At 71.5% G+C, this 57329-nt stretch carries 47 protein-coding genes and 1 pseudogene (1 of these 48 running past the window's edge); 22 read left to right on the top strand and 26 right to left on the bottom strand.

Annotation, left to right across the window (positions count from 1 at the left end):
* From uraH to OTB20_RS21600, 4 genes are all read right to left on the bottom strand, one after another.
* Nucleotides 1-108, bottom strand: the beginning of a protein-coding gene (gene uraH, locus OTB20_RS21615; RefSeq protein WP_267819807.1) for a hydroxyisourate hydrolase. It extends 297 nt beyond the left edge of the window; 108 of the gene's 405 nt are visible here — the first part of the coding sequence; the start codon lies at nucleotides 106-108; its stop codon lies off the left edge, out of view.
* 8 nt (nucleotides 109-116) lie between these two features.
* The gene (gene uraD / locus OTB20_RS21610; RefSeq protein WP_267819806.1) at nucleotides 117-632 is read right to left on the bottom strand and encodes a 2-oxo-4-hydroxy-4-carboxy-5-ureidoimidazoline decarboxylase; all 516 of its coding nucleotides are present in this window, start codon (nucleotides 630-632) and stop codon (nucleotides 117-119) included.
* Between the two features lie 154 nt (nucleotides 633-786).
* Nucleotides 787-1185, bottom strand: coding sequence for a helix-turn-helix domain-containing protein (locus OTB20_RS21605; RefSeq protein ID WP_267819805.1), 399 nt, complete (start codon nucleotides 1183-1185; stop codon nucleotides 787-789).
* Nucleotides 1182-1433, bottom strand: a complete 252-nt coding sequence (locus OTB20_RS21600) for a thiamine-binding protein (protein WP_267759606.1) — start codon at nucleotides 1431-1433, stop codon at nucleotides 1182-1184. The genes OTB20_RS21605 and OTB20_RS21600 overlap by 4 nt, the downstream gene beginning before the upstream one ends.
* A gap of 180 nt (nucleotides 1434-1613) precedes the next feature.
* Here OTB20_RS21600 and OTB20_RS21595 point away from each other — a divergent pair, with 180 nt between their 5' ends.
* From OTB20_RS21595 to OTB20_RS21585, 3 genes are all read left to right on the top strand, one after another.
* Nucleotides 1614-2447 (top strand): TIM barrel protein, encoded by an 834-nt coding sequence (locus tag OTB20_RS21595; RefSeq protein WP_267819804.1) that lies wholly within the window; start codon nucleotides 1614-1616, stop codon nucleotides 2445-2447.
* 74 nt (nucleotides 2448-2521) lie between these two features.
* Nucleotides 2522-3412 (top strand): 2-hydroxy-3-oxopropionate reductase, encoded by an 891-nt coding sequence (locus tag OTB20_RS21590; RefSeq protein WP_267819803.1) that lies wholly within the window; start codon nucleotides 2522-2524, stop codon nucleotides 3410-3412.
* A gap of 243 nt (nucleotides 3413-3655) precedes the next feature.
* A complete protein-coding gene (locus OTB20_RS21585) occupies nucleotides 3656-5113 on the top strand; it encodes a catalase (RefSeq protein WP_267819891.1) in 1458 nt (485 codons plus the stop codon).
* A 931-nt stretch (nucleotides 5114-6044) separates the two neighbouring features.
* Here the strand turns inward: OTB20_RS21585 and gcl are convergent.
* The gene (gcl, locus tag OTB20_RS21580; protein ID WP_267759612.1) at nucleotides 6045-7835 is read right to left on the bottom strand and encodes a glyoxylate carboligase; all 1791 of its coding nucleotides are present in this window, start codon (nucleotides 7833-7835) and stop codon (nucleotides 6045-6047) included.
* A 257-nt stretch (nucleotides 7836-8092) separates the two neighbouring features.
* Between gcl and OTB20_RS21575 the strand changes: the two genes are divergently transcribed.
* Nucleotides 8093-8911, top strand: coding sequence for a hypothetical protein (locus OTB20_RS21575; protein ID WP_267819802.1), 819 nt, complete (start codon nucleotides 8093-8095; stop codon nucleotides 8909-8911).
* Nucleotides 8912-8950: 39 nt separating this feature from the next.
* Nucleotides 8951-9439 carry a glutathione peroxidase gene (locus tag OTB20_RS21570; protein ID WP_267819801.1) on the top strand — a complete coding sequence of 163 codons (489 nt, stop codon included), beginning with the start codon at nucleotides 8951-8953 and terminating at the stop codon, nucleotides 9437-9439.
* A gap of 109 nt (nucleotides 9440-9548) precedes the next feature.
* On the opposite strand, the gene OTB20_RS21565 is transcribed toward OTB20_RS21570, so the two are convergent.
* Both OTB20_RS21565 and OTB20_RS21560 read right to left on the bottom strand, forming a co-directional pair.
* Nucleotides 9549-11090 carry an AMP-binding protein gene (locus tag OTB20_RS21565; RefSeq protein WP_267819800.1) on the bottom strand — a complete coding sequence of 514 codons (1542 nt, stop codon included), beginning with the start codon at nucleotides 11088-11090 and terminating at the stop codon, nucleotides 9549-9551.
* Between the two features lie 217 nt (nucleotides 11091-11307).
* Entirely contained in the window at nucleotides 11308-12474 is a 1167-nt protein-coding gene (locus tag OTB20_RS21560) for a winged helix DNA-binding domain-containing protein (protein WP_267819799.1), read from the bottom strand.
* A gap of 201 nt (nucleotides 12475-12675) precedes the next feature.
* Between OTB20_RS21560 and OTB20_RS21555 the strand changes: the two genes are divergently transcribed.
* Nucleotides 12676-13860, top strand: a complete 1185-nt coding sequence (locus tag OTB20_RS21555; RefSeq protein ID WP_267819798.1) for a magnesium and cobalt transport protein CorA — start codon at nucleotides 12676-12678, stop codon at nucleotides 13858-13860.
* A 40-nt stretch (nucleotides 13861-13900) separates the two neighbouring features.
* Here the strand turns inward: OTB20_RS21555 and OTB20_RS21550 are convergent, their stop codons facing one another.
* The 3 genes and pseudogenes from OTB20_RS21550 to OTB20_RS42475 all read right to left on the bottom strand — a co-directional run.
* Nucleotides 13901-14662, bottom strand: coding sequence for a hypothetical protein (locus OTB20_RS21550; RefSeq protein ID WP_267819797.1), 762 nt, complete (start codon nucleotides 14660-14662; stop codon nucleotides 13901-13903).
* A 7-nt stretch (nucleotides 14663-14669) separates the two neighbouring features.
* Nucleotides 14670-18275: a DUF6531 domain-containing protein gene (locus OTB20_RS21545; RefSeq protein ID WP_267819796.1), complete on the bottom strand. Its 3606-nt coding sequence runs from the start codon at nucleotides 18273-18275 to the stop codon at nucleotides 14670-14672.
* 22 nt (nucleotides 18276-18297) lie between these two features.
* Nucleotides 18298-18561: pseudogene (locus OTB20_RS42475) on the bottom strand (putative T7SS-secreted protein); the annotation flags it as partial.
* 132 nt (nucleotides 18562-18693) lie between these two features.
* Between OTB20_RS42475 and alc the strand changes: the two are divergent.
* Together alc and OTB20_RS21535 are read left to right on the top strand one after the other, a co-directional pair.
* Entirely contained in the window at nucleotides 18694-19833 is a 1140-nt protein-coding gene (alc, locus tag OTB20_RS21540) for an allantoicase (protein WP_267819795.1), read from the top strand.
* Nucleotides 19834-20126: 293 nt separating this feature from the next.
* Entirely contained in the window at nucleotides 20127-20867 is a 741-nt protein-coding gene (locus OTB20_RS21535) for a hypothetical protein (RefSeq protein WP_267819794.1), read from the top strand.
* A gap of 390 nt (nucleotides 20868-21257) precedes the next feature.
* Here the strand turns inward: OTB20_RS21535 and OTB20_RS21530 are convergent, their stop codons facing one another.
* Both OTB20_RS21530 and OTB20_RS21525 read right to left on the bottom strand, forming a co-directional pair.
* Nucleotides 21258-22016, bottom strand: coding sequence for a hypothetical protein (locus OTB20_RS21530; protein ID WP_267819793.1), 759 nt, complete (start codon nucleotides 22014-22016; stop codon nucleotides 21258-21260).
* 50 nt (nucleotides 22017-22066) lie between these two features.
* The gene (locus OTB20_RS21525) at nucleotides 22067-22492 is read right to left on the bottom strand and encodes a hypothetical protein (RefSeq protein WP_267819792.1); all 426 of its coding nucleotides are present in this window, start codon (nucleotides 22490-22492) and stop codon (nucleotides 22067-22069) included.
* A 385-nt stretch (nucleotides 22493-22877) separates the two neighbouring features.
* Between OTB20_RS21525 and OTB20_RS21520 the strand changes: the two genes are divergently transcribed.
* The 7 genes from OTB20_RS21520 (at nucleotide 22878) to OTB20_RS21490 (ending at nucleotide 29395) form a co-directional block, all read left to right on the top strand.
* The gene (locus OTB20_RS21520; RefSeq protein ID WP_267819889.1) at nucleotides 22878-24065 is read left to right on the top strand and encodes an ATP-binding protein; all 1188 of its coding nucleotides are present in this window, start codon (nucleotides 22878-22880) and stop codon (nucleotides 24063-24065) included.
* Complete coding sequence (locus OTB20_RS21515) at nucleotides 24062-24904, top strand: roadblock/LC7 domain-containing protein (RefSeq protein ID WP_267819791.1); 843 nt, start codon at nucleotides 24062-24064, stop codon at nucleotides 24902-24904. Before OTB20_RS21520 ends, OTB20_RS21515 begins: the two co-directional genes overlap by 4 nt.
* A complete protein-coding gene (locus tag OTB20_RS21510) occupies nucleotides 24897-25292 on the top strand; it encodes a DUF742 domain-containing protein (protein ID WP_267819790.1) in 396 nt (131 codons plus the stop codon). Before OTB20_RS21515 ends, OTB20_RS21510 begins: the two co-directional genes overlap by 8 nt.
* 3 nt (nucleotides 25293-25295) lie before the next feature.
* A complete protein-coding gene (locus tag OTB20_RS21505; RefSeq protein WP_267759850.1) occupies nucleotides 25296-25856 on the top strand; it encodes a GTP-binding protein in 561 nt (186 codons plus the stop codon).
* 10 nt (nucleotides 25857-25866) lie between these two features.
* The gene (locus OTB20_RS21500; RefSeq protein ID WP_267819789.1) at nucleotides 25867-27246 is read left to right on the top strand and encodes a cytochrome P450; all 1380 of its coding nucleotides are present in this window, start codon (nucleotides 25867-25869) and stop codon (nucleotides 27244-27246) included.
* A 113-nt stretch (nucleotides 27247-27359) separates the two neighbouring features.
* Nucleotides 27360-28607, top strand: coding sequence for a cytochrome P450 (locus tag OTB20_RS21495; protein ID WP_267819788.1), 1248 nt, complete (start codon nucleotides 27360-27362; stop codon nucleotides 28605-28607).
* Entirely contained in the window at nucleotides 28604-29395 is a 792-nt protein-coding gene (locus tag OTB20_RS21490) for an enoyl-CoA hydratase/isomerase family protein (RefSeq protein WP_267819787.1), read from the top strand. The genes OTB20_RS21495 and OTB20_RS21490 overlap by 4 nt, the downstream gene beginning before the upstream one ends.
* Before the next feature lie 100 nt (nucleotides 29396-29495).
* Here the strand turns inward: OTB20_RS21490 and OTB20_RS21485 are convergent, their stop codons facing one another.
* A complete protein-coding gene (locus OTB20_RS21485; protein ID WP_267819786.1) occupies nucleotides 29496-29897 on the bottom strand; it encodes an Imm50 family immunity protein in 402 nt (133 codons plus the stop codon).
* Between the two features lie 9 nt (nucleotides 29898-29906).
* Nucleotides 29907-30401, bottom strand: a complete 495-nt coding sequence (locus OTB20_RS21480; RefSeq protein ID WP_267819784.1) for an Imm50 family immunity protein — start codon at nucleotides 30399-30401, stop codon at nucleotides 29907-29909.
* A 215-nt stretch (nucleotides 30402-30616) separates the two neighbouring features.
* Between OTB20_RS21480 and OTB20_RS21475 the strand changes: the two genes are divergently transcribed.
* The 3 genes from OTB20_RS21475 (at nucleotide 30617) to OTB20_RS21465 (ending at nucleotide 35262) form a co-directional block, all read left to right on the top strand.
* A complete protein-coding gene (locus tag OTB20_RS21475; protein ID WP_267819781.1) occupies nucleotides 30617-33079 on the top strand; it encodes a protein kinase domain-containing protein in 2463 nt (820 codons plus the stop codon).
* A 105-nt stretch (nucleotides 33080-33184) separates the two neighbouring features.
* Nucleotides 33185-34447: a VWA domain-containing protein gene (locus tag OTB20_RS21470; RefSeq protein ID WP_267819779.1), complete on the top strand. Its 1263-nt coding sequence runs from the start codon at nucleotides 33185-33187 to the stop codon at nucleotides 34445-34447.
* On the top strand, nucleotides 34447-35262 hold the full coding sequence (locus tag OTB20_RS21465) for a hypothetical protein (protein WP_267819777.1): 816 nt from the start codon (nucleotides 34447-34449) through the stop codon (nucleotides 35260-35262). The genes OTB20_RS21470 and OTB20_RS21465 overlap by 1 nt, the downstream gene beginning before the upstream one ends.
* Before the next feature lie 107 nt (nucleotides 35263-35369).
* On the opposite strand, the gene OTB20_RS21460 is transcribed toward OTB20_RS21465, so the two are convergent.
* From OTB20_RS21460 to OTB20_RS21420, 9 genes are all read right to left on the bottom strand, one after another.
* Entirely contained in the window at nucleotides 35370-39176 is a 3807-nt protein-coding gene (locus tag OTB20_RS21460) for a pentapeptide repeat-containing protein (RefSeq protein WP_267819774.1), read from the bottom strand.
* Nucleotides 39173-40249, bottom strand: coding sequence for an AAA family ATPase (locus OTB20_RS21455; RefSeq protein ID WP_267819772.1), 1077 nt, complete (start codon nucleotides 40247-40249; stop codon nucleotides 39173-39175). Before OTB20_RS21455 ends, OTB20_RS21460 begins: the two co-directional genes overlap by 4 nt.
* A gap of 128 nt (nucleotides 40250-40377) precedes the next feature.
* Complete coding sequence (locus tag OTB20_RS21450; protein ID WP_267819770.1) at nucleotides 40378-42528, bottom strand: caspase family protein; 2151 nt, start codon at nucleotides 42526-42528, stop codon at nucleotides 40378-40380.
* Entirely contained in the window at nucleotides 42525-43775 is a 1251-nt protein-coding gene (locus OTB20_RS21445) for an alpha/beta fold hydrolase (protein WP_267819768.1), read from the bottom strand. Before OTB20_RS21445 ends, OTB20_RS21450 begins: the two co-directional genes overlap by 4 nt.
* Before the next feature lie 220 nt (nucleotides 43776-43995).
* Nucleotides 43996-45051, bottom strand: coding sequence for a tRNA (adenosine(37)-N6)-threonylcarbamoyltransferase complex transferase subunit TsaD (gene tsaD, locus OTB20_RS21440; RefSeq protein ID WP_267819888.1), 1056 nt, complete (start codon nucleotides 45049-45051; stop codon nucleotides 43996-43998).
* Between the two features lie 93 nt (nucleotides 45052-45144).
* Nucleotides 45145-45522 carry a VOC family protein gene (locus OTB20_RS21435; protein WP_267819766.1) on the bottom strand — a complete coding sequence of 126 codons (378 nt, stop codon included), beginning with the start codon at nucleotides 45520-45522 and terminating at the stop codon, nucleotides 45145-45147.
* Nucleotides 45523-45629: 107 nt separating this feature from the next.
* Entirely contained in the window at nucleotides 45630-47147 is a 1518-nt protein-coding gene (locus OTB20_RS21430) for an NAD(P)/FAD-dependent oxidoreductase (RefSeq protein ID WP_267819763.1), read from the bottom strand.
* Nucleotides 47148-47265: 118 nt separating this feature from the next.
* Nucleotides 47266-48873 (bottom strand): esterase/lipase family protein, encoded by a 1608-nt coding sequence (locus OTB20_RS21425; RefSeq protein ID WP_267819760.1) that lies wholly within the window; start codon nucleotides 48871-48873, stop codon nucleotides 47266-47268.
* A 69-nt stretch (nucleotides 48874-48942) separates the two neighbouring features.
* A complete protein-coding gene (locus tag OTB20_RS21420) occupies nucleotides 48943-49899 on the bottom strand; it encodes an oxidoreductase (RefSeq protein ID WP_267819758.1) in 957 nt (318 codons plus the stop codon).
* Nucleotides 49900-50154: 255 nt separating this feature from the next.
* On the opposite strand from OTB20_RS21420, the gene cbiE reads away from it, so the two are divergent.
* Genes cbiE through OTB20_RS21400 form a run of 4 tightly spaced genes read left to right on the top strand, consistent with a single transcriptional unit; the run spans nucleotide 50155 to nucleotide 53651 of the window.
* Nucleotides 50155-51450, top strand: coding sequence for a precorrin-6y C5,15-methyltransferase (decarboxylating) subunit CbiE (cbiE, locus tag OTB20_RS21415; protein WP_267819756.1), 1296 nt, complete (start codon nucleotides 50155-50157; stop codon nucleotides 51448-51450).
* Nucleotides 51447-52196: a precorrin-4 C(11)-methyltransferase gene (gene cobM, locus OTB20_RS21410; RefSeq protein ID WP_267761879.1), complete on the top strand. Its 750-nt coding sequence runs from the start codon at nucleotides 51447-51449 to the stop codon at nucleotides 52194-52196. Before cbiE ends, cobM begins: the two co-directional genes overlap by 4 nt.
* Complete coding sequence (locus OTB20_RS21405; protein WP_267819754.1) at nucleotides 52186-52962, top strand: cobalt-precorrin-6A reductase; 777 nt, start codon at nucleotides 52186-52188, stop codon at nucleotides 52960-52962. Before cobM ends, OTB20_RS21405 begins: the two co-directional genes overlap by 11 nt.
* Nucleotides 52963-53006: 44 nt before the next feature.
* Nucleotides 53007-53651, top strand: a complete 645-nt coding sequence (locus OTB20_RS21400) for a hypothetical protein (protein ID WP_267819752.1) — start codon at nucleotides 53007-53009, stop codon at nucleotides 53649-53651.
* A gap of 52 nt (nucleotides 53652-53703) precedes the next feature.
* Here OTB20_RS21400 and OTB20_RS21395 read toward each other — a convergent pair whose 3' ends face one another.
* The 3 genes from OTB20_RS21395 to OTB20_RS21385 are packed head-to-tail and all read right to left on the bottom strand — an operon-like array spanning nucleotide 53704 to nucleotide 57187.
* Nucleotides 53704-55215 carry a precorrin-2 C(20)-methyltransferase gene (locus OTB20_RS21395; RefSeq protein WP_267819750.1) on the bottom strand — a complete coding sequence of 504 codons (1512 nt, stop codon included), beginning with the start codon at nucleotides 55213-55215 and terminating at the stop codon, nucleotides 53704-53706.
* Nucleotides 55212-55859, bottom strand: coding sequence for a precorrin-8X methylmutase (locus OTB20_RS21390; RefSeq protein ID WP_267761887.1), 648 nt, complete (start codon nucleotides 55857-55859; stop codon nucleotides 55212-55214). Before OTB20_RS21390 ends, OTB20_RS21395 begins: the two co-directional genes overlap by 4 nt.
* Nucleotides 55856-57187: a cobalamin biosynthesis protein CobG gene (locus OTB20_RS21385; RefSeq protein WP_267819748.1), complete on the bottom strand. Its 1332-nt coding sequence runs from the start codon at nucleotides 57185-57187 to the stop codon at nucleotides 55856-55858. Before OTB20_RS21385 ends, OTB20_RS21390 begins: the two co-directional genes overlap by 4 nt.
* Nucleotides 57188-57329: the final 142 nt, after the last annotated feature.

Raw genomic sequence — 57329 nt, 5'->3', positions numbered from 1 at the left:
GCCCGGACCCTTACGGGCCGACAGGGAGATCGCGACGCCTTCGGCGGGCTTTCCGATGCTGGTGTCCAGAATGTGCGTGGACACCGACGCGGTGGTCTCAGTGCTCATGCTCGGTCCTACTCTCCTTCTACGGATTCCACGAGACGGGTCAGGCGAATCCGGTTGATCTTGACGAGCTCGCCACGAGCGGTTTCCCGCTCCTGTTCCGGCGAGTTCTCGATCCGGACCTTGACCGCGTCCCGCATGAACGCACCGGTCGCACCGGTGGCGCAGATGAGGAAGACGTGGCCGAACTTCTCCTGGTACGCCAGGTTCAGTTCGAGGAGCTCGGTCTTGAGCTCCTCCGAGGCACCGGCCATGCCACGCTGCTCGCGGGCGGAGGTCGGGTCTCCCGGCTTCGGCCGGCCGATCGGCGCATGGCCTCCCATCGCCTCGCCCAGGTCCTCCGCGGTGAGCTCGGCCATGGCGGCCTCGTTCGCGGAGAACAGGGATTCGGTGCTGGTGAAGGGGCGCTGGGCCAGCAGTTTGCTGCCCCATGCCGAGCTGGCGCACACCTCGTGCAGCTCGGCCGTGGCCTCGCTGTCGTCCAAGGCGTTGAACCGGGTGAGACCCGGGGTCGGACTCGAAGTCACGGTAGGCCTCCGTGGCCTGTTGTTGCTTTGACGGGCTGCGCATAGCTAACGCCCTCGACAACACCGCGTCAACACTTTGTTGAAACTTCCCGTACACAAAAGCCGCCGCCCGGGTGAATTGGGCGGCGGCTCGTCACTGTGGGTCAGGTTCGATTCACTCTTGGTTGGCTCCGCTGGATCCCTTGGGAGTGTTCGCGTCCCTGTTCAAGTAGTTGTAGACCGTGAAGCGGCTTACACCCAGCGCTCCCGCGACCGTTTCCACACCGTGCCGGACCGAGAAGGCGCCTCGCGCCTCCAGTATCCGCACCACGTCCTGCTTGGACTTCCGGTCGAGCCCGGACAACGGTACGCCGTGCCGGCGCTCCAGCGCCGCCAGGATGTGGTCCAGCGAGTCCGAGAGCTGCGGGAGCCTTACGGCCAGGAGGTCCTCACCCTCCCACGAGAGCACGACATCGTCGGGCTGAGCCAGGGAGGGATCCATCAGCTCGCCACCCATCGCGTCCACCAGCGGCTTGACCGCGGTGACGAAGGGATGGTCCCGGGGCTCGGTCATGGCGTGTCCTCCCCGATCACGTTGACCTGGAGCGAGACGCGCGTGGCTCCGGCCCCCAGGGCGTCTCGCAGCAGCACGGTGACCGCCGCCAGCACCTCTTCGGACTCCCCCTCGGCCGTATTGCCGAACGGGCCGACATCCACCGCGTCCAGCTGGGCCTTCTGGATGACCTCCCGAGCGGCTACGGCATGGGCAGGGGCCTCTTCGAGATCGAAGGGCTCGGTCGTGAACTCCACTCTCAATCGCACGTGGTCAAGCTACCCGGGCCAGATGGAGCGGCGCGATAGCGCCCCCTTGAGGGGTGGCGGTCGGGCGACGGGCGGGCCGGACTTTTCGGGAGGCGGCACTTGACAATCGTGCCGCCCTGCTTGCAGTCTTCCATCAGGCAGAAACTAACTTCCGCAATACGGAAGGAGCGCACACCCCTCATGGGATACACGGACCAGCGCTTCGATGTAAATCTTTCGATCCTCTTCACGGAACTCCCGCTCCTGGAGCGTCCCGCGGCAGCCGCCGCAGCGGGCTTCACGGCGGTCGAGCTGTGGTGGCCCTGGATCGAGACCCCCACCCCCGCTCAAGCGGAGCTCGACGCCCTCAAGAAGGCTCTTGAGGACGCCGGCACCCAGCTGGTGGGCCTTAACTTCTACGCCGGCCAGCTGCCGGGCCCGGACCGCGGTGCGGTTTCGGTTCCCGGTGAGGAGTCGGAGCGCTTCAACGCCAACATCAACGTGGCTGCGGACTTCGCCGCCTCGGTTGGCTGCAAGGCGCTGAACGCCCTCTACGGCAACCGCGTCGAAGGCGTGGACCCGGCCGTTCAGGACGAGCTCGCGCTGAAGAACCTGGTCGTGGCGGCTCAGGCCGCGGACCGCGTCGGCGCGATCCTCCTGATCGAGACGCTGAACAAGCCCGAGTCGCCGCTCTACCCCCTGGTGAGCGCCCCGGCCGGCATCGAGGTAGTGGACAAGGTGAACGAGGCCACCGGCCTCGGGAACGCCAAGTTCCTGCTCGACCTGTACCACCTGGCGATGAACGATGAGGACCTCTCCGAGGTCATCGAAAAGTACGCCGCCAAGACCGGGCACGTCCAGATTGCGGACAAGCCGGGACGAGGTGCCCCCGGCACCGGTGAGCTGCCCCTCGAAGAGCTGCTCGACCAGCTCCAGAAGGCCGGCTACCAGGGCTTTGTCGGTCTCGAGTACAAGGCCGCCGACGCCGCCGCCTCCTTCGCGTGGCTGCCTTCCGAGGCCCGCGCCGCGAAGTAGGCGGAAAAGTCCGGGCGAACAGCCAGGCACCTGACGAACTTTTCGTACGAAGCATTAAGAGAAGGACCCTCATCATGAGCAACCTCCCGAAGATCGCCTGGATCGGTCTCGGCATCATGGGCTCCCCCATGGCCGAGAACCTCCTGAAGGCCGGCTACTCGGTCACCGGCTTCACGCTGGAGCAGGACAAGCTGGACCGCCTGGCCGCGGCCGGTGGCGCCACCGCCGGTTCGATCGCCGAGGCCGTGGCCGACGCGGACGTCATCGTCACGATGGTGCCCGCCTCCCCGCAGGTCGAGGCCATCTCCTACGGCGAGAACGGCATCCTTGAGAACGCCAAGTCCGGCGCGCTGATCGTCGACATGTCGTCGATCACCCCGCAGACCTCGATCGACCTGGCGAAGAACGCCGCCGCCAAGGGCATCCGCGTCCTCGACGCCCCGGTCTCCGGCGGCGAGGCCGGTGCCATCGAGGCCGTCCTGTCGATCATGGTGGGTGGCGAGCAGGCCGACTTCGACGAGGCCCTGCCGGTCCTCGAGGCCCTCGGCAAGACCATCGTCCTGTGTGGCCCGCACGGCTCCGGCCAGACGGTGAAGGCTGCCAACCAGCTCATCGTCGCGGTGAACATCCAGGCGTGCGCCGAGGCCGTCGTCTTCCTCGAGAAGTCGGGCGTGAACCTCGAAGCCGCTCTGGACGTGCTCAACGGCGGTCTGGCCGGCTCCACGGTCCTGACCCGCAAGAAGGCCAACTTCCTGAACCGCGACTTCAAGCCCGGTTTCCGGATCGACCTGCACCACAAGGACATGGGCATCGTCACCGACGCCGCCCGCAACGTCGGTGCCGCCCTCCCGGTCGGCGCGGTCGTCGCCCAGCTGGTCGCCTCGCTGCGCGCCCAGGGTGACGGTGGCCTGGACCACTCCGCGCTGCTCCGCGCGGTCGAGCGCCTCTCCGGCGCCCAGATCTGAGCTCCGCTCCGATAGGCGGCCCGCTCGCCGGGCCGCCACCCACCCCGCTCGCGGGGCCCTGAGTTTCCGGATGGTGCCGGTGCTGACACCTGTCCTGTCGCGCCCAAGTGCCGGCACCGTCCGGATTACCTCCCCTCCCTCTTTTTTTCAACAAACTGTTGACGTCGAGTTCATGCCGAAATTAGGCTGTTCCGCATGACGGAAGACGAATTCCGTCAGCAGTTCCCCGTATGGAAGGTCACCATGTCGAAGCGCACGCTGACGACCGAGTCTGGCGCCCCGGTCGCCGACAACCAGAACTCCGCTACCGCCGGCGTCGGTGGCCCCATCCTGGTCCAGGACCAGCAGCTCCTGGAGAAGCTCGCCCGCTTCAACCGTGAGCGCATCCCGGAGCGTGTCGTGCACGCCCGCGGCTCCGCCGCGTACGGTCACTTCGAGGTGACCGACGACGTCACCGCGTACACCAGCGCCGCGTTCCTGAACACGGTCGGCAAGAAGACCGAGACCTTCCTGCGGTTCTCCACCGTGGCCGACTCGCTGGGTGGCGCGGACGCCGTCCGCGACCCGCGCGGCTTCGCGCTGAAGTTCTACACCGAAGAGGGCAACTACGACCTCGTCGGCAACAACACCCCGGTGTTCTTCATCAAGGACCCGATCAAGTTCCCCGACTTCATCCACTCCCAGAAGCGCGACCCCTTCACGGGCAAGCAGGAAGCGGACAACGTCTGGGACTTCTGGGCGCACGCCCCCGAGGCGACGCACCAGATCACCTGGCTGATGGGTGACCGCGGTATCCCGGCGTCGTACCGTCACATGAACGGCTACGGCTCCCACACGTACCAGTGGACCAACGCCCAGGGCGAGGCCTTCTTCGTCAAGTACCACTTCAAGACGAATCAGGGCATCCGCTGCCTGTCCGCCGAGCAGGGTGCCGAGACCGCCGGCAAGGACGGCAACTCGCACCAGACCGACCTGCTGCAGGCGATCGAGCGCGGTGTGAACCCGAGCTGGACCCTCTACGTCCAGATCATGCCGGCCTCCGAGGCCGAGGACTACCGCTTCAACCCGTTCGACGTCACCAAGGTGTGGCCGCACAGCGATTACCCGCTGCAGCGCGTCGGCCGCCTGGTCCTGGACCGGAACCCCGACAACGTCTTCGCCGAGGTCGAGCAGTCCGCGTTCTCCCCGAACAACTTCGTCCCGGGCATCACCGCCTCGCCGGACAAGATGCTCCAGGGCCGTCTGTTCGCGTACGCCGACGCCCAGCGCTACCGCCTCGGTGTGAACCACACCCTGCTGCCGGTCAACGCCCCGAAGGCGACCAAGGCCGACAACTACGGCCGCGACGGCGTCATGGCGCTGCGCAACGGCTCGCGCCACGACAAGAACTACGAGCCCAACTCGTACCAGGGTCCGGCCGAGACCGGTCTGGCGCTGGGCGCCCCGAAGGCCGTCGCCGGCTACACGGGCACCCACGAGGCCCCGGCCCACACCAAGGACGACCACTTCTTCCAGGCCGGTGAGCTCTACCGCCTGATGTCGGAGGCCGAGAAGCAGCGTCTGGTGGCGAACATCGCCGGCGGCCTGTCCCAGGTCACCATCGAGGACGTCGTCGAGAAGAACCTGGCTCACTTCCACGCTGCTGACGCCGACTACGGCAAGCGCGTCGAGACGGCCGTTCGCGCCCTGCGCGACGCCTGAGCCGTAAAGCTTCACCGGGATTCTGACGGGAGGTCAGGATCCGGGTGTTGAGCCCACACCGCGAACCCGGATGAGGGGTGGTACGCGGTGAGGGCAGGACGAGGACCGTGGCGAGCGTGCGAGCCAGTGCGGTGGTAATGGGTTCCGAGGCCCGTCTCTTGACCTGAGGGAGACGAAGCCGGAGTTCTCGTCGCCGTTCGCCACGGTCCCAGCCAACTACTCCTTATATATAGGGGCCACGCACAGCGCCCCCTGTACGCGAGGAACCACCTCCCCCACCCTCTCCGCCCGGCGGTGCGAACGTCCTGTCGCGCCAGCCTCGTTCCGTCGGGCGGTAACAACCCAGAGAGCCGAGTCACGGACGGTCCCGTGACTCGGCTCTTTGTCATGTCCGGATGGGTGGCACCCGGCTTCGGTGGGGGCCCATCGGCGGGTGAAGGACGTGGCCGTCGCCGTCGACACCACCCGGGCCCGTGCAGGCTCCGCGGACGACGGGCAGCCGGTGAGCGGCAACAGGGGGCACGGGTTCTCGTGGCCCAGCTCGCAGCCCAGCTCGCGACCCAGGGTGCCGGCAACGGCACGAGGCCCTTCCAGTACACCCGCTCCGGCCTCGCCGACCGGGCGTGACAGCCGGCTACGGCTCAAGGAATCCGGGCGCTCTGCGCCCTGAAGGAACACCGGGGCCGCGTCCCGGCCGAGAGGCCGGCCGCGGCCCCCTTTCCGTGCCCTGGAGGCGGCCGAGTACGGGTGCCCGTGCCGGGCCCGGCACAGTACAGCCCGCCTACCGGCCCGGGCGCGGCGCGTACGCCCCGCATGGCGCCCGGCGGGACGGCCGCGGGACCAAGGGCCCGTACCCGCACGCGGAACGGCCCCCGTTCCTCCTGGTGGAGGGACGGGGGCCGTTGCGTGGTGCTAGACCAGCCTTGCGGAACTAGGCGGACAGGGTGTTGCGGATCGCGGTCGGGGCGTGGCCCAGCTCGGTCGCGACCTCTTCGAACTCGGTGACATCGCTCATGTCGACCGTCTTGCTCATCGAGATGTTGGTGATGCGCTCCAGGATGGCCTCGACGACGACCGGAACCTGGTACTCCGCAGCCCACTTCTTGGCCTGCTCGAAGGCCTCGCCCAGCTTGTCCGGGTCGGTGACCCGGATCGCCTTGACGCCCAGGCCCTCGGCGACCTTGACGTGGTCGACACCGTAGACACCCAGCTCGGGGGCGTTGATGTTCTCGAATTCGAGGTTGACCTCGAAGTTGATGCCCAGACCGCCCTGCGCCTGACGGATCAGACCCAGGTAGGCGTTGTTCACGAGGACGTGAACGTAGGGGACCTTGTGCTGGGCGGCGACCGCCAGCTCCTCGATCATGAACTGGAAGTCGTAGTCGCCGGACAGGGCGACGATCGGCGTCTCCGGGTCCGCGGTGGCGGCACCGATCGCGGCCGGGATGGTCCAGCCGAGCGGGCCGGCCTGACCACAGTTGATCCAGTTGCGCGGCTTGTAGACGTGCAGCATCTGCGCACCGGCGATCTGGGACAGACCGATGGTGGTGACGTAGCGGGTCTCCGGGCCGAAGGCCTTGTTCATCTCCTCGTAGACGCGCTGCGGCTTCATGGGGATGTTGTCGAAGTGCGTGCGACGCAGCAGCGTGGCCTTGCGCTCCTGGGCGGAGGCGGCCCAGGCGCTGAAGTCGGGCAGCTTGCCCTCGGCCTTGAGCTCCTTCGCGATCTCGACGAAGAGCTCCAGGGCCGCCTTGGCGTCCGAGGCGATACCGAAGTCCGGGGCGAAGATCTTGCCGATCTGGGTCGGCTCGATGTCGACGTGGACGAACTTGCGGCCCTTGGTGTAGGCGTCCAGGTTGTAGCCGGTGTGACGGTTGGCCCAGCGGTTGCCGATGCCGAACACGAAGTCCGACTCGAGGAACGTCGCGTTGCCGTAGCGGTGCGCGGTCTGGACACCGACCATGCCGGCGGCCAGCTCGTGGTCGTCCGGGATGACGCCCCAGCCCATGAGGGTGGAGATGACGGGGACGTTCGTCAGCTCGGCGAACTCGACCAGCAGGTCGGAGGCGTCGGCGTTGAAGATGCCGCCACCGGCGACGATCAGCGGGCGCTCGGACTCCAGCAGGAACTGCAGGGCCTTGCGGGCCTGGGCGCGGGTGGCGGCCGGCTTGTAGACCGGCAGCGGCGCGTAGGTCTCGGGGTCGAACTCGATCTCGGTCAGCTGGACGTCGATCGGGAGGTCGATGAGGACCGGGCCCGGACGGCCGGAGCGCATCAGGTGGAAGGCCTCCTGGAACACGCCCGGAACCTGGGCGGCCTCCAGAACGGTCGTCGCCTTCTTGGTGACCGGCTTGGCGATCGAGGCGATGTCGACGGCCTGGAAGTCTTCCTTGTGGAGCTTCGCGACCGGGGCCTGACCGGTGATGCACAGGATCGGGATCGAGTCCGCGATCGCCGAGTACAGGCCGGTGATCATGTCGGTGCCGGCCGGGCCCGAGGTGCCGATGCAGACGCCGATGTTGCCGGCCTTGGCGCGGGTGTAGCCCTCCGCCATGTGCGAGGCACCTTCGACGTGGCGGGCCAGCGTGTGTGCGATACCGCCCACGTTCTTGAGCTCGCGGTAGAACGGGTTGATCGCAGCACCGGGAACGCCGAACGCTTGTTCGACACCCTCAAGCTTGAGGATCTCCACTGCAGCGGCGGCGGCTGTCATACGAGGCATCGAGTTCTCCTGCGGGTCTGGCGGTCAGGCTTTTCCGTAATCCGGAAGTTTTGTTCTGCTATACGGAACAAGCTAAGCGGCGACTCCCCGCAACGTCAAGGCGGTGCGGCACCCCGGAACCCACCAAAAGCCGCGTCTTGGGCAGTGACTTGTACGAAAAACCAGGGCTCGACTGAAAATCGGGGGTCTGCCCACCCCTCCGGTGGCAGGTGGTGGACCATGGGCCTACGCACAGCGACGAAGGGGGTCCAGGTCTCATGGCGGATGCCGTACCGGTGCGCTGCCCGGGGTGCCAACGCGAGAACGGGTACGCCGCCCCGGCTTTCCCCTGCGCCTGCGGGAACCCGGTCGCCCCTCCCCTGGACCTGGCGTCACCACCCCGGGAGCTGACCCATCGCAACTGGTCGGAATGCTGGGTCGCGGTGCGCTGCGAGGCCTGCGGCCGGGAGAGCCAGTGGCCGCATCCGGAGGTGGGGTGCCCCTCCTGCGGGACGGTGGTGCTGATTCCGGTGCATCCGCTGGAGCCGGCGGGCGGGGTTGCGGGGCCGCCCGCGGGCGGGGCTACGGGCAGGGGCCCGGCCCGGGATGTACGTACTCCCCCTCGCGCGGCGGAAACGCCCGGCCGGCCGTCGGTGGCCCCGGTATCGTCGGCGGCCCCGGCCGACCCGCCCCCGCCCCCTCAGGTGGCCCGGCCCGCTTTCCGGCCCGTCACCATCCGTACCGCCCGGGACGCGGTGGTCTCGGCCGCGCTGTACCTGCGCTGGCTCGGCTTCCAGGACGTGCGCCAGCCCGACGGACGGCCGATCCCGTCCGCGGCGGTGGACCTGCGGGCCCCCGGCCTCGTGGCCCAGGTGGACCCGAGCACGGCCCCGGCGGGACTGCGGGCGGTGGAATGCGTCTGGCTCAACGGGCTCACGGCCTGCGCGACCAGCGTCTACTTCTCACTCGCCGGCTACACCGCCGACGCACGCGCCCGCGCGGACGATCTCGGGATACCCCTCTTCGTCATGGACCTCACGGGCATGCCCCAGCCGGTCAACGACCCGGCGGAGCACCTCCTCGGCACGGGGGCCTAGGCTCGGGGGCATTACGTGTTTTCTGCCGAGGAGAGCTTGATGAGCCTGTACGACATCCCGCTGACCACGCTGTCCGACGAGCCCACCAGCCTCGCCGCGTACAAGGGCAAGGCGGTCCTGCTCGTGAACACCGCCTCGCAGTGCGGTCTCACCCCGCAGTACTCGGGTCTGGCCCGGCTGCAGTTCAAGTACGAGGAGAAGGGCTTCACCGTCATCGGTGTGCCCTGCAACCAGTTCGGCGGGCAGGAGCCGGGCAACGCCGACGACATCCAGACGTTCTGTGCGGCCGGCTTCGGCGTCACCTTCCCGATGCTGGAGAAGTCCGAGGTCAACGGCGAGAACCGGCACCCGCTCTACCAGGAGCTGGTGAAGGTTGCGGACGCCGAGGGCGAGGCCGGTGACATCACCTGGAACTTCGAGAAGTTCCTGATCTCCCCCGCCGGCGAGGTCGTGGGCCGCTTCCGCCCGCGCACCGAGCCCGAGGCCGCCGAGGTCATCGCGGCGATCGAGGCGCAGCTCCCGGCCTAGTGCCGTGACCGGCCCCGGCCGACGGCGCCGTCGGCCGGGGCCGCACCGTCGTCCGGGGCCGGTACGGGGCTGCGCGCGGCCCCGTACCGGACCTCCGGGTTTCCGGAGGTCAGTTCACCTGTCGATCCTGGCCCGACCAGTACGGTTCGCGGAGCTTGAACTTCTGGATCTTGCCCGTGGCCGTACGCGGGATGGTGGCGCGGAACTCGACCGTCGTGGGTGCCTTGTACCCGGCCAGCCGCTCCTTGCAGTGGGCGATGATCTCCGCCTCCTGGACGGCCGCTCCCTCCACGAGGACCACCAGGGCCTTGATCGTCTCGCCCCACTTCTCGTGCGGAACGCCGATGACAGCGACCTCGGCGACCGCCGGATGGCTGAAGATCGCGTCCTCCACCTCGATCGAGGACACGTTCTCACCACCGGTGATGATCACGTCCTTCTTCCGGTCGGAGATCGTCAGATGGCCGTCGGCCTCGTCGACCGTGCCGCCGTCACCCGTGCGGAACCAGCCATCCTCCAGTGCGGCCGCGGTCTCCTCCGGCTTGTCCCAGTACCCCTCCAGCACCACGTTCGACCTGGCCAGGACCTCGCCGGAGTCGGAAACCCGCAGCTTGACCCCCAGCGCCGGCAGCCCCGCGCGCGACAGCCTGCGCGCCCGTTCCCCGGCCGGCAGCCCGGCGTCGGCGGGCCGGGTCCGGTTGAAGGTGAGCAGCGGTGACGTCTCGGTCAGGCCGTAGATCTGCGTGAACTCCCAGCCGAGCTCCTCACCGATGCGCTGGATCGTCCGGCTCGGGGGCGGAGCGCCCGCGCAGACGACGCGCACCCGGTCGCGGCCCGGGATCTCGCCCTCCCAGCTCGCCGCCGCATCCAGGACCGTGTTCCACACGGCGGGCGCGCCGCACATCAGCGTGACCCCGTGCTCCTCGACCCGTCGCAGGATCTCGGCGCCGTCGACCTTGCGCAGCACGACCTGCTTGACGCCGAGCCCGGCCATCACGAAGGGCATGCCCCAGCCGTTGCAGTGGAACATCGGCAGGGTGTGCATGTAGACGTCGCGCTCCCAGACGCGCGTGTGCAGGCCGAAGGTGAGTCCGTTCACCCAGATGTTGCGGTGCGTCAACTGCACCCCCTTGGGGCGCGCCGTGGTGCCCGAGGTGTAGTTGATCGTCGCCGTCGCGTCCTCGTCCGGGTGCGACCAGGGGCGGGGCTCCACGCCGAAGCGCATCAGTTCTGCGTCCGTCTGCGGCCCGAGGACGAAGCGGTGGCGCGCCTTGACGCCGGACAGCGCCTCGTCCAGCTCCGGGTCGACGAGCAGGACCGAGGCCCCGCTCTGCCGGACCACGTACTCGACCTCCTCCGGCTTCAGCCGGAAGTTGACCGGTACGCAGACGCGCCCGCTCATCGGCACCGCGAACAGCAGCTCCAGGAGCCGGGCGGAGTTGTGGCTGACGACCGCCACGCGCTCGCCCTCGCCGACCCCCAGCGCGTCGAATCCCGCCTGCCAGGCCCGTACGCGCTCGCCGAGACGCCCGTACGTCGAATCGGGGACCGGTGGACCGGGCTGATCCGGCTCGTCCACCACGCCCGGACTGGAGGAGAAGCCCAGCTCCGCCCGGTCGAGGAAGTCCGTGACGGTCATGGGAATCCGCATTGCTCTCTCCTAGGGTCCCGAACAGCTGCCTGGATGAGGGGGCGCGGTCCGCCGGTGGTCGAGCGGCCCGCCACGAACGAGAACGAGTGGGGATGATCTCGGTCGTGCCAGGCATCGTGCCGTGTCGGACGTACGGGCCACCAGAGCGCGGCGGCGCGGAGGCCGACCGGCCCGGCCCTCACGCACCCTTCGCCCCCCCTCAAGCCTCTCGTCTTCCTCAGCCGTCGATGGACCCGAAGCGGACGGACCCGCCCGGACGGTCCTCGCACATGGCGGCGAGCAGGGCCTCCCCCTCGGCCACGATCTCCGCCCGGACGGCTTTGGAGACGGCGGAGAACAGCTCGACGGTGAGCATCGCGTCTCCGTCCAGCTTCCAGAGCCCCGCGAGGAAGCCGTCGAGGAGCAGCGTGCAATGGGCCTGGTTGCCGGACCAGGACCGCCCCTTCAGCTCGGGTGCGATCACCCGGGAGCGGTCGGCATGGGAGAGGAGCAGGTTGTCGAACTCGGGAAGGAAACGCGGCGGTGCGGGCTGCTCGGCATCGGGGCGGGGCCCGTCGGGCAGGTCGAAGAGCTCGACGCCGTTCTCGTCCTGGAAGACCTCCAGGACGGGCCTGAGCCGTTCGAAGACCTCACGCAGCCGGGTGAGCCCGGCCCACGTCTGCATGTCCTTGACGGAGGCGGGCCCGAAGGCCCCGAGATACCGCAGAACAGCCGTATCAATCCCTCCTACTTCCCCCGCCTCCCCTACGTCCCCTGCTTCCCCTGCTTCCCCTGCCGCTCCTTCCCCTCCCGCTGTCTCCTTCTCTCCGACCCACTGGTGCAGGGTGGTGAGCCGCACCTGCCCGCTCTTCCCCCACACCCCGCGCGGGGTGACCTGGACGAGCGGCAGCCGGCAGCGCGCGGCGACGGACAGCGACTGCGGGTCGGCTCCGGGCCACTCCTCGAGCAGCTCCTCCCGTATCTCCGCCATGGTGCGCGGCTCGGCCTCCACGAACACCCGCGCGCGCTCGGCCAGCCTGCCCAGGTCCACTCCGACCAGACCCTTGCGGAAGTAGTTGATCTCCCGGTCGCGGGCGGGCTGGACGAGCGGGCGCAGCGTGAGCGCGTCGTCGACCGTATGCGTGTGGATGGTCGACCTCATGGTGACCATCCGGACCACCTGCCGGGACTCCATCAGCCCGGCGAGCTCGGCCGGCCCGAATCCGGCGAGGCGGGCGTGGAGCTGGAAGTAGGGCGGCTTCACGTTCTGGGCCTGCAGCCCCAGCAGGTGGCGCGTGGCGTCCTGCGCGGACATCTCAGCGCGGCTCAGGAGCAGCTGACGGGCGAGCGTGGCACGGTTCAGCGCACGGGTGTCGAGTACGGGACGCATCGTCTTGGAGGCCATGGCAGCAACGTATCGGCCCATGCGGACAAGCACTGTCCGCAACTCCGAACCGGCCACACCCCCCATTCACACCCGTACTCACACCCGCACTCCACCCGTACTCACACCCCCACCGGCGGACCCGCATGGACCCGGGGTCCATTCACCCGGATATCCTGCCCCTTGCCCGTAAACATCCGTTCGACCGGGAGCTGACCTGCGATGTCGGAGCGACCAGACCGCCGCCCCTCGCCTCCGTCCGCGCCCACGCCCGCACCCGCGAAACGTGCGGGCTGGCGCCGCCCGGCCGCCCCTGCCTCCACTCCCCCGGCCACACCCCCACGGGCCCCGAAACCGGCCCCGCCGGCCCCCACCCCCGCGGACCACCGCAGCGTGATCGACTCCGCGGTCTACCGCGACGGCGTCCGGGTCGCCTCCCCCACCACCCTCGCCGACACCTTCCGCCGACTGCGCGAACAGCCCGACGGCATGGCCTGGATCGGTCTGCACCGCCCCACGGAACCCGAACTCCACTCCCTGGCCGATGAGTTCAACCTCCACCCGCTCTCCATCGAAGACGCCCTGGAAGCCCACCAGCGCCCCAAACTGGAACGCTACGGAGACACCCTCTTCGTCGTCCTGCGGGCCGCCCGCTACCTGGACGCACTGGAGGAGGTCGACTTCGGCGAGCTCCACATCTTCGTCGGGCCCGACTTCCTGATCACGGTCCGCCACGGCGCGGCCCCGGACCTGTCAGCGGTCCGCCGCCGCATGGAGGAGTCCCCCGGACTCCTCTCCCTCGGCCCGGAAGCCGCCCTGTACGCCATCCTCGACGCGGTGGTCGACGGCTACGCCCCGGTCGTCGAGGGAGTCCAGATCGACATGGACGAAATCGAGACCGAGGTCTTCAGCGGCGACCCGGAGGTATCCCGCCGCATCTACGAACTCTCCCGCGAAATGGTCGAGTTCCAACGCGCCACCCGCCCCCTGGTCGGCATGCTCCACAGCCTGATGGCCGGCTTCGCGAAGTACGGCACGGACGAGGAACTCCAGCGCTACCTCCGCGACGTGGCCGACCACGTCACCCACACCAGCGAACGCGTAGACGGCTTCCGCCAGGCCCTGACCGAAATCCTGACGGTCAACGCCACCTTGGTCTCCCAACAACAGAACGCCGAAATGCGCGCCTTGGCCGAAGCCGGCTTCGAACAGAACGAGGAAATCAAGAAGATCTCCTCATGGGCTGCCATTTTGTTTGCCCCCACACTCGTGGGAACCATCTACGGCATGAACTTCGAGGACATGCCGGAACTGAAGTGGGCAGGCGGCTACCCCTTCGCGATCCTCCTGATGGCGGTCGTCTGCGTGAGCCTGTACGTCATCTTCAAGAAGCGCGACTGGCTCTGAACCCCCCGCATCCCATCAGTTCCCCCGGGCCTGTGGGCGTTCATCCCGCGATCGCGTACCAATCCTCCCGAACCTGCAGCATCCATGTACGCATCGCCTCATGGCGCGGGTCGGGCGGCAGAGCCGAGACGCGAGCGAGCAGGGCTTCGAGCCGTATGAGGAGCGCGGGATCCTCGTCCTGCATCATGTCGATCCTCGGCTCGACGAACAGATCGAGGAACTCGGCAAGCGCCTCCCTGAAGGCCGCCAGCGCAGGGCCGGGCGTGGGGGCCTCGAAGGCATCCACCACACAGTCCGCAGGACTTTCCAGAATCCAGCCGGCGTACGTCCCGTCGGCGGCGGCCACGAGGTCGAAGCCCGGCGCCACCCGCAGGCGACGCAGCCCCGAGGGATCGGAGAGGAAAGCGGAATACGCGCAGACGACGGCCTTCGCACCAGGCGCAACCCACCGCACATCCACCGGCCGGGCCGAGAAGTCCTCCACCGTCGCCGCCCTCGCACCAGCGGTCTCCTGCGGAAGCCGCAGCCACGCGCTCCCGTCCCAGGCCGGGTCCTCCTCCTCGGGAAGCGCGACCATGACGCCCGACAGATTCCGGGTCTCCTTGTCGAAACGGATCTCGTCATCGCCTTCCCACAGCCAGTCCATGCTGCCGAAGGTCGCCCCGATGAACTTCTCCCGGCCCCACCGGTCCTCGTACGGCGAGAGGACCACGAACCGCCCGCCGAGCGAGAACCGCGGCACGGACTTCATCTGCCCCGGAACCGATCCGGCGACGACACCGCCCTCGAACTTGATGTCCATCCCTGTCCTACCTCAGTTGCTCCGCGGGCGGGAGGAAGCCATCGCCCTTCGACTTGGGAATGCGCCCCTCGACGATCATGTCTCGCGTCACCGGCGGACCGGGATCGTCCGGAGAGCCTCCCCAGGCTGCGGCACCGCTGTCGTTCTTGGGACCGGACGGACCGTAGCTCGTGACGACGTTACCGGCACCGCCCTTCTTGCTCTCCATGATCATGATGTCCTCGCCCTGGTGGAAGATGAGTCGCTCCTGACCACCCTTGGATATGTAGATGCCGTCCGGATTGGAGATGATCTCCAGCTCTCGTTCCGGCGTCAGGTGTCCGTGGTACCCGGTTGCCGTGCGCCGCTTGCCGTCCACAGCCCTTTCCAGGGCCTGGTCGATGACCTTGTTCACCTTCGCGCAGTCGTACAGGCCCAGCGGGTCGAACCAGGTGTGCGGATTGGCGACATAGGTCGACGGGTTGGGTGCCGGGGCCAGGCCCAGGGGGTCCTGTGTGACGTAGCGGGCCGTCTCCGGGTCGTAGTACCGGAAGTAGTTGTAGTGCAGTCCCGTTTCAGGGTCGAAGTACTGTCCCGGAAAGCGCAGGGGCGTGTACGCGGAAGCGTCGCGGTTCCAGCTCGTGGTCCCCCACAGGGTGGAGCTGGTGCGCCAGGCGATCTCACCCTGCTCGTCGATCAGCTCGGTCGGCGTGCCGATCAGGTCCGTGACGATGGCGAAGAACCGTTCGTTCACGTCCTCCTGCGCGGCGTTGCGTATGCGCTCCAGCTGGCTCAGGGGGTGGAGTCCCTCGTGTTCCCACGTGAGGATCACGCTGTCGGAGCCCGCACTTCGCGTGGACTGTTCGCACAGCACGCTGCCGTCCCACGTGAAGAGAGCCTCCTCGCCAAGAGCGGTTCCTTCGGACGAAAAGCTTCGCTTGGAGGTGCGTCGACCCAGCGGGTCGTAGGTGTACCGCCACAGCACACCGTCGGGGGTGGTCACTGCCGTGAGGCGGTCCTCGGCATCCCACGTATAGCGCCACGTGTCGGGCTTGCGGGAGAGCCGGGGCTTCTGCCGGAGGGTAACGCGGCCCAGCGCGTCGTACTCGTAGCGGACCCTTCCCGCGCGGACGAGCCGGGTGCCTTCGTAGCAGCGGGCGCCGGTGGCCTCCTCACCTCCTGGGTGAGAGGGCGGCCACGAGGCCGAAACCTGGTTACCCGCGGCGTCATAGGCATACTCCTCGGTCCACGCGTCGGCATGGACGGCGGTCACCCGGCCGACCGGGTCGAGGTCGAACCGCCGTGCGCCCGCAAGGTGATCCTCCACGCCGATGAGATGGCCGTCCGACCGGTACGCGTAGCTGCGCCGCTGGACCAACCGCCCGTCGCCGCCAGTCACCGTTCGGGCGGTAACCCTACCGAGCTCGTCCCATTGGCTACTGAGGGTGACCGCGCCTCCTATGAGGCGTTCGAGTTCTCGGCCGGCCTCGTCGTAGCGAAATCCGACGTTTCGGCCCGCGACGCTGACGCCAGTGCGCCGACCTGCGGCGTCATGGCTCCAGCTGCTCTGCGAGCCGGTCGGAGTCGTCCGTGCCACACGCCGCCCCACCTTGTCGTAGGCGTAGGCGATTTCTCGTCCGTCGACGTTCTCGGACCGGACTCGGCCCGCCTTGTCACGCAACCGGGTCAGGGTTCCATCGGGTCCGATCGCGTGCGCGAGTCGGCCGAAGATGTCGTACTCGAAGGTCGTGACCGCACCGGCCGCATCCTTGCGGACGATGCGGCCCAGCTCGTCCCGCTCGTACGCGATCCGCTGCCCCAAGGCGTTGGTCCGGGTGACGAGCCGGCCCGCCGGGTCATACGAGTAGAGGAGGCCACGGCCGTCGAAGTCGGTCTCCTCGACCAGCCGGCCCGCCGGATCGTATGCGTAGGACCAGGTCAGCCCATGGGGGCCGGTGACCTGCGTCAGGCGCAACTCGTGATCATGCGTGAAGTCATGGCGGGCACCGTCCGCACCCGTACGGGCCATCAGCAGGTCGAAGGCGCCGTACTCGTAGCTCTCGACGGCCCCTGTCGCGCCCACGTGGCGTATGCAGTTGCCCTCACCGTCATAGGCCCATGACTGCTCGGTGCCGTCCGGCTCCCGCTGGTACAGAAGGCGGCCCTCCACGCTCCAGGTGAAGCGTGTGGTGTTACCCAGGGGATCGACGACCGTCGCCGGACGGCCGAAAGCATCACGCGTGTAACGGGTGGTGGCCCCCAGAGGGTCGGTGATCTCGGCCGGGAGACCCGCCACATCACACCGCACGGCAGTCGTGTGGCCGAAGGGGTCGGTGACCGAGGCGAGGTGACCCAGCGCGTCATAGGTGAAATGGGTCGTCGCCCCCGATGAATCGGTCAGCGACGTCCGGTTGCCGCATGCGTCGTAGGTCTGGCGGATGACCGTGGAATCGGGCTGGGATACGCGCACCAGCCGCCCGCGGCCGTCGTACTCCGCGGTCGCCTCGCGGCCGTCGGGACGGATGAGTGAGACCAGCCGTCCGTCCTCGTCGTACGTGGACCGGGTCTGGTGGCCCAACGGATCGGTATGGGACAGCAGTCGGTTGAAGCGGTCGAACTCGTACCGGGTGACCGCGCCCATCGCGTCCGTCTCCGCGATGACCTGGGACCGGTTGTTGACCAGGTAGGTGTGGGAGTGTCCCGCGGAATCGGTAACCGTGGTCGTCGCCTGCTCCGTCCGAGGATCGCGACCGTAGGTGAACCGGGAACCGAGGTGACCGTGAGCGCCGGACTGGGCGACGCACCGGTCTCGGTCGTCGTAGGCGTAGTCGAAATGACTGCCGTTGCTGTCGGTCCAGGACACGATGCGGCCGTGCTCGTCGTACGCGAGGCGAAAGGGCATGCCGGAGGAGTTAGTGCTCTCGGTGAGGTGCCCGTCGGTGTACCCGAACCGCATGACCTCGTTACCGTCCGTCAGACGAAGCGCCGTGACCCGCCCGTCGGCCGTGGTCAGCAGGAGCTGATGACCGCTGCTGTGGCTTACACCGAGCGGGGTGCCCTGGTCGTCGTACCGGAACGTGAGGAACCGCCCGTTGCGGTCGTCGATCTGGTCCAGAAGAGCCGGGCCTTCCTCGCGAACACCGAAGTGACGGACGTGGCCGCTCTCCGGATCGGAGACGGTGTATCCGCAGCCATCGGGGTCCCGGCTCAGAGGCCACCGCTGTCCGTGCGTCGGCAGGACCGGGACTCCGGGAGCGGGGTGCGGGTAGAGCAGCACACTGGAGTCGTCTCGGATGAAGACGACGCCCTCGGCGTCGATCTCCAGGCGCTGGTCGATCGTGGACGCCCATGCGGGGCCGAACCAGCGGCCGGCACGGTACGAGGACTCGAAGGTGCGCTCGAAGACCAGCGAAAGGGACCCGGGGAGTACGAGGTCGACCTGCGGCATGATCATGCGCCCGGTGGCGACGTCCACCGGGTCTTTGGCGCAGATCTTGTTTTCCGTGCAACGGGCCGGCCCTTCCGGCCCGTCCTTGTCCGTGTGACGGCGGCCGGGGCCCTTGAGGTCGTCGAGGTGCGAGGCGGCCGATCCGACCTTCGGCGAACGGGTCCGGCTTGGGCAGCGGCTTGTCACTGGTGCGCGCCTCGTTGTAGGCGTCGACCTTCTGGTTGTACGCGTCGATCGCGGTCTTGGAGGCCTCCTGTCCCTTCTTGTAGAGGGCGACGGCCTCCTGTGCCTTGCCCTGTGCCCACGTCACCGTCGTGGCGTACGTCTCCAGGGCCTTGGCCGCGTCCTCGAAGGCGTCCGCCGCGTGCAGCCAGTCCGTGGGGAGCGTCTGGAACTTCTCCCGGAACGCGTTGGCCGCCGCACCCTTCCACTGACTGGGGTCGAGGCCCCCTCCCGGGCACGTATGTGCCACGCGGGGCGGACCGTTCAGATCTACTGAAATGAAAGATCGAAAACAGTCGATGGACGTAAGTGATCGTGGGCTGTGAGGGTTGTCCGTGTCACCCCAACTCCCTTGCAGGCAGCACAGAGAGGCCCCTCACTCATGAGTCCTTCCCCCGCCGGACACTCCGTTCCCGCCGAGTCCGCATTCGCCGCTCCGTACGTCTCCGGCGACCCGTACGCCGACTACCGCGGCAGCGACGCCGCCTTCACCCGGCTGACCGACCTCGCCGACCGCCGGCTCGGAGCGGGCGTCGTCGCGACCAACGACGAGTTCTTCGCGGACCGGGAGAACCTCCTCTCCCGCACCCCCGCCGCCTTCGACGTCCACGACTACGGGAACAAGGGCAAGGTCATGGACGGCTGGGAGACCCGCCGCCGCCGCGGGGTCGACGCCGGCCACCCCTTCCCCACGGACGCCGACCACGACTGGGCCCTGATCCGCCTCGGCGTCGCCGGCGTCATCCGCGGCATAGTCGTGGACACCGCCCACTTCCGGGGGAACTTCCCCCAGCAGGTCAGTGTCGAGGCCGCCGCGTTCGACGGCACGCCCTCCGTCACCGAACTCCTGGAGAACGACGGTGCGTGGGAAGTCATCCTGCCCCGCACCCCCGTCCGCGGCCACGCCGCCAACGCTCTCCCCGTCGCCTCGGACCGCCGCTGGACTCACCTGCGGATCAACCAGCACCCCGACGGCGGCATCGCCCGCCTCCGCGTCCACGGCGAGGTCGTCCCCGACCCGGCGTGGCTGGAGCTGCTCGGAACCTTCGACGTGGCCTGCGTCACCAACGGCGGCAGCGTGACGGACGCGTCGGACGGCTTCTACTCCTCGCCGGGCAACACCATCATGCCGGGACTCTCGCAGAAGCAGGACGACGGTTGGGAGACCAGGCGCCGCCGTGACAAGGGCAACGACTGGATCGAGTACCGGCTCGCCGCCCAGAGCGAGATCCGTGCGGTGGAAGTCGACACGGCCAACCTCAAGGGCAACGCCGCCGGCTGGGTGTCCCTGTCGGTCAAGGACGACGAGGTCGCCGACTGGGCCGAGGTACTGCCACGAACCGCCCTCCAGCCCGACACCCTGCACCGCCTTCCCCTGACGGTCCCCACCAACGCCACCCACGCCCGTCTGGACGTCTACCCCGACGGAGGCCTGGCCCGCCTGCGCCTCCACGGCAACCTCACCCGGGCCGGCGCCGCGGCCCTGGCCGCTCGCGTGACCAGCGCGACGCGGCAGGGCTGAACGGCCCGCACGACAACGGCGCAGCCGGACTCCGTCTCCGTAGCGGCGTGGACCGAGCCGGTCCCCCCGCACGGCGGGATTCGTTGCGGACCAGGGTGGAGTAGGCGCGCACGGAGTTCCCGGGGGCCTCGACGACCGGCGCCCTATCCGACCCCGACAAGGAGACCATCACCAAGGTGACTCCGCTACTCCGCCTGCTCGACACCGCTCTCCCCGGCCGCGAGGACAACATGAGGACAACATAGGGCCGGGCCCCTGGACGCAGCTTCGCCCACGGCCCCCCTGGTCTCCCGTTGGCAACCCCGGGCGGCGCCGACCGCCTCTACGCCCTCACCGACTCCGGCACTCTGCGCGAGCTCCCGGACACCGACCCCGGCGGTACGCTCCTGGCTGCCGACTCCTGGCTCGTCACCGACGGCCGGGTGCGCGCCCTGGACCGTCACTGGCACCGGTTCGCCACCACCTGCGCCGAGACCGCGGACATCCCCCGAGCACACCTGGACTCCTTCTGGACCCCGCGGTGGCGGACCTCCTGCCCCGGGACGCCGGCGCCTGGTTCCCCCGCGTGGAGCTCGAACGCTCCCCGGCGGACGCACCCCCGGACACGCTCCTGCCCGGCGCCCACCGCCTGCTGTACCGGCTGCGCCCCGCCCCCGCCCGCAGCACCACGGCCAGGGTCTGGGGCATGGCCGTCCGCGCCCCCGCCGCACCCCCCGCCATGGGAGGGTGAGACCCTGTGCCACCCGGCCGGCGAACTGCCCGTCCTCCCCGGAGTCACCGCCGCACTGCTCCTGGACCACGCCGCCCGCACCGGCGTACCCGTACGCCCCGTCCGGCGCCGGCTGTCTGCCCTGGCGGACCGCGAGGTCTGGGTGACCAACGCCCTCCACGGCTGCGGCCCGTCACCGCCTGGACCCACAGCCCTCGCCGAACAGTTCGCGCCGGGCCGGCGTCGGACAGCCGCCGATGTGATCGAGCTGGCCACCCGGGAGTTCCCTGACTTCGACGACACCATCATGGAGCTCTGTCGCTGAAACCGGCGCCCCCACCTGCACGGTGCGGTGCATCGCGTGCGATGCACGCACCGAAGGGTTCCGGTCACGGCACTGGCGAGCGGAGTACCCGAAGGCCTCGCCGTTGGCCGGGAGGCCACCCCGAGCCGGGCTTGTACGTGGTCACCGGAGCGACCTTTCCGCCCTGGGTGACCTTGGACATCGGCAGCGCGTACAGCGCGCCGGCCGCGTTCGGGCCGAAAGGCATTCCCACGTACAGCTTGGTCGCGGTGAAGTTCGACGGGTGCGCGCCTCTCTCTCCCCCCGAGCCGATTGGCTCTCTCGATGCATGAGCAATCCCAAGACCGTTCGGGGCGGTCGGTCAAAGCCGCGAAGCGGCCGCGGGTACGCCTCGGCTTCCCCAGGCGGCGGTCAGCCGTTGCCGTAGTTCTCCATCAAGTCGGCGATCAGTACGGTCAGGGCTTCGACGCGGTGGCGGTCCTCGTGTTGCCCGCGCAGGCGGCGGTCGAGAGCGCGGAGTCGGGCCAGGGCGGCCGGGTTCCGGTTGCTCACCTCGTCGAACAGCGGCGCGGTGACGAGGTCCAGGCATTCGGTGAACAGGAGCCGGGTGGCCGGGGCGGGCGGAGCCGGGTCGGGAGCGGCGAAGGCCGTGGTCAGGTATTTCACGGGGTCGGTCAGGCTCCAGCCGACGATGGTGCCGTGCTGGACCAACAGCGCAACGTCGGGGGCGATGCCGATGCGGGCCTGCAGGGGTTCGTCGAGGACGTCGAGGTCGCGGAGGCAGGTCAGCACGGCGTCCGCGGGGGCGCGGCAGAGTTCCGTGGTCACCTCCAGGCGGAAGTCCCGGGCCTCGTCCGCGCGAAGGCCGCCCGGGCGGACGGGCGGTGCGGTGGGCACCCGGGCACCGTCCTCGGCGTCGGCGACCACAGCGGCCATGTGGAACTCGGCGCCGACCAGCTCCCGGCCGGCCGGATCGAAGCGGAGCTCGTCGGGGGTGTCCCACAACCAGTCCTGGCTGCCGAAGGTGTCGAGCTGGAACCGCTCGCGCTCCTTCACGTCCGGGTAAGGAGCGATGTACACAAGGAAGTCCCGGAAGGCGAAGCGCGGTGTGACGGAAAGGGGTTCGCCCGTCACCGTCGCGGTCCAGTCGGCGTCGATGGTGATTCTCATGATGCATACCGCCTCATCGGATCCGTACGGCCGGAGGGGCCCCTGGGAGCTCAGCCGGCGATCGCGTACCAATCCTCCCGGACCTGCAGGATCCACGTGCGCATCGCGTCGTGGCGCGGGTCGGCCGGCAGCGCCGAGAGCCGGGCGAGCAAGGCTCCGAGCCGTACCAGGAGCGCGGGGTCCCCGTCCTGCATCATGTCGATCCCGGGCTCGACGAACAGGTCGAGGAACTCGGCGAGCGCCTCCCTGAAGGCCTCCACGGCGGAGCCGGGCGTGCGGTCCTCGAAGGTTTCCGCCACACAGTCGGCAGGGCGATCCAGGATCCAGCCGGCGTACGGCCCGTCGGCGGCGGCCACCAGGTCCCGCAGCCACGCGCTGCCGTCCCAGGCCGGGGCCCCTGCCTCGGGAAGCGCGACCATGACGCCCGCCGAGCGGCTCCGCCTGCGCGAGGAGACCTTCGAACCGGGCGCCGCCACCTGCCGATGAGGCCATGGGGGGCTTGGATGACGGCATCTCAGATCTATGTGGAGATTGTCACTTCTCTCATGAAGAACTGGTTGACGGACCGCCGCCGAGAGGGACGGCAGCTGACAGATGCGGGGGCCGAAAGACCTAGTCAACCCGCCTCCGTGACAGCCTGGTTGGGGGTTCTCGGTGCCATGGCAGGCGTCCGGAGGGGCGGAGATCCGGTGGTAGCATCCCGGCATCTGTGATCTTGTTCCGTTTGGCGCAGATGCCGATTCGCGATCGGCGGCACGCTCTCCGCGTAACAGCAGGTGAACAGTGCCGATCAGCTGCGTTGCGGGTCCTCGCGAGGTGTATCTGCAGCCGTCCGCATGCCATGCGCCGGGAAAGGTTTCCATGAATCGAGACGCACTTGTGTGGTGCTTGGTTGCGGTGGCGGCGATAGCCGTTGTCGCGGTCGTGGCACTCGTCGCCCGCAACAGAGCGCTGGGGGCGAAGAAGCAGCACACCGAGGCCGAACTGAGGCACCAGCTACTCGCGGCAGACAGTCATCTGCACTCGTCGCGCGCCGAGCTGCAGAGGTTCCGGGGCGAGCAGGACGCCACGCTCCGCGAAGCCAAGGAAGCGGCGGAGGAGAACACCAAAGCCGTCCTCAAGGGTGCCGCCAGCCTCCTGCAGAGCCTCGCGGCCGAGCAGACCACACTTCTGGACGGCATCCAGCGCAAGTACGGCGGACACGGCGTGCTCAGCGACCTGTTGGACGTGAACCACGCCAACGCGCAGATGGCGCGCAAGGCTCAGGGCATCGCCGTCATGTGCGGTGCGCCGCTCGGCCGGCGCAACAGGCCCGCCAGCGTCTACGACGTGGTGCGCAGCGCCCAGGGCCAGATCCGCAACTTCCACCGGGTCGCCATCATGCAGCAGGCCGGTCTCGCCCTGAAGGCGTCCGCGGTCGCGCCCGTGGCCCTCGCCGTGGCGGAGCTGCTCGACAACGCTGCCAGCTTCTCGCAGCAGGACGCGCCGATCGAGGTGACGTTCCAGCGAGTCCAGAACAACCTGTGCATCGTCATCGACGACGCCGGCGTCAGCATGAACGACGAAGAGCGCCAGCGGGCGACCGCGCTGCTCTCCGGGGAAGTCGCCCCCCGCCTGTCGCAGCTCGGGACCCAGCCGAAGTTCGGCTTCCCGGTCGTCGGCCTGATCGCACGTCAGCACGGTTTCAGGGTGGACGTCACCGGAGTCTCCCGATACGGCGGCGTCAGGGCCGTCGTCCTCTTGCCCGAGGAGCTGTGGACCATGGAGGAGATACCGCCCGCGCAGGAGGCTCCGGTCAGCAACATCCGGCGCGCCGCCGAGAGCCGGCCCCCGATCGCCACGTCGCGCACGATGCACGGTCTGCCCAAGCGCGGCGAACGCCAGGCACCCATCGCGAGCGTCCCCGATCCCGACGCCGCCTCGCAGGCGCCGCGGACCCCGGGCGAGACGGGCCGCGCTTCCGGGCGCAGCCTGGGCGCCTTCCAGCGTGGCACGCTCTCCGGCCGCAATCTTGACGCCACCTCGTTCGAAGGGCCCGAAGACGCATGACCGCAGACCTGTCGTGGATGCTCGAGGACATCGTGCACAACGTGCCCCGCGCACGGCACGCCGTCCTGCTGTCCGCGGACGGCCTTCCTCGCGGCGCGACGGAAGGCCTGGCCGAGAAGGATGTGCGCACCATTTCCGCCGCCATGGCCGGCATGCAGTCGCTCAGCCGGGCGACGGCGCACTTCGCCGGGCCGGAGGAGGACCGGCAGTGGAACCAGACCATCATCGAGTTCTCGCACGGCTGGAGCTTCCTGATCGGGGCAGGTCAGGGTTCCTACCTCGCCGCCGCGGCCGCGCCCGATGTGGACATGCAGCAGATCTCCTTCCGCATGCACCGTCTGGTCGCCCGACTGGGCAACAACCTCACTTCGCCTCCGAGGGTGAGCGCGGAGGACGCCGGAGTTGCGCGCGGGAGCGCCCCCCGGCAGCAGAGGTACGGTGACGCGGGATTCGTCCTCGGCGAGCTCGACCAGGTGATGTCCGAGGTCAAGGGTGCCCGCCACGCGGTGCTGCTGGGCTCGGACGGCCTTCCCCGCGGGGCGACCAACGGGATGAGCCGCGACCTGGCGGACACGATCTCCGCGGCCATGACGGGCATCCACGCCTACAGCCGGGTCACCTCCCAGTTCGCGGGGGTCGTCGAGGACGCGCAGTGGCGTCAGACGGTCATCGAGTTCCAGCACGGCTGGATCTTCCTGATGGCGGCCGGCCCCGATGCCTTCCTGGCCGCTGCCGCCGAACACGACTGCGACATAGAGGAATTCACCACGCGTCTGCACGAGGTGGTTCCGAGACTGACCTTGGCGGCGACACCGGGGAAGGGGACGAGCCATGTCTGACGGGCCCGAACAGGATGAAGAGCTGGAACTGACGTCTCCATTAGTCCCGCTCTTCGTGATCACGAACGGACGAGCGCTGCCCCCGGACCACGAGTACGAGCACACGACGCTCGTGACGGCAGCGGCGGCGGAGAACGGGCAGGTCGCGGCCCGCACGCTGTCGCCGGAAGCGGGACAGGTCATGGACCTGGTCGCGAACGGCTTCCTGTCCGTGGCCGAGGTCGCAGGGCACACGCACCTGCCCCTGGGCATCGTCCGCATCCTGCTGGCGCAGTTGGAGGAGGACAGCCTCATCCTGGCGAGGTCACCGATACCGCGCGCCGAACGTGTCGACAGAGAACTGGTCAGCGCCGTGCTCGAGGGCCTGAAGAATCGATTCGGAGCTTAACGCGTGTACCTGGATCCAGATGTCTCCCACGCGGTGAAGATCCTCATAGTGGGGCACTTCGGGGTCGGCAAGACCACCTGCATCGGCAGTCTCTCCGAGATCGAGCCCCTCCGGACCGAGGAGGAGATCACCGAGGCCAGCGTGGGCTTCGATGACCTGTCGGGCACACCCGACAAGAAGACCACCACGGTCGCCATGGACTTCGGCCGGCTCACCCTCAGCGACACGCTGGTGCTCTACCTCTTCGGAACGCCCGGCCAGGAGCGGTTCAAGGAGATGTGGGAGGAGCTCTCCCGGGGTGCGCTGGGCGCGCTGGTCCTGGTCGACCCGGAGCGGCTGCACGAGTCCTTCCCCGTACTGGACCTCGTCGAACGCTTCGGCCTGACGTACGCCATTGCCGTGAACCACTTCGAGGGCACCACGCACTACCCGCTCGACGAGGTGCGCGAGGCCCTGAACCTCACCGCCGAGACCCCCGTCGTGGAGTGCGACGTACGGGACGAGAACTCCTCGGCGCAGGCCCTGATCACCCTCGTGACACACCTCATGTCCCAACTCGGCTAGGAGCGCAGGAATGCAACAGCCACGTGAATCGCAGGAGATACCCCCCGGCTGCCCCGCGCACGGGAACGTCCAGATGTACGGCCCCGCCTTCGGAGCCGACCCCGACAGCCACTACGCACAGCTGCGTTCCTTCGGCCTCAGTGCGCCCGTGGACATCGCCCCCGACGTCCAGGCCGAGCTCGTCACCAGCTACGACGCCGCCCTGTACGTCCTGCAGAACCCCGCCTCCTTCGTCCGCGACTCCCGCCGCTGGAACGCCCTCAGCGAAGGGCGCGTCCCGGCCGACAGCCCGGCACTGCCCATGATGGGTTACCGACCCAACGCGCTCTTCAGCGACGGTGCGGCACATGCCCGACTGCGCAGGGCCGTTACGGACAGTCTCGCCACGGTCAACGAGCACCAGCTCATCAGGCAGACGCAACAGTCCGCCAACTACCTGATCAGCCAGTTCAGTACCGACATCCGCGGCCGGGCCGAGCTGATGGCCGAGTACGCCCAGCCGCTGCCCCTGCTGGTCTTCAGTGATCTGTTCGGCTGCCCGCCCGAGATCGGCGACCGGGTGATCGCCGGGATCAGCGGCATCTTCGAGGGCACCCCCGGGGCCGACGAGGTGCTCGGCGGAGCGCTCACCGAGCTGATCGCCCTCAAGCGGCGGCGTCCGACAGCCGACCTGACGACACGTCTGATGGAGCATCCGGCCCAGCTCACCGACGAAGAGGTGCTGCACCAGCTGGTCACCCTGCTCTCCGGTGGCACCGCGCCGCTGGCCGCGGCCATCGGTACCAGTAGCGCCCTGTACCTCGGAGAGGACTGGCAGGTCGGCCTCCCGGTCGAGGACGCGGTCTCCCAGACCCTCTGGAACTACGCGCCGATCGCCAACTACGCCGCGCACTACCCGACTCATGACTTCGAGCTCGGCGGCAGGGTGATCCGGGCCAACGACCCGGTGCTGATCTCGTTCGCCGCGGCCAACACCGACCCGAAGCTGACCGAGCACCGCGAACAGCTCAGCGCCAAAGCCCACTTGGCCTTCGGAGCGGGCCCGCACGCCTGCCCGGCCAAGGACCCGGCCTTCATGATGGCCGTGACTGCCGTCGAGACGCTGCTCAACCAGCTTCCCGACGTCGAGATGCGCGTGCCGTTCAAGGCCCTCACCTGGGCGCCGAGCCCGTGGAGCCGCACGCTGGTCACCCTCCCTATCCGCTTCACCCCGAGGGCCGTTCCCCAGGGCGCCGAGTCGGCCGGATCCAACGCCGGCCAGGCCCAGCAACAGACGGCCGCCACCTCGCCCTCCCACGCCGGACCCTCACGCACGAACGCCGGTGTCCCGTCACAGCCCAAGGGCGGTGGCCTGTTCAGCCGCTTCCTGGCATGGACCAGGGGCGAGTGAGGCAAATGGGGAAAGTGTGATTCTGGTAACTCCCTGAGTACTCAGTGGTAATGGATGCTTTAACGATCATGCGGGTATGCATGGCGGCTGGTTCTCAGAAAGGGGCAGCCATCATGAGCGTCGCCACAACTCCGACGTACGACCGCCGGGCGTCCGCCTCCCTCTTCTCCCGTCTGCGGACGGCCAGAGGGCAGGCCGACCCCTTCCCGATATACGCAGAACTCCTCTCACGCGGAGAGGTGTTGCCCGCGCCATGGGGCGGCTCCGTCGTGACGGGCTTCGCTGCCTGCGACCAGGTTCTGCGCAGCCGTCAATGGCTGGAGCCCGACAGGGAATGGCGGGAGCGCCAAGGGCCCGGGACCCGCTGGAACGCGCCCTCGTCGCGCGAGATGAGCAACACGCTCGCCGCGCTCAACCCCCCTGACCACACCAAGGTGCGGCGGGCGGCGGGCACGTTCGACCGGGCCACCATGGAGCGCATCGGCCGCGATGTGAACCGGACCACCGATCAGCTGCTCGACGCCTTCACGGAGCGAATACGCACCGGCGAGGCGGACTTCCAGGAACTTGTCTGCGAGGAGCTGCCGGTGGCCACCATAGGTGGCTGGCTCGGGCTGCCGCAGGCCGACTGGCCCAGGCTCCGGCAGTTGACGCACGATCAGGTCTTCACCCAGGAACTGCTGCCGTCGGCCAGCCAACTGGCATTGTCCGACGCCGCCACGGCCGAACTCCGCTCCTATTTCATGGACCTGGTGCGCGACCGGCGCGCCCACCCCGGCGATGACCCCATCACCCGGTGGATCGAGACGTGGGACGCGCTCGAGCCCGACCGGGACAAGGCCGACGAAGCCGTCTACTTCCTGGTGTTGTTCGTCCTGCTGGCCGCCCTGGAAACCACCGCGACCCTCCTCTCGACGATGACGCTCCGGCTCGTCGAAAGCCCGGAACGCTGGGACATGATCGCCGACAACCCGGACCTCGTACCCGGCTTCGTGGAGGAGACGCTCCGCTACGACCCGCCCACCCACGTGATCAGCCGGGTCGCCTCGCAGGACTCCGTGCTGGGAGGCATGGAGATCCGCCGCGACGAGATGGTCCACCTCATGGTCGGAGCGGCGCACCGGGACCCGGCCAGGCACAGCGAGCCGGACCGGTTCGACCCCGCACGCGCGCCCGGCCACCTCGCGTTCAGCGGCGGCATCCACTACTGCCTCGGCGCGCCGCTGGCCCGCCTCGAAGCCCAGACCCTTCTCCACCGGCTGATCCGGCGCAGTCCCCGCCTCACCCTCGTACGCCCCCCGTCGATGGCGCCCCGTGTGGCGTTCCGCCGCCTGCTGAACCTGGACGTAGCACTCGCATGACCGATTCGACCCCCGCCCCCGCCCCCGTGCACACCCGGACCGCTCCCAAGGCGATCCATGCCGAGCAGGACGGCCCCGTACTTCATGTCCGCCTCAACCCCTGGGGGCAGGAGGACACGTTGGACACCGCCGTCCTCGACGACCTCATCACCCTTCTCGACGACCTCCACGAGAGACCCGACGTCCGGATCCTGACGCTGTCCTCACTGGGGACGGACTTCTGCCTGGGTGCCGACCGGGGCGAGTACCAGGAGGCGCTGGCCGCAGATCCCTCCGGAGTGGGCCTGAGGCGCATCGCCGACAAGGCGCACCGCCTGTGCCAGGCCCTGGAGAACACGCACGCGGTCACCATCGCCCGGTTGCACGGGCGGGTCATCGGCGCGGGTCTCGCCCTCGCCGCCTTCTGCGATCTGCGCGCCGGCGCGGACACCAGCCGCTTTCGCATGCCGGAGGTCGGCATCGGGCTGCCGCCGGCATGGGGCGGGGCGATGGGACGCCTGGTCTCCGAGGTCGGCGCCTCCAGGATTCGCGAGCTCATGCTGACCTGCGACGTCTTCGACGCCGACACGGCCCACCGGATCGGTCTGCTCCACCGGACCGCCCCGCTGGACCAGCTGGACAAGGTGATCGATTCCTGGACCAGGCCGCTGGTCCGACGCTCGCCCGAGGCACTCGTCCTGACCAAACGGATGCTGGCCGGCTACGCACGGGCGGACAGGACCGCAGACGTCTCCCTGCTCGACTCCCATCTCCTGGCAGCCACTCTCCAGCAGCACACAAGGGTCTGATCCGCCCGGGCCCAGGCGGGCTTCCGACACGATCCGGTCGAGGAGCGCCGCCCTCCGCCCGGGTGTGGCGTCGGTGGAACGCCTCGGTCAGGGGCCCCCGTCAGAGCGAGCCCTGCAAGTAGACGCGGACGTGGGTGATCCGGGAGGTCTTCGCGGTGAAGGAGATCGAGCGGGTCGGGCTGGTCACCGACAGCCGTTGGCGGCCCGCCGGGGTTTCGCTGACGGTCGCCGTGCGGTCGTGGCCTTCCGGGTGTTCGGCGGCGATCCCCGTCATGCGCAGTTCGTCCACACCGCTGAACACGACGAAGAAGCGCAGGGTGTTGTACGTGCCCTCCTTCCAGTCCGGCTGCGGGTGGTCGGGCAGCCGGCCGGTTTCGAAGCCGAGGGTGACCGAGGTGTCGCGCTCGTCCACCTGTACGTAGTACAGCGGGCAGCCGGAGAGCTCCGGCGGCGTGTCGTACAGGGCCGCCAGGGGTGGCCAGGGGGGAAGGCTCAGGCTCATCTCGGACTCTCAGACCCGCTCGTAGAAGGTGTTGACGTGGGTGGGCGGCAGCTCCGGGTAGAGCCTGCGCTCGAGCCGGCGCGTGAGGCCGCGCGGCCCGCCGTCCTCGCCGTCCGCGCCCCGGGTGAAGACTCCGAGCCGCCCGGCGACCACGGAGGTGTTCGCCGTGAAGGCCACTTCGGCCCCGTCCGCCGTCACCCGCACCGAGATCCGGTGCTCCGGCGGGGCGGCGAGCGCGGTCAGCTCGATGCGCGCCGTCACCGGCGGGCGCCACCCGTTCATCACGAAGTCCTCGACGTGGGAGAACTGGAGCTGGCACTGCATCGTGTCTCCGGACCCCGCGTCCCACCGGTCCGGGAAGGCGGGCAGGTCGAGGCGGAGCGTCACGGCAGAGGCCCAGCCGTCCAGGTGGACGGAGCGGAGCCGCACGGTCGTCAGCGGTGGGAGTTCGTCGTAGTACGGGGCGAAGACGTCCGCGTTCACGAGGAAATCGTTCCAGGTCATAGTGGTGGCGCTCCTCCGTGCCCGGCTTCTGGCGGCCGAACCGGTGGTCGGGGAGGACGAGGCGTCCCCGTCCGGCAGTTCGTATCGCTCCTCGGTCTACCAGAGCGCCTTGCCGTCCGGCCGGCCGGGTGGCCCGGGGGCGCCACCGCCCTACAGGGGCGCGGGTCCGGGATAGGGTGCCGCCGACGAACGTACAAGGTTGGGCGGGGCGGGACATGACACTGCGGGACGGGGATCCGCGGGCGATCGGCGGGTATGTCCTGATCTCCCGCCTGGGTTCCGGCGGGATGGGGACCGTGTACTCGGGACGGGCCGCTTCCGGGCGGCTCGTCGCGGTGAAGCTGGTGCACCAGCAGTTCGCCGACGACCCGGAGTTCCGGACGCGGTTCCGGCAGGAGGTGGCGGCCGCCCGGCGGGTGAGCGGGGCCTTCACCGCCGCGGTGGTGGATGCCGACCCGGACGCGGAGCGCCCCTGGATGGCCACCCAGCTGGTGCCGGGACGGACTCTGGGCGCGCGAGTGAAGGCGGAGGGGCCGCTGCGCGGCAGTCCGCTGCGCGTGCTCGCGCTGGGACTGGTGGAAGCACTGCGCGAGCTGCACACCACCGGGGTGATCCACCGTGATCTGAAGCCGGACAACGTCATGCTGTCGGACGACGGGCCTCGGGTCATCGACTTCGGGATCTCGCGTGCGGCGGGGCAGCAGACGCTGACCTCGACGGGGCAGATCCTGGGGACGCCGCCGTACATGTCGCCGGAGCAGCTGTCGGCTCCGGCACGGGTGCGGGCTTCGTCCGATGTGTTCTCGCTGGGGTCGGTGCTGGTGTTCGCGGCGACCGGGCGGGGGCCCTTCGACGCGGAGTCGCACTACATGACGGCCTACCGCGTGGTGTCGGAGGCGCCGGACATCGCGAAGCTGGCCGATTCGCTACGGGTCGTGGTCGGGGCGTGCCTGGCCAAGGAGGCGGCCTCCCGGCCGGGGCCGGACGAGCTGCTGGCCGCGCTGGCGGAGATCCCGGCGGCCGACTGGGATGCCCCGCTCCGCGAGGGCGGGGACCTGGGCGGGAAGGCTCGTAGCGCCGCCGGGGGCGGGACCGGATCGCCGGCCGGCGCAGAAGCGGATCGGGCTGCCGACACCGACACCGACGGCGACGGCAGCCCGGCAGAATCGCCTGCCACGTCCCCGGAGGGGGCCGAGGCCGCCGGGCCGCTCACCCGGCCGTCCGGGCCGCCGACCGGCCCGGCCTCGGGCGTGGCGACGACCCGGCGGCCTCGGCGGCCTCGGCTGCGCACCCTCCTCGCCGGGGCGCTCGCGGCTTCGCTGCTGGCCGGCGGCGGGGTCTACCTGCGGCTCTTCCAGCCCGACGGCGCGCCTTCGGACGACGTGAAGTCCCCTCGGACCTCCCAGTCGTCCACCGGCCCCTCAGGGACCGCCGACGGCGCCGCGAAGCCACCCTCCCGGCCGGCGGTCAACGGGACCCTCGCCCCGTACGTGGCCACCGACGGCGGCAGTCCGGCCGGCAGCCGCGCCTACGCGGACTCGCCTGACCGGCGCCCCGCCGGATGGCGCGCCTGGGACGGCGTGAGGGACATGGGGACCTGCGCGTACGCGGCCTCCTCCCTCGTGTGTACCTCGCCCCGCGCCGACAAGAGCGTCCCGGGCGACGGGCTCAGCCGGTACGACGCGGCGACCGGGGAGACGCTGTGGGAGCAGCTGCTCCCAGACGTGGTGGACGGGCAGGCGCCGATGGTGGCCCCGGGAGCGGTCGCCGGAACCCAGACGGTGATCGTGCTCGGCAGCAAGGGTTTCACCGCGCTGGACCTCGTCGAGGGCACCCGCCGGTGGGAGTTCCCCACCAAGGAGAAGCTGCGGCGGCCGGTGCTGGACGCGGACGGCAGCCGGGTGTTCGCGGTGAGCGCGTCCGGCACGGTCACCGCGCTGGAGACCCGGTACGGGAAGGTCCTGTGGCAGCAGGCGGTGTCCGGGTCCGAGGACGGCTTCCCAGCGCTGCGCGTGGACGGGGACCGGGTGTACGTACAAGGGCGGACCCAGAACGCCGACATGGGGTTCCAGACCTTCGTGACCGCTCTCGACGGGGCCACGGGCAAGAAGCTGCCGTTCGGAACTCCCCAGGACGGCACCCGGTTCGCGATGCCCGGGACGTGCGAGACCCGCGGACTGACGCTGGCCCGGAGAGACGGTGTGGCGACCTTCTTCCTGTGCAGCAAGGAGAACGGGGCGGGCGTCCTGCTCGGCGAGCCGGCGCGGCAGCGCACCACGGACCTCCCGTACGCCGGCACGACCCTGTCCGGTCCGGCCGCGGCCGGGGAGAGGGTGTACCTGATGGCGACCGCGGCGGGGGGCGAGCCGGGCTTCATGGAGCTCAACCAGGAGTCCGGCGGCGCCCGGTGGCGGGTTCCGCTGGCGCAGGAGTGCGCCGACCCGGAGCGCCCGGAGGCGGCGAACGCGGTGGTGGTGACGGGCGGGCTGGCGTACGTCCGGTGCCGGACCTCGGGCGTGGTGATCGACCTGGCCTCCCGCAAGCAGACCGGCCGGTTCACCGTCCCGGGAGGCGTCCGCCCCGGGACGGACGGCCCGGCCGGCTTCCTGGTGGTGGGCGGGGTGGTCTTCACCCCGACCGCCAAGGGATGGTCGTCCGTCGAACCCGGCGCGGTCTAGGGCGTCCCTTTCGGATCGGGTCCGGCCCGATCCGAGGGACAGCCCTCAGACCCCTTTACGGGCACTCGGTTTGGCGGGCCGGGGGAATCTCAATACGATCCGGCGATGATCACTAGAAGATGGGTGGCGGCCGGTGCTTGCGGCCTGCTCGTCACCCTGGCTGCCGGGTTGTTCCCGGCAAGTGCCGCCGCCGGTGAACCGGTTGCGAAGGAAGCGCCCAAGGTCGAGTTGGTGCTGGACGTCAGCGGCTCGATGCGCGCCAAGGACATCGACGGACAGACCCGGATGTCCGCCGCGAAACAGGCGTTCAACGAGGTACTGGACGCCGTACCCGACGAAGTGCAGCTCGGCATACGGACCTTGGGTGCCAACTACCCCGGCCCCGACAAGAACCTGGGCTGCAAGGACACCAGGCAGCTCTACCCGGTCGGCCCCCTGGACCGGACCGAGGCCAAGACGGCGGTGGCCACGCTCGCCCCCACCGGGTGGACGCCCATCGGACCGGCGCTGCTCGGCGCCGCCGAGGACCTCAAGGGCGGTGACGCCACCCGGCGGATCGTGCTCATCACCGACGGCGAGGACACCTGCGCCCCGCTCGACCCCTGCGAAGTGGCCCGCGACATCGCGGCCAAGGGGATCCATCTGGTCATCGACACGCTCGGGCTCGTCCCCGACGCCAAGACCCGCGACCAGCTGATCTGCATCGCCGAGGCCACCGGCGGTACGTACACCGCCGTGCAGCACACTGCCGAACTCTCCGGCAGGGTCAAGCAGTTGGTGGGCCGGGCGGCCACTCCGGTGGTCAATCCCGTGGCCACCGAGGGTGCCAGGCAGTGCACGGGGGCACCGGAGTTGAAGCCCGGTCTCTACACCGACCGCGAAAGCTTCTCGGAGCACCGCTGGTACCGGGTCGCGGTATTGCCCGGCCAGGAACTGCGGGCCTCGGTCAGCATCGGTTCCGATCGCGCCGTGAACAACGACTACGGCGTGCTGCTGCGCGCCACGACCCTGAGCGGGCGGGAGATCGTACGCGGCCAGGAGGCCGGTGACGGTCGGACCGACCTGATCTCCTCCGGGCTGCGCTATCCCAAGGCCGGGAGCGGGGACGACGAGGAGCCGGCCGAGACCGTGTGCCTGCAGGTCAGCAACTCCTTCTCGGCGCCCGCCTCGGTCAAGACCACCCCGGGCATGCCGGTGGAGCTGACCATCGACGTGGTGGACGGCCCGGACGGGGCCTCCGACGTGGCCGCCTTCGGCCTCGGGCGCGGCTGGTGGCTGCTCGGCGTACTGGCGCTCACCGGCTTCCTCGCCGGAGTGGTGTGGGGCTGGGTCTCCCGCTGGCGTATCGCGGTCTGGAGGACCAACTGATGAGTGCCGTGAGACGTGACCGAAGCGACCGGCCCGCGACCGGACGGCGCGCGCGAAGCGTGCGACGCACGCTGACCGCCGCCCTGCTCGTGGGTGGCGGCCTGCTCGGGGTGGCGGCCTCACCGTCGCCGAGCCCGAGCGGCGGGGGCGACACCCCGACCGAGGCCGGTACGGCCTTCCGTACCGCCACCCCGGTCCAGTTGGGCCAGGAGGCCACGGCCGAGGCCTCCACCGGTGACTACCTCTACTGGGTGCTCCCCCTGGACTCGGGGCAGCGCGCCACCGTGCGGGCCTCGGTGACCCTGCCCGCCGCCACCGGACGGCACTCCGCGTCCACGTGGCAGCTGGACGTGTACGACGGTCTGCGCCGCCGCCAGCCCTGCATGTACGGCACGCAGACCGGTACGGCCGCCAAGGACGCCGCGACCGTCGATCTGTCCTGCACCCTGCGTCCGGTCCGCTCGGGCGCCGACCAGTGGGCCAACGACGCGCTGCCGGGCGCCTACTACATCCGGCTCACGGTCACCGACCTCGCGCCGGAAGACCTCGGCCAGCCGGTACGCGCCCTCCTGAAGGCCGACGCCAAGGACGTCGGCGGCGCCTACGCGGCCGACAACGCCCTGGCCGTACCGCTCGTCCCCGGCGCCGGTACGGCGTCCGCCATCGAGCCTGCCGACGGCTGGTCCGGCACCTGGTGGTCGGACCGCTGGCTCTGGACGGCGGCCGGCGGTCTGCTCGCCGCCCTCGCGGGCATCGGCGGCTACCGCCTGACCCGCGGCCCGGGACGCCCGGGACGGGTGCCGCCCACCGCCTGATACCCAGGCGCACCACGGATCCCCGGGCCGGTGCCATCGGCCCCCGCCCGGGGATCGCGGACCCAGCCCGTTCCACCTGCTCCGGCGGACGGGGCAGTCCCGGGGAGCTACGACCCGGTCGGGGCGGCGTCGTCTTCTGCGTCCCCTTCTGCGTCCCCTTCTACGTCGTCTGCGGACCCGTCTTCGACCTGGTCCGCGGCCTGGTCCGCGGCCTCGTCCAGATCGAAGCTCGCGGCGCCCGACGCGGGCAGGAACGCCCGCCACGCGTCGGGAAGTCCGGCGGGATCGTGGAAGGTCACGTCCCTGAAGTGGCCGTGTCCCGCGAAGTCGGCCTCGTCGAACGTCACCCTGTCCGCGAAGACCGTGTCCGCGAAGGCCGCCGAGGCGGCGAAGGTGACGCGGTCGAAGAAGGCCAGGCTCTCGAAGCGGACCCCGTCGAAGCGCAGCCCGGAGGCCCACACCGCGGAGGCGAAGGAGGCGGGCCCCGTAAAGGTGGTCCGGCTCCATTCGTTCCCGGCGCGGAAGACAGTGCGCCGGAAGTTGGCCTCCCCGCTCACCCTCATCCCGTTCATCCACGCCTCGTTCCACACATCGGCCCGGGACATGTCGAGGCCTTGGGCGAACACGGCCTCCGTGAAGTCCGCGTCGCCGCCGAAGTCCGCCCTGACGAAAGCCGCTTCACGGTCGAACACGACGGCGCCGAACGTGCAGCCGCGCCGGAATCCGGTCCGGCCGAAGGAAGCGCCGCCCCTGAACCGGGCCGCGTCGAAGGCTGCCCGACCACGGAAATCCGCCCGGTCGAAGGAGACGCGGGCCTCGAACTCGCCGCCCACCGTGCTCCAGTCGTCATCGAAGCGCGCACGGTCGAACAGCGCACGCCGCATCCGCACGTGACCTGTCTGCGGATCGCGCAGCACCAACAGCAGCCGGTCGAGCAGACCATCGGCGAAAGTGGTGCCCCGCAGGTCCACGTCCGCGCCCGGCCGCAGGCCGAACAGGTAGGCGTCCTGGTCCGCAGCGCTCAGATGTGCCAGGCAGCGCCTGCCGGCGGGCAGCCGGACGCCGATGCATCCGGCCGCATCCGCCTCCGTGCTCACGTACCCGCACCGCGCCCAGTCGACCGTCCGGTCGACGAGTGCGTCGTCGAGGCTCAGCTCCGCGTCGATCAGCGTCCGCCCCAGATCGACGACGGTGTCACGCCAGAACCACCCTTGCGGGTCCGCTTCCGCACCCGCGCCCCGCACTTCGGCCGCGAAGTATTCCAGTCCGTCGACACCGAGCATCGATGCTCCCAGAACGGGGAGGACCAATCCCGCTTCACCTGTCCGGGCCGGCTTCTCGCCGAGTTCCACACGGCGGGACAGCTCCAGGGCCTCGTCCACCGCCGGGCCGCTCAGCCCGCCCTGGGCGGACGTGAACTCTCCCTGGGCCAGGGCCACGGCCAGGGAGACCTCCCACTCGCCGGAGCCGCCGCGCAGCCGGGACAGGGCCGCGGGCAGCTCGGTCAGCAGCAGCCCGGCCTTTCGCAGGGCTGCCGGCTCGGCCACCGTGGCGAGCACCACCCCGTCCTCCAGGAGGCTCAGTACTCCGGTCACCCCGGTGTCGGCCCGTACCCGCTCGAGGAGTTCGAGGACCTCCGGCCCGGCCTCTCGGCCGATCGGCGCCGTGGTCACCTCCGGCCGCACCGCCAGGCAGATGCCGCGGAGATCGTTCCCCGTGCGCGTGTGCGTCGCCATGGCCTCACGGAATCCGGCCTGTTCGAGCAGGGCCGCTCCCGTCAGGAACACCATCCGGTCCGGCCAGACGGTGTGCACGATGCCGGCCAGCCGTCCGCCGTGGGAGACCGGGGAGCCCGCGTAGTGGGTCCAGCCCTCCGCTTCGGCGGAGAGCCGGACGAGCTCCCCGTTGCGCTCCCCCTCGTACGGGAGGACCTCGCCGGTCAGGGCCACCGGTTCGCCCTGATCGGTGGACCCGTCCACGACGAGGCGCTCCCCCGGTGCGGCGAACCCCGCCGCCCAGGCGGGCTCCGTCCAGAGCGCCGGGTCCACGAGGTCCTCTTCCGACAGGAGCAGGAGGGCCTGGGGCGCCGCCCCGTCCCCCCAGACTCTCCGGCAGAGGAACTCCTGCCCCTCCACGCGAACCCAGGCGGAGCTGTTCGTCTGCCCGGCCTGTGCCTCGCCGACCGTCAGGACCAGCCGGGGCGACAGCAGTACGCCGACGGCCTGCGGCTCCCCCAGCGGCTCGAAGCCGACCCGCACCACCCGGCCGGCCGGACCCGATGCCGGCGCGGGCGCCGATCCCGCCGTCGGCGTCCGCCCGGTGGCGAACGGCATCGCCTCCGGGTCCACTTCGCGGCGCCCCCCGATCCCGGGCTGGAGGCGGACCGCCGTGAAGTCCCGGCTGGTGCCCCGATGCCGGGACATGTACTCCCAGACGCGTCGGCGGACCAACTCCCTCACGGCGGCGACGTCTCCGCGCAGCTGCGAGCCGAGCAGGGCCTCGCGTACGCCCGGCAGGAACTCGAACTGGACCGTCTCAGCAGGCTGTTCGCCGTCCCAAGGGGCCAGCAGGCCACCCAGGGCCACCTCCGCGAGGTGACCGTGCTCGGACTCCCGTAGCAGGGAGCGGCGTACGAGGGTCATCACGGGCAGGGTGAGCGGCACTGCGGCCAGGTGATCGGCGAGGCGCTGGGCCGTCGGCGAGGCACTCGCGCGGAACCGCTCCACCGCCTCCAGGGGGTCCGGGAAGGGCTTCGGGACCTCGGGCATCCCGTCCGGGGCCTCCCCCGTCGGCTCCGCGTCGAGGCGCAGGCACGCCAGGCGCCGCCAGCGGCCGTCGCCGGACACCACCCGTACCAGCCGGGCCAGGCTTGCGGAGGCGATCCCGACGACCGGGATCACCGCCCCGCCGCCGCGGGCCCGCCGGGCCATCGGGACCCGCTGCCAGGAACGGGTGGCCGCCGCGGGCCGGTCCGCGCGGACGGCGAAGGGGACCGGCTGTACCGCCCCGCGCGTCCAGAGCCGCTCGGGCAGGACGTTCAGTACGGCCACGGCGTTGTGTGCCGACCAGTGCCGGAGCACACCGCGCAGGGGGGCCTCGCGCCAACCGCCGGCCACCGTGTCGGAGAGGACCAGGATCAGGCGCCGGCCCGCCGGGTCGACCAGCTCCAGGGGGTTGCGGGGCGGGGTGTCGCGGCGGTGCGTGACCATGGGGGTGCCGCCGGGGCCGGTGCCCGTGAGCCGCCAGGTCCGCACGTCGCGAAAGACACCGCTGCGGGTGAGGAGCCCGCGCACCTCGTCCACCAGATCGGACCAGAGCAGCATCGAGCGGTGGGTGTCGACGACCAGGGCCACGTCCAGCCAGCGGCTCTCCGCGGGCCGCAGGACGGGGGTGAGCACCATCCGCTCGATGCTGCGCTCGACGGTGGCCTGTTCGTCCAGCTCCTCCCCCGGGCCGCCGATGTTGCGGCGGCCGATGGGGCGCAGGGCGCGCATCAGCGCGAGCGGGTCGTCGAGGATGGCGGCGCGCGGCAGCCGCAGCGCGGTGCCCCGGCGCGGGGCCGGAGCGGGCGGCGCGCCGCCGGGGGCGGGGTCCGCTGCGAGGTCTGCGCTCCGGTCGGGGGCGGGGTCCGCAGGGCCGTCGGGGAGGGGGCCGGGCGGTGCGGGGAAGTACTCGGCTCCCGGTTCACCGGCGGCGCCGCGTACGGCGGCGGGCAACTGAGCTTGTCCGTCGGCCGGTTCGGGTGGGCCGGCCGGCTCCGGCAGCGGCGGCCCGGGGAGCTGCGGGTGGGTGGTGGCCGCGTCCACGCGGGTCGCGAGCCACAGGATGTCGGCGATCTCCTCCGCCCCGACCGCGGGGCGCGGGCCGCCGTCCTCGGCGCCCTCGGTCAGGGCGGCGAGGAGCTTCTCGATCATGCGGAGGGCCCGGTGAGGTGGTGCATGACGGTGGCGAGGAAGCGGTCTCGGTCTCCGGGGGCGGACCAGGCGCCGGCCAGGCGGAGCTGGATGGCGTTGAGGAGTTGGTCGGTGGCGAGGTCGCCGTCCTCGGCGCGTTCCAGGAAGCTCTGGACGAGATCGCGGTACTCGTCGCTGTTCTCGATGTCCACGCCGAGCCGGCCGCGGACGATGCGGGCGAGCTTGTCGGGTCCCGGCGGGTCCAGGTGGAGACGGACGCAGCGGCGCAGGAAGGCGGGCGGGAAATCGCGTTCGCCGTTGCTGGTGAGGACGACGATGGGGAAGTACCGGCACTGGACGCGGCCTTGGGTGATCCGGACGGCCTCCTCGGTGTCGTCGTCGGTGCCGATGGCGACGGTGGGGGCCTCCTTGGCGATCCGGGCCAGCTCGGGGATGACGAATCCGCCGTCCTCGAAGACGGTGAGGAGGTCACCGGGAAGGTCGATGTCGCTCTTGTCGATCTCGTCGACGAGCAGGACGCGCGGGCGGTCCTGGGGCAGGAGCGCCGTGCCGAGGGGGCCGAGGCGCAGGTAGCGGGCGATGGACGGGCCGCCCTCTGCGGGAACGGGGGCCGGTGCCGGGTGCGGCTCGGCGCCGGGTGCCCGCATTTGCTCGAGCCCGGCCTCCTGGAGCCGGCCGATCGCGTCGTACAGGTACAGGCCGTCGCGCAGGACGGTCCGGCTGGTGACCGGCCAGTGCAGTACCGGTCCCAGGCCGAGGTCGGAGGCGATGCTCGAGGCGAGGGTGGACTTGCCGACCCCTGGCTTGCCGGTGATCAGGAGTGGCCGGCGCAGGTGCAGGGCCGTGTTGACCACGTCCTTCTCCAGCTCGTCGGGTACGTAACCGCCGCCGCGCCGCCAGGTGCGCTCCCAGGCCGGTCCCTCGCAGCCGGGGGGCAGGTACCCGGGGTCGGGGGCGCCGGTGAAATCCCGCCAGGGCGGTGGCGGTCCGGCCTCCAGCCTGGCCCGGCGCTCGGCGGCCTCACCGGCCCCTTGGTACAGCCACCAGTCCTTCACCACTGCCTCTGCCTCCATCGTCGGTTTCGCGGTCTGTCGCGGTCGGTCGCCGTGAACGGTCGTCGGGATCGGTGCCGGAGTCGGGGTCGGGTTCGATGTCGGGCGCGGGATCGGAGTCGAAGTCGGGGTCGGCGTCGTGAGCGGGTTCAGGCCAGGGACCGGATGGTGAGGGTGTCGTCGGGATCGTCCCACAGGAGGACCAACCGGTCTCCCCCCAATGGCTGTTGGCGATCGCCGTCGGGGGCGCCCGCATTCGCGGCCGCGGCCGCCCGGCGCACGGCGCGTACCCGGGCCGGCAGCGCGAATACGTCGAGTGCGCCGGGTTCCGGCCGTCCGTCCTCGCCGGCCGGCGCCAGCAGACCGAGCAGGCCCGTGGCCCCGCCCGGCCCCGCACGGTCGGCCCCGGGGGGCACGCCGGCGCCCCGGGCCGCGCCCGGGTCCCCGGCCCGGTCGGTGCCGGCCGGGCCGGGGCGGCGCCAGACGGCCACGGGGACACCGCCCTCGAGTACCGCTTCCACCACCAGCGACGTCCGCGCCCCGGCCCGCGTGTGCGCCAGTACGCACGCGGGCGCCGGTTGCGCGCCCAGCTCCATGCCGAGCCCTTCGTCGGCGTCCGCGTCGGTCACCACCCTGACCGCGTCCGCGTGGCGGCCGCCCTGGGCCCACAGCCAGCGCCATTTGCCGCGCCATTCGGCGCCGGTGCGCTCGCGCTCCTGCGGGCAGCGCACCACCACCTGGTAGACCGCTCCGAGTGCCCGGGTCCGCCCGCCCGGGCCGCGCGGGACCGGCCACTGGTCGAAGTCCAGGTCGAGCAGCTCGTACGGCACGTGGAACTCGATCCACTCCACCGCTCCGGACGGCCGCCCGGCCTGTGCGTCCACCCCCAACACCTGGTTGACCTGGCCGAGTTGCCGTACGAGTTCATCCCGTACCGCGTCCAGCCGGACCGGCTCCCCCTCGGACTCCCAGATGTGCTCCGTCGCCTCCCGGCGCAGCCACATCCGGGCCAGGAACCCGTCCTCCCCGTCCGGCGGCGTCTCCAGCCGTACGTGCAGGGCCGTCTTGCGGGGCGGCGGGGGCGGGGGCGGCATTGCGGGCAGGGCCAGGCGTTCGCGGGTGGCGCGCACCCAGTCCCGCAGCCGGGCCGCCCACCGCTCGTCGCCCGCCGCGGCCCGTTCCGCGAGGAAGCGTACGAAGGGCACCGCGAGCGGCATCCCGCCCGGCCCGCCGTGGCGTTCGTCGAGGTCCTGGGCCACCTCCAGCAGCGTGTCGCCTGGCAGGCCACCCTGGGCGGGGGCCGCGCAGCCGGCCGCCTTGAACGCCCACGCGTACGCCTCGTGGGCGCAGCGCGGCAGGTCGCGGTCCTCGAACAGCTCGCCGAGCCCGTCCCAGGCGGCCTGGTCGAGGCGGACCGCGCGGCGCGGCGCCGGTCCGGGCGGCTCGTCGTCGAGGAAGTCGAGGAAGGAGCAGGCGTCCCAGTCGCGGTCCACGACGAACTGCGGGAGCTGCCATCCCTCGCCGCGTTCGCGCAGGCCCCGGAAGGTGCGGTGGATGGAGCGGGCGGTGTCGGCGAGACCGGAGACGGCCTCGCGCACCGAACGTTCGCCGAGTTCGGCGAGGAGCTCCTCGGTGAAGCGGCCCGCGCCGCGTTCGGCGTCGTTCTTCGCGGCCTCGCCCTCGCGGGAGGCGTACAGCCGGAACTGGCGGCGGCCCGGGACGGTGGCGCCGCCGCCGTAGTCGGTGGTGCCGAAGTTCCAGCGGGCGTCGCGGGGTGCGTCTACCCGGCAGGCGTCCACGAGGGCGGCCTGGTAGCGGAAGAGCTCGCGCCCGACGAGGTTGGTGCGCCACCAGCGCAGTGCGGAGTCGAGGTTGAGGTGGCGGATCTGGCCGGGCCGGGCGTCCGCGCAGGGCAGCATCAGTTCACCGCCGCGCGGTTCCACGTAGCCGTGGCCCGCCCAGAAGATGAGCAGTAAATCTCCTTCGCATGAAGGGAGTTCGTCGAGCAGCACCGATTTCACGTTCTCCTCGGTCGCCGGGCGGTGCGTGGTGCGCAAGGCCTCCAGACCGGCGGAGGCCGACCAGTCGAGCGTGTCCGGGTCGTCGAGCGGGGACAGCAACAGCCTTACGTGGCCCGGCGGCACCTCGCCCGGTCCGGTCAGCCAGCGGGAGAACCGCAGGGCGTCGCGGGCCGGGCCGCGCAGGTTCCAGCGGTGGCTGACGGCATAGCTCTCGACCCCGGCGACGAGCGCGAAGGTGCGCGGCCCCAGGGTGGCGGGCAGGAGGTCGAGGGGATTCACCCGATCTCCGCTTCGGCCACCGCCTGTTCGATGCGCGCGTAGAGGGAGTCCTGTTTCCAGTAGGCGCTGTGGCAGGCCGGGAAGGGCTGGCGGCTGTTGATCTCCTGGTCGCTGACGCGCGGGTCGCCGGGGAAGACGGGCTCGGCGAGGTACGAGAGGACGTCCTGGCGGTCGTAGACGTTCAGCCAGCGCGGGAAGGCGTACGGGAGCCTGGTGCCCGGCACGATCCCGGCCAGCGCGCCGAGTTCGTAGAGGAAAGGTGCCTGGGAGCCCACGGTGACGAGGAGTCGGGCACCGGGCACCGGCTCACCGCGGGCTGCCGCGAGGGCGAGGAGGTCCACGAGGGCGATGCCGCCGAGGCTGTGGCCGATGAGTACGGTCGGCCCCGGATCGGCGGTGATCCGCTCGTGCAGGAACGCGCGGAGGTCGGCGCCCCGGGCCTGGTAGCGCAGGATGTCGCCGAGGGCGGGGGTGGCCCCGACAGTGAGGGAGCCGCGCCAGGCGTTGAGCAGTGGCTGGGTGGTGACGCGCATCGCGAGCCGGCCGAGGACGGCGGCGGCGCGGGCGCCGGGGACCCGTGCGTCGCCGCCGAGGCGGGTGGTGATCAGCTCGACGAGGCGGTCGCGTTCGGCTCCGGTGCAGTCGGCCTCGGCGCCGGCCGAGGCGAGTGCGCCGGCGGTCACCGCGCGGGCGAGGGCCTTGGCCAGCTCCCGGGCCTGGGGCTGGCCGGCGGCGCGGGCTCCGGCGCGGGCGGCCTCGGCGGATCGGGAGACGCTCGCCAGTGCGGCGGGGTATCCGGCGGCGAGGCCGGTGCCGAGAAGCAGCGCGGCCTGTTCGCCGCCGTCGGGGACCCCGGAGAGTTCGGCGAACAGTTCCAGTACGCGGTCGCCCGCGGACCGGACGCCGGGCATGGCGAAGCCGTCGTCATCGGCGCCGCCGTCGGCTCCGTCGGCTCCGGTGTCCCAGCCGGCTTCGGCCAGGACCCGCAGCTCGCACAGCGGGTCGGCGAGCAGCAGCCCCCACTCGGCGACCTCCTCGTCGTCCGGGCCGGGGGCTCCGCCGGGGGCGCGCAGCCCGGGCACCGAACGGCCCTGGGCGCTCAGGGTGGCCCCGTACCGTTCCCCCCAGAAGCAGGAGTCGACGCTCGCGTCGGGGAACCGGGCGGTCAGCCGGTCCCGGACCAGGGCGAAGAGGGTGTCGTGCCGCTCGCGCCGCACCCCCGTGCCGTGCACAAACAGAAATCGCATCGCGGCTCCGCCCCCTCGCACAGTCGTCCCCCGCTCGGCACGATAGCGGCGCGCGGCGATCACGGTCCCTGGAACGGCGAGTTCGGCCGGGCCCGGGTGCGCTCCGGGCTCGAGGTGCCGGACACCGGGACCCGGACCGCGGTGGTGGAGGAGGCCGCGGGCGGGGAGGCGGCGACGGTGCGGATGGGGCCGTCGACGTAGGGCCAGGGGTGAGTGGGGGCTAGACCCTGGCCATTGGGTTGAGGGAGGCGTACTCCAGGGGCGCCGACGGGTCGATGGTCAGCTGGTGCGGGGCGGGTTCCACGCCGGCCCGCACCAGCAGGTCGCCGATGGCGGCGATCATCGCCCCGTTGTCCGTGCAGAGCGTCATCGGCGGCACCCGCAGCTCGATCCCGGCGGAGGCGCAGCGGTGCTCCGCGAGCTCACGGACCCGGGAGTTGGCGGCCACCCCGCCGACCACCACCAGCGTCTTCACCTCGTACTCCTTGCAGGCCGCGACCGCCTTGCGGGTCAGCACGTCGGCCACCGCCTCCTGGAGGGAGGCCGCTCCGTCGGCGACGGGCGGCTCCTCACCGCGCAGGCGGTGGCTCTCGGCCCATCGGGCGGCGGCCGTCTTGAGGCCCGAGAAGGAGAAGGAGCAGGCGTACGGGTCCCCCTTGCCCCGTCCGGTGGTCAGCGGGCGGGGGAAGGAGACGGCCTCGGGGTTGCCGCCCCGGGCGGCGCGGTCGATGGCCGGACCGCCCGGGTAGGGCAGGCCGAGGACGCGGGCGACTTTGTCGAAGCACTCGCCGGCGGCGTCGTCGAGGGTGTCGCCGAGGTGCAGGATGGGCTCGCGCACCAGGTCGCGCACCAGGAGCAGGGAGGTGTGGCCGCCGGAGACGATCAGCACCATGCAGGGCTCGGGCAGCGGCCCGTGCTCGAGGGTGTCGGCGGCGACGTGGCCGGCCAGGTGGTGGACCCCGTAGAGCGGCAGGCCGAGTGCGTAGGCGAGGGTCTTGGCGCCGGCCAGCCCGACCTGGAGGGCGCCGGAGAGGCCGGGGCCGGTGGTGACGGCGATCGCGTCGAGCTGGTCCGCGCGGAGCCCCGCCCGGTCGAGGGCCTGACGGACGACGGGGTTGAAGGAGTGCAGGTGGGCGCGGGCCGCGATCTCGGGCACGACGCCCCCGAAGCGGGCGTGCTCGTCCATGCTGGAGGCGACGACGTGCGCGAGCAGCCGCCCGCCCCGCACGATCCCCGCACCCGTCTCATCACACGAAGACTCGATCCCGAGCACCACCGGAGACCCCGTCACACCGCCACCCTCACCCTTATTGCGCACTATTCGCAATAAGGGTACCGGCCGGTCGCGGCCGGACGCCCGCCCCGCCCGTCAGTGGCGCACCAGGCAGAAGGGGTGCCCGGCGGGATCGACGTAGACCCGCCAGCCCTCGGCGGCCCGGTCCCCGTCCAGCTGGGTCGCGCCACAGGCCAGCACCTGCGCGTGCGCCCGGTCCAGGTCCGCCACGGCGAAGTCGAGGTGGAGCTGCTGGGGGCGGGCCGGGTCCGGCCACCGGGGCGGACGGTGGTCCTCGGCGTACTGGAACGCGAGCACCGCGCCGGCCGGGGTGTGCAGGGTCGCCCAGCTCGCGTCGGTCGCCCAGCGCCGGTCCGGCCGGTTGACCTCGCCGCCGGCCAGGGAACGGTAGAACTCGGCCAGCGCCGCCGGGTCGGGGCAGTCCAGCACCACGCACTGCATCTCAGCGATCATGGACCGATCCTAGGCACCAGGCCGCACCGGGGCGTGGCAGGACGGGAGCGCCGCATGCCGTTCCACGGGGCCGTACGGGGCTTCGCGCCGCATGCCCCCCCGCCGGGCTAGCCGACGGCCGGCGGCCGGTTCTGCGCCCGCGCCACCGGCGGCCCGTGGTGCGACGGGTAGTCGGTGGTGTGCGGGGCGGTGGGCAGCCCCCGCTTGGACAGGACACGGACCATCGTGACGGGGTCGAGCAGGGTGCCCGGCGGGCTGGTCAGCGACAGCACTCCGAAGAAGCGGGAGGCGATCGCCGGGTCGGTGTTCGCGGCCACCATCACCCGGGACATGTAGCTCTGCAGGATCCGCGTGGCCCGGTCCGGCGGCGGCCCTTCCGTCACCGGGTACCGCATGTCCTCGCTGGTGGCGATCTGCCAGGGCACGGCGGCCACCGCGGTGGTCCGCCGCTGGATCCGGCGGGAGGCCGCGGAGATCTCCTCGGGGTTCAGGGTGCGGATCTCCTTGGCCAGGGCCTCCGCGGCGAGCGCGGCGACCGTCATCCCGTGCCCGTACACGGGGTTGAACCGGCAGACGGCGTCACCGAGGACCACGAACCCGGCCGGCCAGCGCTCCAGGCGCTCGTAGTGGCGCCATTCGTTCGCCGTATTGCGGAATGCGGTGGGTGCGGACAGCGGGGTCGCGTCCCGGATGGCGTCGTACAGGGCCGGGCTGCGCAGGCTCCGGGCGAACGGCAGGAACTCCTCCTCCCGTACGGACGGGGCGTGCTCGCCGTTGCCGACGAGGGTCACCAGCCAGCGGTCAGCGTCCAGCGGCATCAGCACTCCGCCGCGCGGGAGCTCCGGCCGGCCCTGTACGTACATGCCCTGCCAGCGCCGGCCCGGATCGTCCGGGATCTCGAAGTAGCGGCTGGAGTAGCCGAGATGGGAGTCGCAGCGGGTGACCTCGGGCGCCGGGTGGCCGAGCTCGGCGAGCCAGGCGGGGGCCTTCGAGGTGCGGCCGGTCGCGTCGACGACGAGGCGTGCGGCCAGCCGCTCGCCGCCGCGCAGTTCCACTCCGGTCACCGTGCGGCCGCCCGGCCCGGCCGCGAGTCCGGCGGCCGCCTCACCGGACCGGACCCGGATGCGTGGGTTGCGGAGCACTTCCTGGCGTACGGCCTGGTCGAGCAATTCCCTGCTGGCGAGGAGGACTCTGGCTCCGGACACCGGCCCGAACCAGTCGGCCGGGCTGAGCCAGAGGAAGTCGCGCGGGGAGTCGTAGAGGCCCGCCCCCGCGGCCACCAGCTTGTCGGTGATGCCCGGCAGCATCAGCTCGATCAGCTCGACACCCCGCGACCACAGGACGTGCGCGTGCCGGGACTGCGGGATTCCCGGCCGGAACACCGGTTCGCCCTGCGGCAGTTCGTCCCGCTCGATCATGGTGACCCGGGAGAACCGCCGCGCGAGCACCCGCGCGGCCAGTAGCCCGGCCAGGCCGGCGCCGAGGACCACGGCGTGGTCCCCGGCATGGTCCCCGGCGCGCCCGCCGGCCCGGTCCCCGGCCTGCGAACCGGCCTGCGAACCGGCGTACGAGTCGGCGTGCGAGTCGGTCGTGCGTGGGTGGTTGTCCGTTGCGTCGTCGTCCATGCCGCCGAGTGTGGTGCGGACGGACCGGCCCGGTCAGGGCCCGGACGGGGCGCCCGGAGGCTTACCGGGGGCGGACGGGCTCATACCGGGGCGCGCCCCCCGGCGGACCGCCGCCGGATCAGGGGCAGAGGGCGGTCCAGGTGACCTTCACGTGACCGCCGTCGTCCCCGCGGAACTCGCTCGTACGGGTTCCTGGTTGATCGGTGTACGGGTCCCAGGCCACCGTGCCCCGGGCGGCCAGGTCGTCGGCCGAGGAGGCGTCGTAGTCCCAGAGGAAGACGCCGATCTCGAACGGGCCCGGCCCGTACGTCGTCCCCGAACCGACGCGCTGGTAGAAGTACGGGTCGGGGTTGGTGCGGTTGCCCTGGTTGGGGAAGGTCGACGGGTCCGAGGCGGAGCGCGACCACACGGCGGTGCGCGTGCCGTCACCGGTGCGGACCGCGATGTCCCCGTAGAGCGCGGGGCGGGTCGTGCCATCGTCGAAGTAGGTCAACTCCGCCTGGTCCACCCGGATCCGGCAGACGGGAACGCCCTGCGCCGGGGTGACGGTGTAGGTGACGGAGACCTCGCCGCCGTCCACGCCGGACATCTTGGCGGTGAACCGGCCGAAGCCGAGGGCCGGGTCCCAGTGGACGCGGCCGGCGGCCATCACGTCGTCGTTGTTCCCGGCGGTGTAGTCGGCGTCGGTGAGGTGGGCGGTGACGGTCGCCCGGCCGGTGAAGACCTGACTCCGGGTGGAGTCGTCGAGGCCGAACCAGGGGTCGTGGTCGGGGAATGCGGTGGCGCCCGACCGGTCGCGATGCCAGAGGGAGCGGGCGGTCCCGTCGGTGGTGAGGGTGAGACCGTCGTAGAGCTCGGGGCCGTTCTCACCGCCGGAAGTGAAGCGGGCCGAGTCGACGGTGATCCGGAACGGGCCGGTCTTCAGGTCGACTTGGCTGACCGGGTCCTTGGAGAACTCGGCGACGATCTGCCGGCGGATCCAGTCGTTGCCGAGCAGACCGTAGTGCGCGGGGCAGCCGCTGTCGCCCACCGGCAGGACGTGGTTGACGGCTCCGGCCAGTTCGGTGGAGCGCGGAGCGCGGCTGTCACCGGGCGGGATCTGCTGGTCGCAGGTGGAGCTGAAGGTGGTGTAGCGGGTGGCGCCCGGGGTTTCGTCGCCCGCGTTGAGGGAGTTCAGGAACGGGCTGCCAGGGGTCATGTCGGCGAGCGAGGCCGCGTGGATGTCGCAGAAGGTGGCGAAGGGTCCACAGGGCGCGGCGTCCCCGGCCCCGTGGTTGGGGCCGCCGAGTGAGACCCAGGCGCGGACCCGGGAACTCCCGCCGTCCTTGAGGTACTTGCGGGTGAGAAGCGAGCCCATGCTGTGGGCGATCACGTCGACCGGGCGGCTGGCGAACCGCTCGGTGAGGAAGGCTCCGAAGCGGGCTGCGTTGGAGTCGTTGGTGGCGGCCCAGTCGTAGCCGAACTCCGCGAGGTCGCTGGAGAGCCAGCCCTGGGAGTGCAGGTAGTCCTCCAGCCCGTCGAGGGAGGCCGCGGTGTCCCCGAAGCCGTGCACGAGGACGACCGGCGTACGGAGTTCCGCGCGGGCGGCTGCCTGCGCGGCCACCCGGGCGGCGGCCCGCGCCGGCGGGGCGGCGAGGACGGTGGCGAGGAGGGCGGCAAGGAGGGCGGCGACCGTGCCGATGAGCATCGAGAACAGCAGGGGCACGGGCAGGGCGGATCTGCGCATGGCTCTCCCAGGGGGATGCGGCCCGACAGCCTGAAGTGACTGGCGAGTAGCAAGTTAGCCCGCGGGGATTCAGCGCGATAGAGACGTGTACGAGACTCCGGTGAGCTTTTCGGAGGCCGCCCAGAGCCGTTCGCCGGACTTGTCGTCCAGGGTCCATTTCGCCCGCCGGGAACGGGCGGGCGCCCCGCGCCAGCCGAGCCGGGGGCCGATGAACTCGTCAGGCAGGACTCCGGGTGCGGTGGCCGCGTACAGGGTGGGCAGCGCGCCGGCGGCGGCGGACTGGGCGATGAGGGTGTTGCCGACCGCGTTCCCGAAGGTGGTGGCGGCGACGGCGATCCGCGAAGTGAGCGTGGTGCCCGACTGCGGGGTCGCCCCGACGTGCAGATTGGTCGAGGCGTAGCCGGGGTGGGCGGCGGCCGGGACGATCCCGGAGCCGGCGGCCGCCAGGCGGCGGGCGAGCTCATGGGTGAAGAGCAGGTTCGCGGACTTGGAGCGGCCGTAGGCGATCCATCGGCGGTAGCTGCGCTCGCCGTTCAGGTCCTCGTGGTCCACATCCCCGAGAGCGTGGAAACTGCTGGAGAGGTTCACGATCCGGGCCCCGGGCGGGGCGGCGAGCAGCCGCGGCAGGAGCAGTCCGGTGAGGGCGAAGTGGCCGAGGTGGTTGACCCCGAACTGGGTCTCGAACCCGTCGGCGGTCCGCCCGTACGGCAGGGCCATCACGCCGGCGTTGTTGACGAGGAGTTCCAGGGTGGCGTGGCGCCGCCCATAGGCCTGCGCGAACTCACTCACGGTGGTCAGGTCCGCGAGGTCCAGCGGCATGAACTCCACATCCGCGTCGGGTACTTCGGCGCGGAGTTGAACCTCGGCGGCCCGGCCTCGGGCCGCGCTGCGGCAGGCCAGTACCACTGAGGCGCCGCGGCGTGCGAGTTCGCGGGCGGCGGCGTAACCGATTCCGCTGTTGCCCCCTGTGACGACGGCCGTGCGGCCGCTCTGGTCCGGTATCCCAGTGGCCTTCCAACCCGCCATGCCAGCTCCTCCCGCCTCCCGGCCTGCCCCTACGGCCCTCCGGCCGTCGCACCCTACTCCCGCGTAGCCCGCCCCAGCCCGCCTGGCCGCGGCTACGGGTGTGCCGCTGCGCGGGACCGAGGTCCCCTGCCCTCCCCCAGACTCCGTCCGGGGGGACCCCCGGTTCCACCGTTCCCCGGGCCCTGCCCCCCGGGGCCCCCGGGGGGCCCAGTAGGCTGCGGGTCCACCCCGCTTCCGTACCCCGAGGTCCACGCAGTGAGCTCCGCACCACCACCGCGCCCCGTACCCGTGTCGGTCGTCGGCCTCGGCGCCGACGGCTGGGGCGGGCTGACCGCACCCGCCCGGGCCGCGCTGGCCGGGGCGGAGGTGCTGATCGGCGGGCCCCGGCAGCTGGACCTGCTCCCCCGCGAGGCATGCGGCGGCGTCCGTGTGGCGTGGCCGAGCCCGTTGCGCCCGGCCGTGCCGAAGCTGATGGCGGAGCACGCGGGCCGCCGGATCGCGGTGCTGGCCAGCGGCGACCCGATGTTCTACGGGATCGGCCGCGCGCTGTCCGAGGAGCTCGGGCCCGGCGCCCTGCACGTACTGCCGCATCCTTCCTCCGTGTCGTACGCCTGCGCCCGCCTCGGCTGGCCCGTGGAGGACACCGAGGTGGTCACCGTGGTCGGCCGTCCGGTGGCCCGGCTCGGGGCCGCGCTGTACGAGGGCCGGCGGGTGCTGGTGCTGAGTTCCGGAGCAGCGGCACCGAACGAGATCGCTGCTCTGCTTCGAGAGCGGGGCTTCGGCCCCAGCCGGATGCGGGTCCTGGAACAGCTCGGCTCCGAGCACGAGGACGCGTACGAGGGCCTCGCCCAGAGCTGGGAGCACCCGCCCGGCGACCCCCTCAACGTGGTCGCCGTCGACTGCCGGCGCGACTCCCGTGGCTCCGTGCCCCGGCTCGGTGCGACCCCCGGCCTGCCCGACGCCGCCTACGAGCACGACGGCCAGCTCACCAAGCGCCACGTCCGCGCCGCCACCCTGTGCGCGCTCGCTCCCGCCCCCGGCGAACTGCTGTGGGACATCGGCGGCGGCTCCGGCTCCATCGGCATCGAGTGGATGCGTACGCACCCGTCCTGCCGGGCCGTGACCGTCGAGCGGGTGACGGAGCGGGCCGCGCGGATCACCCGTAACGCCGCCGCGCTCGGCGTGCCCGGCCTGCGCGTGGTCACCGGCGCCGCTCCGGAGGCGCTCACCGGGCTGCCCGCACCCGATGCGGTGTTCATCGGCGGCGGCCTGACCGCGCCGGGCCTGCTCGACGCGGCCTGGGAGGCGCTGGCCCCGGGCGGCCGGCTCGTGGTCAACACCGTCACGCTGGAGTCGGAGGCGGTCCTCACCGACCGCTACCGGCGCCACGGCGGCGAACTGGTGAAACTGGCCGTCGCGCACGCCGTGCCGGTCGGCGGTTTCACGGGCTGGCGCCAGGCGATGCCCGTCACCCAGTGGTCGGTCACCAAGCCCCATCCCGCAGAAGCCGAACAGCCCGAAGAGCCCGAAATGGTGGATCAGACGATATGACCGTGTACTTCATCGGTGCGGGCCCCGGCGCCGCCGACCTGATCACGGTGCGCGGCGCCCGGACCCTTGCCGCGGCCCCCGTCTGCCTGTACGCGGGCAGCCTGGTCCCCCGCGAGCTGCTCGCCGAATGCCCGCCGGACGCCCGCCTGGTCGACACCGCCCAGCTGAACCTGGACGAGATCATCGCCGAGTGCGTACGCGCGCACGCGGCCGGCCAGGACGTGGCGCGGCTCCACTCCGGCGACCCCTCCATCTTCAGCGCGGTGGCGGAGCAGATGCGGCGGCTCGACGCGGCCGGCATCCCGTACGAGGTGGTACCCGGCGTCCCCGCCTTCGCCGCGGCGGCCGCCGCGCTGAAGCGGGAGCTGACCGTCCCCACCGTCGGCCAGACCGTGATCCTGACCCGGATCGCCCAGCAGGCCACGCCGATGCCGCCCGGCGAGGACCTCGCCACGCTGGGCCGCAGCGGGGCGCTGCTGGTGCTGCACCTGGCCACCCGCTACGTCGACCGGGTCGTGGACGAACTGCTGCCGCACTACGGGGCCGAGTGCCCGGTGGCGGTGGTCGCGATGGCCAGCCGCCCCGACGAGCTGATCCTGCGCGGGACGCTGGCCGACATCGCCGCCCAGGTGAAGGGGGCCGGACTCGTCCGCACCGCGGTCATCCTGGTGGGCCGCACCCTGGGCGCCGAGCAGTTCCGCGACAGCCACCTGTACTCCGCCGAGCGTGACCGGCATGAGTGCTGATCCGGTCGGCCGCCGCCGTCCGCACGTCCTGATCCTCGGCGGCACCACGGAGGCCCGCCGCCTGGCGGAGGCCCTCGCCGCCGGGAAAGGCGCCCCGTACCGGGTGACCACCTCGCTGGCCGGCCGGGTCGCCGCCCCGGTACTCCCTCCCGGCGAGACCCGCATCGGCGGCTTCGGCGGCCCTACCGGACTGGCGGCCTGGATCGCCGCCCACCACGTCACCCACCTGGTCGACGCCACGCACCCCTTCGCGGAGCGGATGAGCTTCAACGCGGCCGAAGCGGCGGCCCTTTCGGGCGTCCCGCTGCTCTCCCTGCGCCGGCCCGGCTGGCGCCCGGGCCCCGAGGACGACTGGCACTTCGCGGACTCCTTGGCCGAGGCGGCCACGTTGCTCCCCGCCCTCGGCTCCCGCGTCTTCCTGACCACCGGCCGCATGGGCCTGCACACCTTCGCGCACCTCACCGAGCCCTGGTTCCTGGTGCGTTCGGTGGACCCGCCCGAGGGGGCCACGCCCCCGCGCCTCGAAATCCTCCTCGCCCGCGGCCCGTTCACCCTCGACGACGAACGCGAGCTGCTCGCCCGCCACCGCATCGACGTCCTGGTCACCAAGGACAGCGGCGGCTCGGCCACCGCGCCCAAGCTCACCGCGGCCCGCGAGGCCGGCATCCCGGTACTGGTCGTGCGACGACCGGCGGTGCCGGAAGGAGTCACGGTGGCGGAGTCCGTGGCGGCGGCGCTGGATCGGCTGGCAGGGCCCCTGCCGTAGGAGCACTCCCGGCACTGTCGCAGGGGTCGTCTAGCGTTCTCGGCATGAGCGCCACCACCCTGATGATCCACAGCGGCTCCGCCGCGCCCGACGCCCTGGTCACCCGCATCGGCGGCCTCCCGCTGGCGCCCGCCGGAACCCGGTGGCCCACCTGTACGGCCTGCGCCGGGCCCCTCCGGTTCATAGTTCAGATGGTCCTCGACGGCGAGCGCGGAGTCCTCTCCGTCTTCATGTGCGCGAACGACCCGGGCATGTGCGAGGAGTGGAGCGCCCAGGCCGGCGGCAACCGGGCGTACCTCTTCCCTGCGACCGGGCTGGTGCCGGTACCGCTGCCCGCGCTCCCCTCCACAGTGGACGGGGACGACGAAGAGGACCCCCGGCAGCTCGGGGCGGTCCGTACCGTCGAGATCGTGGCGACGGCGGATCCGGACTACTGGTCCGCCTCCCAGGCCTGGTCCGCTCAGAGCGGGCGTTCGACGCAAGAGGTGCTCGGCCAGCTCGGCGGCGCACCCGACTGGCTCCAGCACGACGAGACGCCCGATTGCCCCGGCTGCGGCTCCCCGATGGGATTCGTCACCCAGCTGGAGGAGGGTCCTGACCACCTCACCGCCCCCAACTTCGGCTCCGGCAGCGCCTACGCGCATGCCTGCGAACCCTGTGGCCGGGCGGCGTTCCTCTGGCAGTGCTGACCGCGGATGCACGAGCGGCCGGGGCGGGGCGTCGCCGCCCCGCCCCGTCCGGTCAGGCCTCCGGGTAGCGGCGAGGGGTCCAGGTCACCCTGGTGCCGTCGCCGCGCTCGGTGACCTGTGTCTGCGAGGAACCGATCAGCAGCAGGGTCCGCATGTCCACCTCGGACGGCTCCAGCGTGGCCAGCGTGACGATGCGGACCGACTGCTCGGGCCCGCCCACGTCGCGCGCGATCACGACCGGAGTCTGCGGCGCGCGCAGCTCCAGCAGCAGGTCCCGGGCCTTCTCCACCTGCCAGGTCCGGCTGCGCGAGCCCGGGTTGTACAGGGCGAGGACCAGGTCGGCGCGGGCGGCGGCGGTCAGTCGCTCGGCGATGACGTCCCAGGGCTTGAGGCGGTCCGAGAGGGAGATGGTCGCGTAGTCGTGGCCGAGCGGGGCGCCGGCCGCGGCCGCCGCCGCGTTGGCGGCCGTCACGCCGGGCAGTACCCGTACCGGGACGTCGCGGTAGAGGTCCTGCGCGGCCACCTCCAGGACGGCGGTGGCCATGGCGAAGACCCCGGGGTCGCCGCCGGAGACCACGGCGACCCGCTTGCCGCGCCGGGCGAGGTCGAGCGCGAACTCGGCGCGCTCGGACTCGACCTTGTTGTCCGAGCCGTGCCGTGACTGGCCCGGCTTGACCGGAACCCGGTCCAGGTAGGTCGTGTACCCGACCAGCACCTCGGCGTCGGCCAGCACGCGGCGCGTCTCGGGGGTCAGCCACAGGGGGCCGGCCGGGCCGGTGCCCACGACGGCGACCTGGCCCGGTCCGGACGGCACGCTGCCGGGGTTCCCGATCCGGCTGGGCACCACGGCGACGGCGAAGTAGGGGACGGAGTCGGGGTCGGTGTCCGCGAGGACGCCGGTCCGCTCCCCCGCCATCGTCGCGCGCTCCACGTACCGCGCCTCGGCGAGCCGGCCGCTGTTCTCCATGGCCCGCCGTACGGCGGGGAAGGTGCGGCCGAGTTTCATCACGACCGCCGAGTCGGTGGCGGCGAGGCGGGCGGTGAGCTCCTCCTCGGGGAGGGTGCCGGGCAGGATCGTCAGCACCTCCTCGCCCTCCACGAGGGGGGTGCCGAGCCGCGCGGCGGCGGCGCTCACCGAGGTCACCCCGGGGATCACCTCGGCCTCGTACCGGTCGGCGAGCCGTTTGTGCATGTGCATGTACGAGCCGTAGAAGAGCGGGTCGCCCTCCGCGAGCACGGCGACGGTCAGGCCCGCGTCCAGGTGGACGGCGAGCCGGGCGGCGGAGGCTTCGTAGAACTCCTCCATCGCACCCTGGTAGCCGCCGGGGTGGTCGGTGGTCTCGGTGGTGACCGGGTAGACCAGCGGTTCCTCGACGTGGTCGGCGCGCAGGTGCTTCGCGGCGATGGAGCGGGCGATGGAGCGGCCGTGCCGGGCGGAGTGGTAGGCGACCACGTGGGCCTCGGCGATCACCTCTACGGCGCGCAGCGTCATCAGCGACGGGTCGCCGGGCCCGAGCCCGACCCCGTACAGCTTTCCGGTGGTTCCCGCGTTCCCGGTGCTCATTCGGCCACGCTCGCGATGGCGTTGACGGCGGCCGCGGCCATGGCGCTGCCGCCGCGCCGGCCCCTGATGATCAAGTGGTCGAGCGCGGAGGGGTGTTCGGCCAGGGCGTCCTTGGACTCCGCGGCGCCGATGAACCCGACGGGGACCCCGATGACCGCGGCGGGGCGCGGGGCGCCCTCCTCGATCATCTCCAGCAGCCGGAAGAGCGCGGTCGGCGCGTTGCCGACGGCGATCACCGCTCCCTCCAACAGGCCCCGGTCCCGCCAGACTTCGAGGGCGGCGGCGCTGCGCGTCGTGCCCATCTTCGCGGCGAGCTCCGGCACGGCCGGGTCGGAGAGGGTGCAGATCACCTCGTTGTCGGCGGGCAGCCGCTTGCGGGTGACTCCGCTGGCGACCATCTGCACGTCGCACAGGACCGGCGCTCCCGCCTCCAGGGCGGCGCGTGCCCGCAGGACGACGTCGGGCGTGTAGCCCAGGTCCCGCGTCAGGTCGGTCATGCCGCAGGCGTGAATCATGCGCACCGCGACCTGGGCGACCGAGGCGGGCAGCCCGGACAGGTCCGCCTCGGCGCGGATCGTGGCAAAGGACTGGCGGTAGATCTCGGCGCCGTCCTTCTCGTACTCGAACACGGTGTACTCGCTCATTTCTTCACTGCGTCTTCGGACAATCGGGGTTGGCTGCGTGCGTCGGCCACGGCCGCCGCAAGTTCGTTGGACGGCACCGGGCGTCCGTCGAGCCGGTACCCGTCGGGGGTGGCTACGAGGTCGACCCACGCGGTGCCCCGTGGGTGACCGCACCTGCGCTCGCACCCGGACCAGTGCACGGGCGCGCCCGCAGGCCCGGCCGGCGCCTCCACGGGCGTGTCCACGACCGCCCGCGCATCGGCGCGCACGTCGGACAGCGCTTTGGCACAACCGGGCCGCCCCGTACAGGCGGTGACGGACTCCCAGGGGCCGTCGGGCGCGACGGACAGGCCGGCTGACTCGAGCTGCGCGTAGCCGTCGACCGGCCGCCGGGTGCTCGCGCGGGGCAGCACGATGCTCCGCCACGGAGTGATCCGCAGCTCACCGGCGCCTTCACCTTCCGCGCCGGCATCCGCGACCCGCACCAGCACCCGCCACTGGCCCGTCGTGAGCCGGCCGAGCGGGGGAAGTACGCACAGGGGTGTCCGGTCGCCGGCGCCGGGGCCCCACGGCCGCGGCGGCGGCGCGTAGGGCCAGGCCACCTCGGCGACGGGGGTCGCCGCGATGCCGGCGGCGGCCAGTCGCAGCGTGAACTCCCCTGATTCCAGGGCGTGTACGGCGGGCAGTTCGGACACCCGCCAGGCGCGGGTGCCGGCGGCGTCCGCCGAGTCGAGGAAGTACTCGGCCGCGACCAGCGCCGCCCGGGGGGCGTCCGGGGCGTCCACCTCGACGGCGTCGCAAGCCGCGCCGAGCCGGATCAGCGCCCGGCCCTGCGGCCTGCCGAGGACGGTGACGTCGGGGTCGAGCGCGCATACGTCGCCGCGCCCGTCGTCGACGGCGAAGAGGAACCGTCCGGACAGGGCCGCCGCCCGTGTGCTCGCGCAGAGCAGCCGGTCCAATTCCCTTACCCAGGGAGTCACATGGGGTCGGTCGGGGCTCAGGATCCCGGACATCGGAGTCGCCACGATGTTCCGTACCCGCTCGTGCCCGGGGGCGGGCAGCAGCCCGGCCCCGTCCAGCAGCTCCGCCAGCTCCGCGCCGCAACCGTCGGCGAGACCGCGCAGCTGCACGTTCCCGCGCGAGGTGAGCTCAAGGTGCCCGTCCCCGAACCGGTCGGCGGCCAGCGCCAGTACCGAGGCCTGCCCGGCGGTCAGCAGACCCCCCGGAATCCGGACCCGCGCCAGGTACCCGTCGTCGGCGGCATGCAGGCGCAGCGCGCCGGGGCAGGCGTCGCCGCGATCCCGTATGACGGGTTCGTCCCGCGCTGTGGCGGAGGGGGGCGTGGGCATGGCGGCGAGCATACCCACGATTCTCCGCCCGCCCCCTGTGTCGATCACCACCCCGATCCGGCCACACCCGGCCGCATCCCCGCCCGCCCCTCCAGCCCCGACCGCCCCCGCCCACTCCGCAAACCGCCGACCCGTACCCACC

Origin of the sequence: Streptomyces sp. H27-H1, assembly GCF_026627445.1 — a bacterium.
In the GTDB taxonomy this organism is placed as follows: Bacteria; Actinomycetota; Actinomycetes; order Streptomycetales; family Streptomycetaceae; genus Streptomyces.
This window is presented reverse-complemented; position numbering and strand designations above follow the sequence as displayed.

Coding starts and splice junctions, on each gene's coding strand:
- OTB20_RS21605 (WP_267819805.1), bottom strand. CDS start 1,185: ATGACCGAGCCCCGGGACCATCCCTTCGTCACCGCGGTCAAGCCGCTG.
- OTB20_RS21595 (WP_267819804.1), top strand. CDS start 1,614: ATGGGATACACGGACCAGCGCTTCGATGTAAATCTTTCGATCCTCTTC.
- OTB20_RS21590 (WP_267819803.1), top strand. CDS start 2,522: ATGAGCAACCTCCCGAAGATCGCCTGGATCGGTCTCGGCATCATGGGC.
- OTB20_RS21585 (WP_267819891.1), top strand. CDS start 3,656: ATGTCGAAGCGCACGCTGACGACCGAGTCTGGCGCCCCGGTCGCCGAC.
- gcl (WP_267759612.1), bottom strand. CDS start 7,835: ATGCCTCGTATGACAGCCGCCGCCGCTGCAGTGGAGATCCTCAAGCTT.
- OTB20_RS21575 (WP_267819802.1), top strand. CDS start 8,093: ATGGCGGATGCCGTACCGGTGCGCTGCCCGGGGTGCCAACGCGAGAAC.
- OTB20_RS21570 (WP_267819801.1), top strand. CDS start 8,951: ATGAGCCTGTACGACATCCCGCTGACCACGCTGTCCGACGAGCCCACC.
- OTB20_RS21565 (WP_267819800.1), bottom strand. CDS start 11,090: ATGCGGATTCCCATGACCGTCACGGACTTCCTCGACCGGGCGGAGCTG.
- OTB20_RS21560 (WP_267819799.1), bottom strand. CDS start 12,474: ATGGCCTCCAAGACGATGCGTCCCGTACTCGACACCCGTGCGCTGAAC.
- OTB20_RS21555 (WP_267819798.1), top strand. CDS start 12,676: ATGTCGGAGCGACCAGACCGCCGCCCCTCGCCTCCGTCCGCGCCCACG.
- OTB20_RS21550 (WP_267819797.1), bottom strand. CDS start 14,662: ATGGACATCAAGTTCGAGGGCGGTGTCGTCGCCGGATCGGTTCCGGGG.
- alc (WP_267819795.1), top strand. CDS start 18,694: ATGAGTCCTTCCCCCGCCGGACACTCCGTTCCCGCCGAGTCCGCATTC.
- OTB20_RS21530 (WP_267819793.1), bottom strand. CDS start 22,016: ATGAGAATCACCATCGACGCCGACTGGACCGCGACGGTGACGGGCGAA.
- OTB20_RS21520 (WP_267819889.1), top strand. CDS start 22,878: ATGAATCGAGACGCACTTGTGTGGTGCTTGGTTGCGGTGGCGGCGATA.
- OTB20_RS21515 (WP_267819791.1), top strand. CDS start 24,062: ATGACCGCAGACCTGTCGTGGATGCTCGAGGACATCGTGCACAACGTG.
- OTB20_RS21510 (WP_267819790.1), top strand. CDS start 24,897: ATGTCTGACGGGCCCGAACAGGATGAAGAGCTGGAACTGACGTCTCCA.
- OTB20_RS21500 (WP_267819789.1), top strand. CDS start 25,867: ATGCAACAGCCACGTGAATCGCAGGAGATACCCCCCGGCTGCCCCGCG.
- OTB20_RS21495 (WP_267819788.1), top strand. CDS start 27,360: ATGAGCGTCGCCACAACTCCGACGTACGACCGCCGGGCGTCCGCCTCC.
- OTB20_RS21490 (WP_267819787.1), top strand. CDS start 28,604: ATGACCGATTCGACCCCCGCCCCCGCCCCCGTGCACACCCGGACCGCT.
- OTB20_RS21485 (WP_267819786.1), bottom strand. CDS start 29,897: ATGAGCCTGAGCCTTCCCCCCTGGCCACCCCTGGCGGCCCTGTACGAC.
- OTB20_RS21480 (WP_267819784.1), bottom strand. CDS start 30,401: ATGACCTGGAACGATTTCCTCGTGAACGCGGACGTCTTCGCCCCGTAC.
- OTB20_RS21475 (WP_267819781.1), top strand. CDS start 30,617: ATGACACTGCGGGACGGGGATCCGCGGGCGATCGGCGGGTATGTCCTG.
- OTB20_RS21470 (WP_267819779.1), top strand. CDS start 33,185: ATGATCACTAGAAGATGGGTGGCGGCCGGTGCTTGCGGCCTGCTCGTC.
- OTB20_RS21465 (WP_267819777.1), top strand. CDS start 34,447: ATGAGTGCCGTGAGACGTGACCGAAGCGACCGGCCCGCGACCGGACGG.
- OTB20_RS21460 (WP_267819774.1), bottom strand. CDS start 39,176: ATGATCGAGAAGCTCCTCGCCGCCCTGACCGAGGGCGCCGAGGACGGC.
- OTB20_RS21455 (WP_267819772.1), bottom strand. CDS start 40,249: ATGGAGGCAGAGGCAGTGGTGAAGGACTGGTGGCTGTACCAAGGGGCC.
- OTB20_RS21445 (WP_267819768.1), bottom strand. CDS start 43,775: ATGCGATTTCTGTTTGTGCACGGCACGGGGGTGCGGCGCGAGCGGCAC.
- OTB20_RS21435 (WP_267819766.1), bottom strand. CDS start 45,522: ATGATCGCTGAGATGCAGTGCGTGGTGCTGGACTGCCCCGACCCGGCG.
- OTB20_RS21430 (WP_267819763.1), bottom strand. CDS start 47,147: ATGGACGACGACGCAACGGACAACCACCCACGCACGACCGACTCGCAC.
- OTB20_RS21425 (WP_267819760.1), bottom strand. CDS start 48,873: ATGCGCAGATCCGCCCTGCCCGTGCCCCTGCTGTTCTCGATGCTCATC.
- OTB20_RS21420 (WP_267819758.1), bottom strand. CDS start 49,899: ATGGCGGGTTGGAAGGCCACTGGGATACCGGACCAGAGCGGCCGCACG.
- cobM (WP_267761879.1), top strand. CDS start 51,447: ATGACCGTGTACTTCATCGGTGCGGGCCCCGGCGCCGCCGACCTGATC.
- OTB20_RS21405 (WP_267819754.1), top strand. CDS start 52,186: ATGAGTGCTGATCCGGTCGGCCGCCGCCGTCCGCACGTCCTGATCCTC.
- OTB20_RS21400 (WP_267819752.1), top strand. CDS start 53,007: ATGAGCGCCACCACCCTGATGATCCACAGCGGCTCCGCCGCGCCCGAC.
- OTB20_RS21395 (WP_267819750.1), bottom strand. CDS start 55,215: ATGAGCACCGGGAACGCGGGAACCACCGGAAAGCTGTACGGGGTCGGG.
- OTB20_RS21390 (WP_267761887.1), bottom strand. CDS start 55,859: ATGAGCGAGTACACCGTGTTCGAGTACGAGAAGGACGGCGCCGAGATC.
- OTB20_RS21385 (WP_267819748.1), bottom strand. CDS start 57,187: ATGCCCACGCCCCCCTCCGCCACAGCGCGGGACGAACCCGTCATACGG.